Annotated in this window: 57 protein-coding genes (1 of these 57 only partly in view); 35 read left to right on the top strand and 22 right to left on the bottom strand. The window is 60.6% G+C overall.

The features are described 5' to 3' along the window. Window positions 1-773 carry the 3' portion of an N-acetyl-D-Glu racemase DgcA gene (gene dgcA / locus K9B37_RS03695; protein ID WP_224311439.1) on the top strand. 211 nt of this gene lie to the left of the window's left edge, so only the last 773 of its 984 coding nucleotides appear in the window; the start codon falls outside the window, past its left edge; it ends in the stop codon at window positions 771-773. Here the strand turns inward: dgcA and K9B37_RS03690 are convergent. Beyond that, window positions 743-1,924 (bottom strand): MFS transporter, encoded by a 1,182-nt coding sequence (locus tag K9B37_RS03690; RefSeq protein ID WP_224311438.1) that lies wholly within the window; start codon window positions 1,922-1,924, stop codon window positions 743-745. The two genes, dgcA and K9B37_RS03690, sit on opposite strands and share 31 nt — an antisense overlap. A gap of 142 nt (window positions 1,925-2,066) precedes the next feature. Here K9B37_RS03690 and K9B37_RS03685 point away from each other — a divergent pair, with 142 nt between their 5' ends. Next, entirely contained in the window at window positions 2,067-2,561 is a 495-nt protein-coding gene (locus K9B37_RS03685) for a hypothetical protein (protein ID WP_224311437.1), read from the top strand. Between the two features lie 40 nt (window positions 2,562-2,601). Here the strand turns inward: K9B37_RS03685 and K9B37_RS03680 are convergent, their stop codons facing one another. Continuing rightward, entirely contained in the window at window positions 2,602-3,069 is a 468-nt protein-coding gene (locus K9B37_RS03680) for an SRPBCC family protein (protein WP_224311436.1), read from the bottom strand. 46 nt (window positions 3,070-3,115) lie between these two features. Between K9B37_RS03680 and K9B37_RS03675 the strand changes: the two genes are divergently transcribed. Continuing rightward, window positions 3,116-3,439 (top strand): ArsR/SmtB family transcription factor, encoded by a 324-nt coding sequence (locus K9B37_RS03675; protein WP_224311435.1) that lies wholly within the window; start codon window positions 3,116-3,118, stop codon window positions 3,437-3,439. A 21-nt stretch (window positions 3,440-3,460) separates the two neighbouring features. Here the strand turns inward: K9B37_RS03675 and K9B37_RS03670 are convergent, their stop codons facing one another. Together K9B37_RS03670 and K9B37_RS03665 are read right to left on the bottom strand one after the other, a co-directional pair. Further along, window positions 3,461-4,477 (bottom strand): glycosyltransferase family 4 protein, encoded by a 1,017-nt coding sequence (locus K9B37_RS03670; RefSeq protein ID WP_305072124.1) that lies wholly within the window; start codon window positions 4,475-4,477, stop codon window positions 3,461-3,463. Further along, on the bottom strand, window positions 4,477-5,286 hold the full coding sequence (locus tag K9B37_RS03665; protein WP_224311434.1) for a UDP-2,3-diacylglucosamine diphosphatase: 810 nt from the start codon (window positions 5,284-5,286) through the stop codon (window positions 4,477-4,479). The genes K9B37_RS03670 and K9B37_RS03665 overlap by 1 nt, the downstream gene beginning before the upstream one ends. 207 nt (window positions 5,287-5,493) lie before the next feature. Between K9B37_RS03665 and K9B37_RS03660 the strand changes: the two genes are divergently transcribed. Continuing rightward, window positions 5,494-6,426, top strand: coding sequence for a DMT family transporter (locus K9B37_RS03660; RefSeq protein ID WP_224311433.1), 933 nt, complete (start codon window positions 5,494-5,496; stop codon window positions 6,424-6,426). A 137-nt stretch (window positions 6,427-6,563) separates the two neighbouring features. Continuing rightward, window positions 6,564-7,181, top strand: coding sequence for a helix-turn-helix domain-containing protein (locus K9B37_RS03655; protein WP_224311432.1), 618 nt, complete (start codon window positions 6,564-6,566; stop codon window positions 7,179-7,181). Window positions 7,182-7,200: 19 nt separating this feature from the next. On the opposite strand, the gene K9B37_RS03650 is transcribed toward K9B37_RS03655, so the two are convergent. From K9B37_RS03650 to uraH, 7 genes are all read right to left on the bottom strand, one after another. Then, entirely contained in the window at window positions 7,201-8,142 is a 942-nt protein-coding gene (locus tag K9B37_RS03650; protein ID WP_224311431.1) for a c-type cytochrome, read from the bottom strand. A 119-nt stretch (window positions 8,143-8,261) separates the two neighbouring features. Continuing rightward, window positions 8,262-8,696 (bottom strand): c-type cytochrome, encoded by a 435-nt coding sequence (locus K9B37_RS03645; RefSeq protein ID WP_224311430.1) that lies wholly within the window; start codon window positions 8,694-8,696, stop codon window positions 8,262-8,264. A 140-nt stretch (window positions 8,697-8,836) separates the two neighbouring features. Next, window positions 8,837-9,154, bottom strand: a complete 318-nt coding sequence (locus K9B37_RS03640; RefSeq protein WP_255616386.1) for a rhodanese-like domain-containing protein — start codon at window positions 9,152-9,154, stop codon at window positions 8,837-8,839. A gap of 65 nt (window positions 9,155-9,219) precedes the next feature. Beyond that, window positions 9,220-9,666 carry a peptidoglycan-binding protein LysM gene (gene lysM / locus K9B37_RS03635; protein WP_224311429.1) on the bottom strand — a complete coding sequence of 149 codons (447 nt, stop codon included), beginning with the start codon at window positions 9,664-9,666 and terminating at the stop codon, window positions 9,220-9,222. A gap of 215 nt (window positions 9,667-9,881) precedes the next feature. Next, window positions 9,882-11,033, bottom strand: coding sequence for a DUF937 domain-containing protein (locus K9B37_RS03630; RefSeq protein WP_224311428.1), 1,152 nt, complete (start codon window positions 11,031-11,033; stop codon window positions 9,882-9,884). Window positions 11,034-11,358: 325 nt separating this feature from the next. Then, window positions 11,359-12,807 (bottom strand): allantoinase PuuE, encoded by a 1,449-nt coding sequence (gene puuE, locus K9B37_RS03625; RefSeq protein WP_224311427.1) that lies wholly within the window; start codon window positions 12,805-12,807, stop codon window positions 11,359-11,361. Window positions 12,808-12,809: 2 nt separating this feature from the next. Next, window positions 12,810-13,163, bottom strand: a complete 354-nt coding sequence (gene uraH, locus K9B37_RS03620; RefSeq protein WP_224311426.1) for a hydroxyisourate hydrolase — start codon at window positions 13,161-13,163, stop codon at window positions 12,810-12,812. A 219-nt stretch (window positions 13,164-13,382) separates the two neighbouring features. Here uraH and K9B37_RS03615 point away from each other — a divergent pair, with 219 nt between their 5' ends. The 7 genes from K9B37_RS03615 to ligD all read left to right on the top strand — a co-directional run bounded on the left by K9B37_RS03615 (window position 13,383) and on the right by ligD (window position 22,232). Continuing rightward, a complete protein-coding gene (locus K9B37_RS03615; protein ID WP_224311425.1) occupies window positions 13,383-14,609 on the top strand; it encodes a urate hydroxylase PuuD in 1,227 nt (408 codons plus the stop codon). Between the two features lie 77 nt (window positions 14,610-14,686). Next, window positions 14,687-15,121 carry a GlcG/HbpS family heme-binding protein gene (locus tag K9B37_RS03610; RefSeq protein WP_224311424.1) on the top strand — a complete coding sequence of 145 codons (435 nt, stop codon included), beginning with the start codon at window positions 14,687-14,689 and terminating at the stop codon, window positions 15,119-15,121. 158 nt (window positions 15,122-15,279) lie between these two features. Next, entirely contained in the window at window positions 15,280-16,863 is a 1,584-nt protein-coding gene (locus K9B37_RS03605) for a peptide ABC transporter substrate-binding protein (RefSeq protein ID WP_224311423.1), read from the top strand. A 70-nt stretch (window positions 16,864-16,933) separates the two neighbouring features. Further along, complete coding sequence (locus K9B37_RS03600) at window positions 16,934-17,854, top strand: ABC transporter permease subunit (protein WP_224311422.1); 921 nt, start codon at window positions 16,934-16,936, stop codon at window positions 17,852-17,854. 8 nt (window positions 17,855-17,862) lie between these two features. Next, on the top strand, window positions 17,863-18,999 hold the full coding sequence (locus K9B37_RS03595) for an ABC transporter permease (RefSeq protein ID WP_224311421.1): 1,137 nt from the start codon (window positions 17,863-17,865) through the stop codon (window positions 18,997-18,999). Between the two features lies 1 nt (window position 19,000). Next, complete coding sequence (locus K9B37_RS03590) at window positions 19,001-20,638, top strand: ABC transporter ATP-binding protein (RefSeq protein WP_224311420.1); 1,638 nt, start codon at window positions 19,001-19,003, stop codon at window positions 20,636-20,638. Window positions 20,639-20,678: 40 nt separating this feature from the next. Then, window positions 20,679-22,232 carry a non-homologous end-joining DNA ligase gene (ligD, locus tag K9B37_RS03585; RefSeq protein ID WP_224311419.1) on the top strand — a complete coding sequence of 518 codons (1,554 nt, stop codon included), beginning with the start codon at window positions 20,679-20,681 and terminating at the stop codon, window positions 22,230-22,232. A 35-nt stretch (window positions 22,233-22,267) separates the two neighbouring features. Here ligD and K9B37_RS03580 read toward each other — a convergent pair whose 3' ends face one another. Together K9B37_RS03580 and K9B37_RS03575 are read right to left on the bottom strand one after the other, a co-directional pair. Continuing rightward, a complete protein-coding gene (locus K9B37_RS03580) occupies window positions 22,268-22,606 on the bottom strand; it encodes a GYD domain-containing protein (protein ID WP_224311418.1) in 339 nt (112 codons plus the stop codon). Between the two features lie 103 nt (window positions 22,607-22,709). Beyond that, entirely contained in the window at window positions 22,710-23,345 is a 636-nt protein-coding gene (locus K9B37_RS03575; RefSeq protein ID WP_224311417.1) for a glutathione S-transferase family protein, read from the bottom strand. A 145-nt stretch (window positions 23,346-23,490) separates the two neighbouring features. On the opposite strand from K9B37_RS03575, the gene K9B37_RS03570 reads away from it, so the two are divergent. The 10 genes from K9B37_RS03570 to greA all read left to right on the top strand — a co-directional run bounded on the left by K9B37_RS03570 (window position 23,491) and on the right by greA (window position 32,834). Next, window positions 23,491-24,315, top strand: a complete 825-nt coding sequence (locus K9B37_RS03570) for a polyphosphate kinase 2 family protein (protein ID WP_224311416.1) — start codon at window positions 23,491-23,493, stop codon at window positions 24,313-24,315. A gap of 92 nt (window positions 24,316-24,407) precedes the next feature. Beyond that, complete coding sequence (locus tag K9B37_RS03565) at window positions 24,408-25,244, top strand: universal stress protein (RefSeq protein ID WP_224311415.1); 837 nt, start codon at window positions 24,408-24,410, stop codon at window positions 25,242-25,244. Window positions 25,245-25,314: 70 nt separating this feature from the next. Further along, window positions 25,315-26,229 carry an SMP-30/gluconolactonase/LRE family protein gene (locus tag K9B37_RS03560; RefSeq protein ID WP_224311414.1) on the top strand — a complete coding sequence of 305 codons (915 nt, stop codon included), beginning with the start codon at window positions 25,315-25,317 and terminating at the stop codon, window positions 26,227-26,229. Window positions 26,230-26,433: 204 nt separating this feature from the next. Beyond that, a complete protein-coding gene (locus tag K9B37_RS03555) occupies window positions 26,434-27,363 on the top strand; it encodes a DMT family transporter (protein WP_224311413.1) in 930 nt (309 codons plus the stop codon). Window positions 27,364-27,467: 104 nt separating this feature from the next. Continuing rightward, window positions 27,468-28,658 (top strand): substrate-binding domain-containing protein, encoded by a 1,191-nt coding sequence (locus K9B37_RS03550; protein WP_224311412.1) that lies wholly within the window; start codon window positions 27,468-27,470, stop codon window positions 28,656-28,658. 15 nt (window positions 28,659-28,673) lie between these two features. Continuing rightward, window positions 28,674-29,441, top strand: coding sequence for an ABC transporter ATP-binding protein (locus K9B37_RS03545; protein WP_224311411.1), 768 nt, complete (start codon window positions 28,674-28,676; stop codon window positions 29,439-29,441). Continuing rightward, on the top strand, window positions 29,434-30,171 hold the full coding sequence (locus tag K9B37_RS03540) for an ABC transporter ATP-binding protein (RefSeq protein ID WP_224311410.1): 738 nt from the start codon (window positions 29,434-29,436) through the stop codon (window positions 30,169-30,171). The genes K9B37_RS03545 and K9B37_RS03540 overlap by 8 nt, the downstream gene beginning before the upstream one ends. Then, on the top strand, window positions 30,168-31,190 hold the full coding sequence (locus K9B37_RS03535; protein ID WP_224311409.1) for a branched-chain amino acid ABC transporter permease: 1,023 nt from the start codon (window positions 30,168-30,170) through the stop codon (window positions 31,188-31,190). Before K9B37_RS03540 ends, K9B37_RS03535 begins: the two co-directional genes overlap by 4 nt. Next, a complete protein-coding gene (locus K9B37_RS03530) occupies window positions 31,187-32,302 on the top strand; it encodes a branched-chain amino acid ABC transporter permease (RefSeq protein WP_255616385.1) in 1,116 nt (371 codons plus the stop codon). The genes K9B37_RS03535 and K9B37_RS03530 overlap by 4 nt, the downstream gene beginning before the upstream one ends. Before the next feature lie 64 nt (window positions 32,303-32,366). Beyond that, window positions 32,367-32,834 (top strand): transcription elongation factor GreA, encoded by a 468-nt coding sequence (gene greA, locus K9B37_RS03525; RefSeq protein ID WP_224311408.1) that lies wholly within the window; start codon window positions 32,367-32,369, stop codon window positions 32,832-32,834. Window positions 32,835-32,839: 5 nt separating this feature from the next. On the opposite strand, the gene K9B37_RS03520 is transcribed toward greA, so the two are convergent. Further along, on the bottom strand, window positions 32,840-34,597 hold the full coding sequence (locus tag K9B37_RS03520) for a mechanosensitive ion channel family protein (RefSeq protein ID WP_224311407.1): 1,758 nt from the start codon (window positions 34,595-34,597) through the stop codon (window positions 32,840-32,842). 388 nt (window positions 34,598-34,985) lie between these two features. Between K9B37_RS03520 and K9B37_RS03515 the strand changes: the two genes are divergently transcribed. Beyond that, complete coding sequence (locus K9B37_RS03515; protein ID WP_224311406.1) at window positions 34,986-35,450, top strand: hypothetical protein; 465 nt, start codon at window positions 34,986-34,988, stop codon at window positions 35,448-35,450. A 72-nt stretch (window positions 35,451-35,522) separates the two neighbouring features. On the opposite strand, the gene K9B37_RS03510 is transcribed toward K9B37_RS03515, so the two are convergent. Continuing rightward, entirely contained in the window at window positions 35,523-35,816 is a 294-nt protein-coding gene (locus tag K9B37_RS03510; RefSeq protein WP_224311405.1) for a hypothetical protein, read from the bottom strand. A gap of 436 nt (window positions 35,817-36,252) precedes the next feature. On the opposite strand from K9B37_RS03510, the gene ccoN reads away from it, so the two are divergent. The 9 genes from ccoN (at window position 36,253) to K9B37_RS03465 (ending at window position 45,302) form a co-directional block, all read left to right on the top strand. Beyond that, complete coding sequence (gene ccoN / locus K9B37_RS03505; RefSeq protein ID WP_224311583.1) at window positions 36,253-37,884, top strand: cytochrome-c oxidase, cbb3-type subunit I; 1,632 nt, start codon at window positions 36,253-36,255, stop codon at window positions 37,882-37,884. 11 nt (window positions 37,885-37,895) lie between these two features. Next, the gene (gene ccoO / locus K9B37_RS03500) at window positions 37,896-38,630 is read left to right on the top strand and encodes a cytochrome-c oxidase, cbb3-type subunit II (protein ID WP_224311404.1); all 735 of its coding nucleotides are present in this window, start codon (window positions 37,896-37,898) and stop codon (window positions 38,628-38,630) included. Window positions 38,631-38,642: 12 nt separating this feature from the next. Continuing rightward, on the top strand, window positions 38,643-38,798 hold the full coding sequence (locus tag K9B37_RS03495; protein ID WP_224311403.1) for a cbb3-type cytochrome c oxidase subunit 3: 156 nt from the start codon (window positions 38,643-38,645) through the stop codon (window positions 38,796-38,798). Window positions 38,799-38,801: 3 nt separating this feature from the next. Next, the gene (gene ccoP, locus K9B37_RS03490; protein ID WP_224311402.1) at window positions 38,802-39,686 is read left to right on the top strand and encodes a cytochrome-c oxidase, cbb3-type subunit III; all 885 of its coding nucleotides are present in this window, start codon (window positions 38,802-38,804) and stop codon (window positions 39,684-39,686) included. A gap of 126 nt (window positions 39,687-39,812) precedes the next feature. After that, complete coding sequence (gene ccoG / locus K9B37_RS03485; RefSeq protein WP_224311401.1) at window positions 39,813-41,282, top strand: cytochrome c oxidase accessory protein CcoG; 1,470 nt, start codon at window positions 39,813-39,815, stop codon at window positions 41,280-41,282. Between the two features lie 10 nt (window positions 41,283-41,292). Next, the gene (locus tag K9B37_RS03480; protein WP_224311400.1) at window positions 41,293-41,787 is read left to right on the top strand and encodes a FixH family protein; all 495 of its coding nucleotides are present in this window, start codon (window positions 41,293-41,295) and stop codon (window positions 41,785-41,787) included. An 11-nt stretch (window positions 41,788-41,798) separates the two neighbouring features. Beyond that, entirely contained in the window at window positions 41,799-44,039 is a 2,241-nt protein-coding gene (locus K9B37_RS03475; protein ID WP_224311399.1) for a heavy metal translocating P-type ATPase, read from the top strand. 4 nt (window positions 44,040-44,043) lie between these two features. Next, entirely contained in the window at window positions 44,044-44,193 is a 150-nt protein-coding gene (gene ccoS, locus K9B37_RS03470; RefSeq protein WP_224311398.1) for a cbb3-type cytochrome oxidase assembly protein CcoS, read from the top strand. Further along, window positions 44,190-45,302, top strand: coding sequence for an MFS transporter (locus K9B37_RS03465; RefSeq protein WP_224311397.1), 1,113 nt, complete (start codon window positions 44,190-44,192; stop codon window positions 45,300-45,302). The genes ccoS and K9B37_RS03465 overlap by 4 nt, the downstream gene beginning before the upstream one ends. Window positions 45,303-45,342: 40 nt before the next feature. Here the strand turns inward: K9B37_RS03465 and K9B37_RS03460 are convergent, their stop codons facing one another. After that, window positions 45,343-46,884 (bottom strand): alkaline phosphatase D family protein, encoded by a 1,542-nt coding sequence (locus K9B37_RS03460; protein ID WP_224311396.1) that lies wholly within the window; start codon window positions 46,882-46,884, stop codon window positions 45,343-45,345. A gap of 248 nt (window positions 46,885-47,132) precedes the next feature. Between K9B37_RS03460 and K9B37_RS03455 the strand changes: the two genes are divergently transcribed. The 3 genes from K9B37_RS03455 to K9B37_RS03445 are packed head-to-tail and all read left to right on the top strand — an operon-like array spanning window position 47,133 to window position 49,677. Beyond that, entirely contained in the window at window positions 47,133-48,104 is a 972-nt protein-coding gene (locus K9B37_RS03455; protein ID WP_224311395.1) for an ABC transporter substrate-binding protein, read from the top strand. Then, window positions 48,104-48,907: an ABC transporter ATP-binding protein gene (locus tag K9B37_RS03450; protein WP_224311394.1), complete on the top strand. Its 804-nt coding sequence runs from the start codon at window positions 48,104-48,106 to the stop codon at window positions 48,905-48,907. The genes K9B37_RS03455 and K9B37_RS03450 overlap by 1 nt, the downstream gene beginning before the upstream one ends. After that, window positions 48,904-49,677 (top strand): ABC transporter permease, encoded by a 774-nt coding sequence (locus K9B37_RS03445; RefSeq protein ID WP_224311393.1) that lies wholly within the window; start codon window positions 48,904-48,906, stop codon window positions 49,675-49,677. The genes K9B37_RS03450 and K9B37_RS03445 overlap by 4 nt, the downstream gene beginning before the upstream one ends. A 68-nt stretch (window positions 49,678-49,745) precedes the next feature. On the opposite strand, the gene K9B37_RS03440 is transcribed toward K9B37_RS03445, so the two are convergent. The 6 genes from K9B37_RS03440 to K9B37_RS03415 all read right to left on the bottom strand — a co-directional run bounded on the left by K9B37_RS03440 (window position 49,746) and on the right by K9B37_RS03415 (window position 55,738). Beyond that, on the bottom strand, window positions 49,746-50,366 hold the full coding sequence (locus K9B37_RS03440; RefSeq protein ID WP_224311392.1) for an alkylhydroperoxidase domain protein: 621 nt from the start codon (window positions 50,364-50,366) through the stop codon (window positions 49,746-49,748). A 14-nt stretch (window positions 50,367-50,380) separates the two neighbouring features. Further along, window positions 50,381-51,046, bottom strand: coding sequence for a CMD domain protein (locus K9B37_RS03435; protein WP_224311391.1), 666 nt, complete (start codon window positions 51,044-51,046; stop codon window positions 50,381-50,383). Between the two features lie 85 nt (window positions 51,047-51,131). After that, entirely contained in the window at window positions 51,132-52,178 is a 1,047-nt protein-coding gene (locus K9B37_RS03430) for a putative FMN-dependent luciferase-like monooxygenase (RefSeq protein ID WP_224311390.1), read from the bottom strand. A gap of 25 nt (window positions 52,179-52,203) precedes the next feature. After that, window positions 52,204-53,871, bottom strand: a complete 1,668-nt coding sequence (locus tag K9B37_RS03425; RefSeq protein ID WP_224311389.1) for a dipeptide ABC transporter ATP-binding protein — start codon at window positions 53,869-53,871, stop codon at window positions 52,204-52,206. After that, complete coding sequence (locus tag K9B37_RS03420; RefSeq protein ID WP_224311582.1) at window positions 53,868-54,668, bottom strand: ABC transporter permease; 801 nt, start codon at window positions 54,666-54,668, stop codon at window positions 53,868-53,870. Before K9B37_RS03420 ends, K9B37_RS03425 begins: the two co-directional genes overlap by 4 nt. Before the next feature lie 125 nt (window positions 54,669-54,793). Continuing rightward, window positions 54,794-55,738: an ABC transporter permease gene (locus K9B37_RS03415; RefSeq protein WP_224311388.1), complete on the bottom strand. Its 945-nt coding sequence runs from the start codon at window positions 55,736-55,738 to the stop codon at window positions 54,794-54,796. Window positions 55,739-55,816: the final 78 nt, after the last annotated feature.

Below are 55,816 nucleotides of genomic sequence, written 5' to 3'. Positions count from 1 at the left end.
CCGGACTGACCCGCGAGGCACTGCAGGCGGCCATGCCGCCGGGGGCCGCGCGCAACGCTGTCGACTGCGCTCTCTGGGACCTCGACGCCAAGCGCTCGGGCATCCGCGCCCATGTGACGGCGGGGGTGAACCGCTGGCCACCCGCCACGACGGCCTACACGATCAGCCTTGACACTCCTGAGGCCATGGCAGCTGCCACCGCCAAGGCAGCCGATAGGCCTATTCTGAAGGTGAAATTCGGCGCGCCGGGAGGCGATCTTGAGCGCATCGCCGCGGTTCGCAAGGCAGCCCCCGATGCCACGCTGATCGCAGATGCCAACGAAGGCTGGACGGAGGGCAATCTCACCGCCCATTTCGCGGCTTGCGCGGAGGCAGGCTTCGCCCTGGTGGAGCAGCCCCTGCCTGCCAAGAATGACGGCTTTCTCGCCAAGATTGCCCGTCCCGTCGCGATCTGCGCCGACGAGAGCGTCCATGATCGCGCCAGCCTCGACCGGCTCGTCGGCCTCTACGACGCCGTGAACATCAAGCTCGACAAGACCGGCGGCCTCACGGAAGCCCTGGCTCTGGCCGATGCGGCACAGGCGCGGGGCTTCTCCCTCATGATCGGCTGCATGGTCGGCACGTCCCTGGCGATGGCCCCCGCCATGGTGCTGGCGCCCCGCGCGCGCTTCGTCGATCTTGACGGCCCGCTCCTGCTCGCGAAGGACCGCGAGCCGGGTCTCAGGTTCGACGGCAGCATCATCTATCCGCCGGAGCCAGCCCTCTGGGGTTGAGCCTTGAGCATCCGGCGGGCTACCAGGATGAGGATAAAGCCGGCGGCCCCGAGCGGCGCCATGGCGGCGAAGACCGAGGCGCCCGCCTCCTTATAGATGACACCGCTGGCGATCGTCGAAGCGGCGGTGAAGAGGGCGGAGAGCGATCCATAGACGCCTTGGGCACGGCCCCTGGCATGGGCGGGCGCCAGGGCCGTCAAGGCGGCCATGGCACCGATGTGGGACGCGCAGAAGGTCAGGCTGTGCAAGGTCTGGAGCCCGAGCGTCAGCGCCGCGCCCGGATGAAGGGACATCATCGTGAAGCGGAACACGGCGGCGCCCGCCCCCAAAAGGATCAGGCCAAGCCCCGAACCGCGTCCGACAGCATTTCCGAGGATCATGAAGACCGCGATCTCGGCAATCACGCCGGCCGCCCAGAAATAGCCGATCGTCACGTCGGCAAAGCCCTGCGATTGCCAGTAGATGCTGGCAAAGGCGTTGAGCGCGCCATGGGTGCCCTGGGTCATGGCCGCAGCGATGAGGACGATCCAGAGAACCCTCGGCAGTCCCTTATCCTGCCGTCTCGCACCCTCACCCTTCACCGGTAGATCGTCCATGTGCCGCGGGACGGCCATGAGTGTTGCCGAAATCCCGAGCATCGGGATGAGGGTCAGTGCGACGAGCACGACGTTCGCACCGAAGGCGCCGACCAGATAACCGGCGACGATATTGGCGATGAAGAACGAGACCGAGCCCCACCCGCGCATGCGCCCATAATGGAGCCGAGGGTTCCGCTGGACAGCCGCCGTGGTGACGAGATCGTTGCCCGGAATCACGGCCGCCTGAGCAATCGCCACGAGGCCGACCAGCACGACGATCGCGATCTCGTTGGGGGCGAACATGAGCAGCGGAAAGCCGACCATCTGCCCCAAATGGCTCGCCAGTAACAGTCTGCGCGGGCCGAATGACCGGTCGGCAAGGCCGAGCAGAGGAGCGGTCGCCACAATGCGGACGATGATCGGAATGGCGACGATGATGCCGATGATCGTCGGGCTCAGGGCCTTGCTTTGCAGCCAGATCGGAAAGAACGGCAGATAGAAGCCATGACTGAGGAAGCTCGCGGCATGAAGGGCCGAAAGACGGAAGGCATCGCCGGTCGGAAGCGGCGACATCAGCGGCACCCGATGAGGGAGCCCGACTGGGCGATGAAAATCGAGGTCACGGCGCAAGGTCGTTGATAACGTAAGGGAAGGTCTTGAGCTGGCTCAAGCTTTCGAAACACTGGGCCGATCGGGAATCAGGACTCAGGTCGCGATGGCTTCCACCATGCCGGATGACGAGACGCACGTCACGTTCAGTTCTTTGGATTACGATGCCATCGAAGCAGCCGTCCTGGAAACGGCGCGAGGGCGCTGGTTTCTGCGCGAATATGCCGGGCGCAACCGCAATGCCGATACCGAGGCCGTCCTTGCAGCCATTGCCGGCCTTGAGAAGAAAATGGCTGACGACAAGATCGCCCGGACCATGGAGCAGATCCGCTCTAGCCTCCTCGACATGGCTGGCGCCATCGAAGACACCAGGGCGGAGATCGCTCCTCCTGAGGCGGCCAGCGTGACATCCGTCCTTGCCGCGTCAGGCGAAGCCCAGACATCGCAGCGGATTGCCCGGATCCTGGAGACGCTCCGCTTCCTCGAGGGACGGATCCGGACCATGATGGCACTGGTCGAGCCGGAGGGGACCGAGGGCCCCTCACCAGCCCCAGGTGCCGACTTTGCGCGGTCCGACATGCGGCCAAGCCTTTTGAATTAAGAACGCCGTATGCTCGGTCGCGCGACCGGCGCCCTCTCACTTATTTATACATGCCCTCGCGCAGATTGATCCCATATTCGAGGTAGGCCTTGAGTGCGCAAAGCATCTGTGCCCAGCCCTGGCAATTGCCGTAAGATGCCTTGAGTCCGCTTTCCGTCTCCCGCCATCCCTCCTCGGTAATCGAGACCAGGGTACGGCCATTCTCAAGCGGCTCGAACAGCATCGTGACGGTCGTCATACGACTGCCCGGTGCTTCCCCTTCTTCGGGAGGGCCGTCGGCTCCCCAGCGGAGAACGATCTTCCGGTTTTGCTCCACCTCGACGACCTCCACCGGGAAGGCTCCGGGAAAATCGTAGAAATCCCACGTCACCGTCGCTCCAGTCTCGAGGCGACCCTTGGCGCCGCCGGTCGTGAAATAGCGCGACAGCTTAGAGGGGTCGGCAACCGCCTCGAAGACCTCCTCCACCGGCTTGGAAATCCGCGCCGAGACCGTGAACTTCAGCTCCATGATCGTCCTCCTTGTTTTCAACTCCATCATGTTATAAAAACATAACATGTCAATCGATGATGAAAACGGCAAGGTTTTCAAGGCGTTGTCCGCTGCGACCCGGCGCGCCATTCTTGATGCCTTGAAAGATCATCCCCAGACGACGGGCACCCTGTGCGAGCGCTTCAGACCCCTCGACCGCTGTACGGTGATGCAGCACCTGAAAGTTCTGGAAGCCGCCGACCTGATCATCGTCCGCCGCCAGGGCCGGGAGCGCTGGAACCATCTCAACCCGCTCCCCATCAAGCACATCCACGACCGCTGGATCGGCCCTTATGCAGAAAGAGCCATCGAGATGCTCGATCGCCTGAAGACCGATCTCGAAGGGTAAGGAGCGCTCAGGCCGGCGCGGCTATGCGACCGCGATGTCCTCGCAAGCCGCTTCGATATTCGCGAAGAACTGGCGCGCGCTTTCCCGCCACGTAAAGGTCTCGCCATAGGCCCGACAGCGATCACGCGGAATATCCAGGGATGCAAGAGCCGCCTCGCGCAAATCCCAGCTCAAGGCTCCGCACCCGGACGCGCCGACCACATCGCGCGGTCCCGTCACCGGATAGGCCGCGATGGGAAGTCCGGAGGCCAGCGCCTCCAGGAGCACGATCCCGAAGGTATCGGTCAGGCTCGGAAAGACGAAGACGTCGGCCGAGGCATAGACCCGGGCCAGTGCCTTGCCGGTGAGAGAACCGAGAAATCGCGCATCCGGATAGGAGCGCTGGAGCTCGGAACGGGAGGGCCCATCTCCCACGACGACCTTGGTGCCCGGCAGTTCGAGGGACAGGAAAGCGTCAAGATTCTTCTCGACCGCCACCCGCCCGACGAACAGGAAGATCGGCGCCTTGGCATCGAGGATGCGCTCGCTTCGCGGGCGGAAGAGCTGCGTGTCGACGCCGCGCGTCCAGCGGCGGATGTTGCGAAAACCCTGGCCCTGCAGCTCCTCTTCCAAGGATGGAGTGCTGACCATGACGGCGCGGCCGCGATTATGAAACCGGCGCAGCGCCCCGTAGATCAGGGTCTGGGGGACGGGGAACCGCGCCGATACATATTCCGGAAAGCGCGTGTGATAACTCGTCGTGAAAGCCCTTCCCTCGCGCAGGCAGAAGCTTCTTACGGCCAGTCCGATCGGCCCCTCGGTGGCGATATGCACATGGCTCGGCTTCGCCTGCTCCACGAAGGCCGCGACCTGGCGTCGCCAGGCAATCGACAGGCGAATCTCCGGATAGGTCGGCATCGGAAAGGAGCGGAAGCGCTCCGGCGTCAGGAACGTGACCTCGACCCCGTAGGCGGGCGCTTCATCCGTCATGTGTTCGAGGGAACGTACAACTCCGTTGATTTGGGGCTTCCAGGCATCGGTCGCGATGAGGAGACGCATCAGGCAGCCTTGATTCTGAGGGATTCCGTCGCCACCGGCAGCTCCAGATCCTGGCGCAGAAGCTCTGCCCAGCGGATCATCTGCAGACTTCCGTCATAATGCTCGACGATCGCGGTGCACGATTCGACCCAATCGCCCGTATTCACATAGCGCACGCCATCGAGATCATGCATCGCGGCGTGGTGGATGTGACCGCAGATGATGCCGTCCGCCTCCTGCCGCTTGGCCTCGGCCGCCAGGAGTTCTTCGAAGCGGCTGATGTAGTTCACCGCATTCTTCACCTTCAGCTTCGCCCAGGAGGAGAGCGACCAGTAGGTCAGGCCGAGCTTCCGCCGCACGACGTTGAGATAGGTGTTGACCATCAGCGCGACCGTGTAAGCGCCGTCGCCGAGAAGAGCGAGCCAGCGGGCGTGGCGCACCACAAGATCGAACTGGTCTCCGTGGATCACGAGATAGCGCTTGCCATTGGCTGTCTCGTGCAGCGCGGAATCCGCGAGTTCGATACCTCCCAGATGGACCCCGAGATAGTCGCGCAGGAACTCATCGTGATTGCCGGGAATGTAGATGAGGCGCGTTCCTTTTCGCACCTTGCGCAGAAGCTTCTGCACCACGTCGTTATGGGCTTGTGGCCAGTACCAGCCCGATTTCAGGCGCCAGCCGTCGACGATATCGCCGACCAGATAGATCGTGTCGGCATCGTACATCTTCAGGAAGCTAAGCAATTGCTCGGCCTGACACCCTTTGGTGCCGAGATGGAGGTCGGACAAGAACAGCGTCCGAACGCGGATGAGACCGAGATCCTGAGCCATACTGCACCCTTTCCTAAGGACGCATTGCAGATGACCGGATTCGCGTCTCACCTCTGTGACGCACAGCTTGCAAAAATGTGACAGACGGCGAGAGAACCATGCGCACGACGCAGGGACTTTCCGCAGAAAAGGGGTTCACGCGACGGTCAGCCCATGGTTGGTTGACACTCTGTCGCAGCGACTCAAACCCGTGAAACGTCTCTTGCCGTGAAACCTCTTCTGGGGATTTCCCTCAAAGTCCTCTCCGCTCTCGTTTTCACCCTCATGTCCGCCGGAGTGAAGACACTTGCAGCCGATTACCCGGTCGGGGAATTGGTCTTCTTCCGCACCTTCTTTGCGCTGATCCCGCTGCTGGTCTGGCTCGCCTGGCAAGGCGACCTCATCAACGCCATCCGGACCGACAACGTCCCCGGGCATTTCCTCCGCGGTCTGATCGGTACGTCGGGCATGTATCTGGGTTTTGCCGCGCTGGCCTATTTGCCCCTGCACGACACGATTGCCATCGGGTATGCCTCGCCGCTCATGGTCGTGATCCTGGCCGCCATCCTACTCAAGGAGAAAGTCCGGGCCTATCGCTGGACAGCCGTCGGAATCGGCTTCATCGGCGTCCTCATCATGCTTTCTCCTTACCTGAAGCTGAGCCCCTTCTCGCGGGAACTGAGCGTGGGAGCGAGCATCGGGGCCTTCTTCTCCCTTCTCGGCGCCTTTTGCTCGGCAGGTGCGACGATCCAGGTCCGTCGCCTGACGCTGACGGAGCGCACCGGAGCGATCGTATTCTATTTCTTCATCCTCGCATCTGGGCTGTCCCTCCTGACGATCCCGTTCGGATGGACGATCCCGTCCCTCTCCGACGTATTGCTCTTCGTCCTGGTCGGTATTCTCGGCGGCATCGGGCAAATCCTCATCACGGAGAGTTACCGCTACGCGGATACGTCGATCCTGGCGCCGTTCGAATACACGACGATGATCTGGGCGCTTCTGCTCGGCTGGTTCCTGTTCGGCGACCTTCCTTCCGCAGCCGTTATGACCGGCGGCGTCATCGTTGCGGGCACCGGGCTTTTCATCATCTGGCGGGAGCGTCAGCTTGGCCTCGAACGGACGAAGGCGCTCGAAACCGCAGCCCAGCGGCCGGGCGGATAGACATTCCGTCCCAACAATACTCGGATCTCGGCGAAAAACAGCCTTCCGCCGCCTCGGTGCTTGACCCATTCGCCGTGGTATCCCACAACCGTTTTGAGGAACGAACGTTCGATCTTTCAGAACTGGAGGCGAGGCAAATGGGCGTGGAAGGCAAGGAGCGTCACCGGGAACTGGAGACCGGCGCGCAGGTCATTTCCGGCCATTTGGGCAAGACGATTCAGCGCCTGCGCAAGGCGTATAATCTGTCCCTGTCCGAGCTCGCCGAGCAATCCGGAGTGGCGAAATCGATCATCAGCCAGATCGAGCGCAATGAGACGAATCCCACCCTGGCAACGATCTGGCGCCTGAGCCAGGCCCTCGACGTATCCATCGAGCGGGTCCTCGCGACCAGCGACGAAGAGCCGTTCATCGAGAAGTCGACCCGAGCCGACACGCCCATTCTCCTGTCCGAAGACGGCAAGGTCCGCCTCGCGATCATCGGCTGGCTCAAGACCATCGAATGGCTGCAGTGGTACGATGTCCAGGCGGAGCCTGGTGGCGTCCTCGACTCGGACGGCCACCAGCGCGGATCCATCGAATGTCTCTCAGTGCTGGATGGGGAATTCGAGGTCGAGGTCGGCGATGTCATCCAGCGCGCCAAGGCCGGCGAAACCCTGCGCTACCGGTGCGACCGTCGTCATACGGTGCGGGCGGTGGGCGACACTCCGGGCCACGCGACCATGGTGTGCATCCTCAAAGCTGCCGTGATGGATTAATCGGGACCGGGCTGGCTCGCTACTGAGGCTTCTTGTAGCCGACCTTCGGCGGCAACGAGAGGATATATTCCGCGATCGCCTTGCGGTCTGCTTCCGGCAGCTGCGCCGTGTTGTGAACGACCAGCGCCATCGGCCCGCTGACCGTATCGAATGTCGGCGTTTCTCCGGTAGTGAGCAACGTCACCACTTCCTCCGGCGACCATCCGCCGATCCCGCTCGGGCTCGGGGTGATATTGGGAACGACGCCCTTTCCTTCGGGATCCGGCCCTCCCGCGAACCGGCGATCGGCCATGATCGCGCCCATGGCATTGCGCTCGCTATGACACTCGGCGCAATGCCCTGGCCCTTCGACTAAATAGGCTCCGCGGTTCCACTCCGAGGAGCGATCCGGATCGGACATGAAGACGTGCCCATCGAGAAAGGCGAGCTTCCACAGACCGACACCACGCCGAATGTTGAATGGAAATGACAAGTCATGGGGCGGCGCCCGTCCTTCGACGGGCGGCAAGGCCTGGAGAAACGCGAAGAGGTCCTTGAGATCGGTGACCGTCATGCGCTGATAGGAGGTGTAGGGAAAGGCCGGATACAGGTGCTCCCCCTCCGGCGAGACACCCTCCCGCATGGCGCGGATGAAATCCGCTTGGCTCCAATTGCCGATCCCGTCCTGCTTATGCGGGGAAAGATTGGGAACGTGGAATGTGCCGAATGGCGACTTGAGGGCGAGGCCGCCCCCCAGCCGCATCTTGTCGTCCTGTCCCGGAGTCGCATGGCATGACGAACACCCTCCGGCCAGGAAGACGATGCGGCCCTTTTCCGGGTCGGGCCGGCGAAGAGCTGCCGCCTCCGAACCGGTGCCCGGCTCGCCATGCGCCACCTCCCAGGCCGTCGGCGACGTGAAGGCCATGAATGCGATGATCCCAAGCACCACAAGCCCGACCAGTACGGCGACAGCTTTGCGCATTCACTCGACCTTCCGAAAGAGCCGGGCGGAGATCGCATCCGCCCGGTCTGATCTGTTGGAATGGAAGGAACGGCCACATCTTCCTGCGCACCGTTCCGACTGCCAATGGCTCGGTGGCCCTAGCCGACCGGCTGACGGAAGGTCTTGTGGCAGGTGCCGCAGTTCTGAAGAACCTTCGGCATCTCGGCCTTGAAGCTGGCACTATCCTTGATCGAGGCGAGAGCGGCCTCCGCGTCCTTGCCGAACTGGGCAAAGTGCGCATCGAAATCGCTCTTCTTCTCCCAAACTGCCGGCTGGGCCTTGGTCTTGCCGTCCTTGGAGTTGGCCGGGAAGAGCTGCGGCATTTCCTTCGCACTGTGGGAGAACGCCTTGAGCGCAGTCTGGACCTGAGCGAGATCGAACGGCGCCTGATCCTTCAACATGGCGCCGATCACGCGCGAATGATCGCCATTGTCCTTCATCAGCTTCTGACGCTGAGCGATGACGTCGGCCTGGGCGATCGCCGCCGTTACCCCAAGCGCCAGGATTCCGGCGACGAAAACACTACGCTTCATATGGATTTCCCCTCTAGAACCCATGGCCGGGTCTTGTGATTCCTTGACCGGCCCTGCGGCATTAGCGCACGTTTCGCGCTGCATCGGCAACCGGCTGTAGCAACACAACTCTGTGAGGGAATGAGAGAAGCGAGAACCGCCTACTCGACCGGTTCCCCGGCCGTGATCCAGTCCTTGAAACCACCCTTGTAGTGCTCCCGAAGATCCCGCCCCGCAGCCTGGGCGAACTCGATTGCCCGCAGGGAACGGACGCCGGCAGCGCAGGAGAAGACGATTCGCTGGTCCGTCGGCAAGGCCTCCGCGTCGAAGGTCGAAAGAGGATGCGACACCGCGCCCGGGATATGGCCGGCGGCGAACTCCTGGGGCTCCCGCACGTCCACGAGCAGGATCGAGCCGTCCTTCAATCCCTTCTTGATGTCTTCCCGGTCGAGATCGACGACGGGTATCGGGCCGTTCATGCAAAGTGCCTCCGTGTTGCTGCCGGATCATATCGGCATCCCGCGGAGGCAGGCAATTGGCGCGATCAGGCAAGATCGGGAATACGCAAAACCCAGCCGGGCTGAATCATGTCGGGGTTTTTCACGGGCGGCGAGTTAGCCTTCACAATCTCGGTGTATTTGGCCCCTTTCCCCTTGCCGTAGTGCTTTTCGGCAATGGCCCAGAGGGTGTCGCCTTTCTGGACCGTGTACATGACCGACGCCTTCGCCGGCTGCTGCACCTGCAGGTCCGAGGTATCGACTTCGGCAACGCCATAGGTGTTGCCGAGCGACAGAATGATCTTCTCCGCCTCCTCCTGGCTGACCGCCTGGCCCGAGACCTTCACCTTGTCTCCCTGGACGTCGATGCCGAGCTTATCGGCATCGAATCCATGCCCTTTCACCTCTTCCTTGAGAGCGTCCGGCGTCGCCGCTTGAGCGCTTCCGCCGAACAACTTGGCACCTGCTTCCTTGATGAACTTGAATAAACCCATGGTGCCCTCTCCTCTTGCACATTCCGGCCCGCGATCCGGCCAAGCTGAGACAAAGACGCACGGGCGGCTCCGGCGGTTCCACTCGACGCGAGAACAGTCGGATTAAAATCATGCCGCTTGGGCTGCCTTACGGCGCCGATCAAAGAGGCCTTAACGAAGAAATTGTATAAGGGCTTCTAGAAAGCCCCGGCCCTTGAGGACCGGGGCTGCTCCCGTCAACCTGCCGTCTTGGTCAACACGTCAAGCTTTCCTCTAATCGTGTCGATCGTGGGCTTGGCGATATCAGCCACTCCCGGGATCGCAAGAACCCTGCCGAAGGTCTCTTCGAGCGGGGGGCGCGCGCTCGTCACGAGCGATGCAAGTGCCGTCTTGCCGCCGGCCGGGAGTTGGCCGACCAGGTTATCGACCTTGTCGAGCTGGGTCGCAGCGTCCGTGAGTTTCGGCAGCGCTGCCTTGGCGGTATCCACATTCGTCACCCCCTGCAGAGTCTGCTGCAGGTTGGTGACCGTGCTCTGAACCGTCGACCCAAGATCGACCGACCCGACAGTGAGATTCTGCGCGGATTGCACAGCACCTGTCGTGAGTTGATCCGGCGCGTTCTTTGCGGTCTGGGTCGTGGTCGTCCCGGCCTGTTGATTCACACTCGGCGGAGTGCGGCCGAAGTACCACCATCCCAATCCGAGCAAGACAATGACAGGAATGGCCCAGGCCCAGGCCCAATTGGGAGAGGAAGATTGCCGGACGACGCGCTCGGCACTAGAAGCCGCCGGCCGGATCGCTTCCCTCGCGGTCTGTGCGGCCCCTGTCGCAGTGGCACCGAGGCCACTGAGAAGTCCCGTGCCACTCAACAGGTCGGAGAAGCCAGGTGGCAACGCCTTCATGATTTCGGACTTTTGAGAGGTGAGCAGTTGAGAAAGGCCGGACGCATCGAGGCCGGACGCCGTGCTTTGTTTGTTCAACGCGGCCATAACGACAGGCGTCAGCAGCCCCAGGAGCGACGAGCCCATTCCGCTGCCCAGGCCCGCGTACTTGGTGACTGCGTTCCCAAGGGCTGAGGTCGAGGAGCCGCCCAACAGCGACGACAATACATTAGTTCCATTGTCGGCAAGGTTCTCCTGCCTTGGCCCTCCGATCATTCCGCCAAGATTATCGAGGATGCCTGGAGATTGCTGAGAGACCGCGTCGAACAGCTTGCGCGAACCCTCCGGCGTCGATGCGGTCCCAGCCAAACTTGCCAGTAGACCTGGTACGGCGGCAGTAACCGCCCTTCCTATCTGCGACCTGTCGGCGCCAAGTGCCGAGGCGATCTTGGCGATAACATCTGGTGTCAGGAATTGAGCGATAAGGGATACAAGGTTGATAGCCATCGAAGCTTCCTCCCATGCGCCTAGCGTTTGCAAATCAAGACTTATGGCTGCGCTCCGAGATCGTGCGGCCGGGCATTCGCATAAGGCGAACCGACCCTGGTTTTCCGCCTCAAAGACGGGCGACGGCCTGACCGATCCTCCTTCTCTGGACACACGTTGCGGTAAACAACCATATCATGGCTGCGTTCCTCGACGGCAGCCTTTATCCTTTGCGAGCACGGCCGTACCGGGCTGTCTGCGATGTCACATTCGGAAAATAAGCTGCGCTTCGCCTGTCCTATCCGCTTCTAGGGCATTCCAAAGAGATCGCATCCGCCAGCGATCCCTACGCCAAGGACGAGAAGACATCCGCCAGGGATGGGAGACGATCCTTGAGCCTTAGAAGCGCGATCTGCTCGATCTCGGCAATCGCCGTATCGAACTCGCGATCCACGTCATGCTCAAGCCGCTCCTCGAAAGCCGCCAGGATCTCCTCTTTGGAGCGGCCTTTCACCGCCATGATGAACGGGAAGCCGAATTTCTGCTTGTACCGGTCGTTGAGGGCCAGAAACTGCTCGCGCTCCTCAGGCGTAAGACTGTCGAGGCCGGCCGATGCCTGCTCATTCTGCGAATCCGAGGTGAGATCGGCAAGCTTGAGGCGGCCTGCGAGATCGGGATGAGCCCGAATGAGGGCGAGCTTTTGATCCCGTCCGGTCTGTGACAGCACATGCACCATGGAGGCATGCAGCCCTTCGGCCGTGTCCTGGGCCGGTGTGAAGCCCTCGTCATAGGCCCGCTCTGCAATCCACGGTGAATGCTCGAAGATGTCTCCGAACAACTCGACGAACACGGCCTTGGTCATGGTGCTGGGTTTGAGCCCGGCCGGGCGGTGATGCCTGATCCAGTGCCGTGCGATGTCGATCCGCCGCGCCACCCAGACATCCTCATGAGACAGCACGTAATCGAGAAAGCGCGCCAGCGCCGCGGCCCGGCCCGGCCTGCCCGCGAGCCGGCAATGGAGACCGACGGACATCATCTTCGGCGCTGTCTCTCCTTCGGCGTAGAGCGTATCGAAGCTGTCCTTCAGATATGCGAAGAACTGGTCGCCGGAATTGAAGCCCTGCGGCGTCGCAAAGCGCATGTCATTGGCGTCGAGCGTATAAGGCACGATCAGCAAGGCGCCCTTCGCACCATGACCATGCTCCCAGTAAGGCAGATCGTCGGCATAGGAATCGGCGCTGTAGAGGAAGCCCCCTTCCTCGGCCACCAGCCGGTTGGTGTGCTCGGACGTCCGGCCCGTATACCAACCGAGCGGCCTCGTACCGGTGACTTCCGTGTGAATGCGGATGGCCTCGCGCATATGGGCGCGCTCCTCGTCCGAGGAAAAATCCTTGTAGTCGATCCATTTCAGGCCATGACTGGCGATTTCCCAATCCGCCTCCTTCATGGCTACAACCGCTTCCGGATTGCGCATCAGCGCATTGGCGACACCATAGACGGTGACCGGCAGGCTGCGCTCCGTGAACAGGCGCCACAGGCGCCAGAATCCTGCGCGGGAGCCGTATTCGTAGATCGACTCCATGCTCATGTGCCGCTGTCCGGGCCACGGAGCGGCGCCGACGATCTCGGATAGAAAGGCTTCAGAGGCCCGGTCGCCATGAAGGATGTTGTTCTCGCCGCCCTCCTCGTAATTGACGACGAACTGAACGGCGATGCGCGCACCGTTCGGCCAGCGCGGATGCGGCGGGTTGCGGCCATAGCCGACAAGATCGCGCGGATAGGTGGTTTCGGCCATAATCAGCTGCCTCGATAGGTGGAGTAGCTCCAGGGCGATACCAGCAGGGGCACATGATAGTGCCCGTCCGGTTCGGCGATGGAGAAACGGATCGGCACTACGTCGAGGAATGGCGGATCCGCGGTCGCGGTCGCCAGAGATCGGAAATAGGCGCCGACATGAAAGACGAGCTCATATGCCCCCGTCCGAAACGTGTCGCCGGAAAGGAGCGGCGCATCCGTGCGACCATCCGCATTGGTCTGCGTCTGCACGACCGCACGACGCTCCCCGCCGTCGACGGCATAGAGTTCGACGGCGATACCGCGCGCTGGCCGGCCATTGGCGGTGTCGAGCACGTGGGTGGACAATCGACCCATGAAGACCTCTTAAGGGACATCCGGTGGGAGACGCCCTGCGGCGTCGGAGCGAGACCGGATTGTCGGGCACCCGGCCTTCGCGTCAAGCGCGTCGCGAGCCTCTCTCTCGCAAGGTGAGGTTTCCAGCTCCCGTTCCTGTTGAAAAAGGCATCGGACGGGCCTTTCGCAAAAGAGTCCGCCGCCCTAGGCTACGCGCCTGTCGCATTCCTAAGGGGCCGCATGATCGACCCGCAGATTTCCGAATGGATCAGCCAGCTCCTGCGCTGGGTCCATGTCATCACGGCCATAGCCTGGATCGGCTCGTCCTTCTACTTCATCCACCTGGATCTCAGTCTGAAGAGGCGGGACGGACTGCCGCCCGGCGTCGGCGGCGAGGCTTGGCAGGTCCATGGCGGCGGCTTCTACAACATGCGCAAATATCTCGTCGCGCCGCCGGAGCTGCCGAAAGAGCTGACCTGGTTCAAGTGGGAAAGCTATTCGACCTGGATTACCGGATTCTTCCTGATCGTCTGGGTCTACTACCTCCACGCCGATCTCTACACGGTCGATCCGGCGGTGCGAGCTCTCGCATCTTGGCAGGTGCCTCTCGTCGGGATCGGCGGCCTCGCGCTGAGCTGGCTGGTCTATGAGGGCTTGTGCCGCTCTCCCCTCGGCCGGAACGATGTGGCCCTGGGATGCGTGCTCTTCGTCTACATCCTCGCAGCGGCCTATGCCTTCACCCACCTGTTCAGCGGCCGGGCAGCCTTTTTGCATACGGGTGCGATGATCGCGACCTGGATGTCGGCCAGCGTCTTCTTCGTCATCATTCCGAACCAGAAGAAGGTTGTGGCGGACCTCCTGGCCGGCCGTTCGCCCGATCCAGCCCTCGGCAAGCAGGCTAAGCAGCGCTCGACCCACAACAATTATCTCACGCTGCCGGTCCTGTTCCTGATGCTGTCGAACCATTACCCGTTGGCGTGGTCTTCGAAATACGCGGTGGGAATCATCGGCTGCGTGCTGGTCGCCGGCGCCATCGTGCGGCATTTCTTCAATTCCCAGCATGCCGGCAGAGGTTCTCCCTGGTGGACCTGGGCCGTCGCTGCCGCGGCGATTGCGCTGGCGATCTGGTTGTCGATCATCGGCAAGCCGGGCAACCAGAATCTCGCGGATGCCCAGGGGGCGGCAACGCCGGCCACCCTTCAGGCCTCTTTCGACGAGGCCGTGCTGGCGATCCAGTCGCGCTGCTCCATGTGCCACGCGGCAGAGCCGGTCTGGGAGGGGATCCCTCTCGCGCCCAAAGGCATCCATCTCGATACTCCGGAGAGCATCGCACGCCATGCGGATCTCATCCGCATCCAGGCCGTGCTGACCCACGCCATGCCGCCGAACAACATTACCGAGATGACAATCGAAGAGCGTAAAGCCGTGGCGACGTGGCTTGCGCAGAAGGATTCCGTCGTTCACTAGGGACGCATCGATGGAACGGCTCCGAAGAGCCTCGTCGAGACGCAACGCTATTCTATAATTTCGCAAGTGGAGGCAATGTGACCGATCTCACCCTCGAAACCGCACAGACCATCGTGTCGGTCGCGCTCAAGACCGCCCGAGCAAAGTCCTTCAAGCCGCTATCTATTGTCGTGTATGATGCCAGAGGCGCTTTGAAGGCTCTGGTCTCGGAAGACGGGACCAGCCTCAAGCGGGCGGAGATCGCCATGGGCAAGGCCTACGGCGCCCTGGCCATGGGCGTCGGGTCGCGGGCCCTGCATAAGATGGCGACCGATCGCCCCTATTTCGTGGCGGCCGCGAGCCACGTGGTCGGCGGACAGCTCGTCCCGGTTCCGGGCGGTGTCCTGATCAAGAACTCTCAGGGGCAAACCCTGGGTGCGGTCGGCGTGTCGGGAGACACGTCCGACAATGACGAAATCGCCGCTGCAGCCGGTATCGAGGCGGCGGGATTGACGTTCGACGCCGGGGCTTAAGGGCAAGCTTTTCCCCTTAAGCTACTGTTCGGATTGGGCAATTTTTGGCCTCTAGACAGAAACCGCTGATTGAACAACAAATGAGTCAAGATCACTGTCCTAAATGACAGTGATCGAAGTCTTCAAAAACCTGGAAACACCAGAAAGGGAACGTATCCATGTCCTGGATTAAACAAGCGGCGCTCGCAGCCGTCGCCACAGCCGCCCTCTTGGGCCCGGCCTCGGCAGAGATCGTCTACAACCGCGCCAATTCCGGTGAGCCGGAAACGCTGGATTCGCACAAGACATCGACGGTCCAGGAAGCCCACATCCTGCGCGATATGCTGGAAGGTCTCGTCACCTACAACGCCAAGGGCGAGGCCGTTCCGGGACAGGCCGTGAAGTGGGAAGTCGCAGACGACGGCAAGACCTATCGCTTCACCCTGCGCGACGGCATCAAGTGGTCGAACGGCGACCCGGTGAAGGCTTCGGACTTCGTATTCTCCTACCGCCGCATCATGGATCCGGCGACGGGCGCGAAATACGCCAACATCCTCTACCCGATCCTGAACGCTGAGAAAGTCAACAAGGGCCAGGCGAAGGTCGAAGAGCTCGGCGTCAAGGCGGTCGACGACAAGACGCTCGAGATCAAGCTTGAGCAGCCGACCCCGTACTTCATCGAGCTTCTGACCCACCAGACCAGCCTTCCGGTTCATCCCGGTTCTGTGGAGAAGTTCGGCAAGGATTTCGTGAAGCCGGGCAACATGGTGACGAACGGCGCCTACAAGCTCGCCGAGTTCGTCCCGAACTCCCACATCAAGCTCGTCAAGAACGAGAACTACTACGACGCCAAGAACGTCAAGATCGACACAGTGATGTACTATCCGACGCCGGATTTCGCGGCGATGGTGCGTCGCTACGAGGCGGGCGAGCTCGACACGACGGACGACGTTCCGGCCGACCAGATGAAGTCGCTCAAGGAGCGGTTCAAGGATCAGGTGAGGCTCGGTCCGTATCTCGGCACCTGGTTCCTGGTGGTGAACTCCTCCAAGGCTCCGTTCAATGACGTGCGCGTGCGTCAGGCACTTTCGATGATGGTCGACCGCGAATTCGTGGCCGAGCAGATCTGGGGCCAGACGATGCAGCCCGGCTATTCGTTCATGCCTCCGGGCGTGGGCAATTACGGCGAGCCGGCCTACATGGACTACAAGGACATGTCGCCGATCGACCGTGAAGAGAAGGCCAAGGCGCTCCTGAAGGACGCCGGCTTCGGTCCCGGCAAGCCGCTGAAGGTCGAGATCCGCTACAACACCACGGACAACAACCGCAACACGGTCGTGGCGATCGCCGAGCAGTTCAAACCGGCAGGCATCGAGACCTCGTTCATCAACACGGACGGCAAGACCCACTTTGCCCATCTGCGTGATGGCGGCGACTTCGATCTCGCCCGTTATGGCTGGATCGCCGACTACTCGGATCCGAACAACTTCCTGTTCCTGCTCAAGAGCGACAACAAGGGCTTCAACTACGGCAAGTACAACAATCCGGAGTTCGACAAGCTCCTGGATCAGGCCGCCGCAGAGCTTGACCTCAAGAAGCGCGCCGAGATCTTCAAGAAGGCCGAGGGCATCCTCATGAAGGACATGCCCTGGATCCCGATCATGTACTACGGCAAGAGCAACCTGATTTCGCCGAAGATCCACGGGTTCGTACAGAATACGCGCGGCGTCTATCCGTCGCGTTTCCTGTCCAAGGATCAATAATTAAGGCGAAGGGGCGGTCCTGAGGGCCGCCCCTTTTCTATTTACAGGTTCCTCAGCAGGAGAAAGCATCTTGCTCTCCTTTATCATGCGCCGTTTTCTCACGGCCATTCCGACCTTATTGGTCATTGTGACGATTTCGTTCTTCCTGATCCGGCTCGCGCCCGGTGGCCCGTTCGACCTCGAACGCCCGCTCGAAGCCAAGGTGATGGAGAACCTCAACCGGATCTATCAGCTCGATAAGCCGCTGATCCAGCAATACTGGCTCTATCTCTCCGCCGTCATGCACGGCGATTTCGGCCCGTCCTTCATCCTGCGCGACTTCACGGTCGGCGAACTCTTCGCCCGTGGTCTGCCGATCTCCATGACCTTGGGCGCGCTTGCGATCAGCCTCGCGATCCTCGTCGGCGGCACGCTTGGAACCATCGCCGCCCTGCGTCAGAACAGCTTGGCCGACTATATCGTGACGGGCCTCGGGGCGATGGGTCTCACCATTCCCAACTTCGTCGTGGCCCCCGTTCTGCAGATCGTGTTCGGCCTGGCTCTTGCCTGGCTTCCTGTTGCCGGCTGGGCCAACGGCACGCCGCGCAATCTCATCATGCCGGTGATCGTGCTCGCCCTGCCTCAGATCGCAGTGGTGGCCCGCATGACCCGCGCGGCGATGATCGAGAACCTGCGCTCCAACCATATCCGCACCCTGCGCTCGCTGGGCCTGCCCTGGCATGTGATCGTCCGGCACGCTCTGCGCGGGGCTTCGCTTCCCGTGATCTCCTATCTCGGCCCGGCAGCCGCTGCCCTTCTCACCGGCTCCGTGGTCGTCGAGACGATCTTCGGCCTGCCCGGCATCGGTCGCTACTTCGTCGAAGGCGCACTGAACCGCGACTACACCCTCGTCATGGGCACGGTCGTGGTCGTGGCCGTCTTCGTTCTCCTGTTCAACCTCGTGGTCGACATCCTCTATGCCGTCGTCGATCCGCGAATCCGCTTTGATTGAGGGCTGTCATGGCTGAAGGCGCCGCACTTCCCATCGAAACCCTTGCCGATCCTGTTACCGGCCGCTCCCTCTGGGTCGAGGCCCGGGGACGGCTGCTCAACAACAAGGCCGCTGTCTGCAGCATCGTCCTGCTGGCTTTCATTGCTGTGGCCTGCATTTTTGGGCCGTTTTTCACCGGGCACCCCTTCGATCAGGTCTATCCCGACTACGTAAAGGTACCGGCAAGCCTTGAGGCCTATCCCAAGGCCGATCAGATCGCACCGCAGATCGAGCGCATCGGCGCCCGTGTCCGCGGCAAGCCGGAGGCCATCGACGTCAAGGGCGACAGCGTCACCGTGACCCTGGTGGGTCAGCGTCCCATCGACGAACGGCTCCTCGCCTATTTCGACCGCTCCGACATGTTCGGCGTCGCGAAGGTCGTCGAGAAGACGGACGAGGGCAAACGTCTGGTGGTCGATGTGCCCCTGAAGAAGAAATACTTTTTCTTCGGGACGGATACGAACGGCCGCGACCTGCTCACCCGCACCATGAAGGCCGGGCAGATCTCGCTCGCCATCGGGCTTCTCGCGACCCTCGTGGCCATTCTGATCGGCGTCGCCTACGGCGCGACCTCCGGCTATCTCGGCGGACGCGCGGACCTCATCATGATGCGCGTCGTGGACGTGATCTACTCGCTCCCGTTCATCTTCTTCGTGATCATGCTGGTTGTGTTCTTCGGCCGCAACTTCATCTTGATGTTCATCGCGGTCGGTGCCGTGGAATGGCTCGACATGGCACGCATCGTGCGTGGCCAGACCCTCTCCATCAAACGTCAGGAATACGTCCAGGCCGCGGAAGCGCTCGGTGTCGAGACGAAGGGCATCATCCGCCGCCACGTGATCCCGAACACGCTCGGGCCGGTGGTGGTCTACATGACCCTGCTCGTGCCGAAGGTGATCCTGCTGGAGAGTTTCCTCTCGTTCCTGGGTCTCGGCGTCCAGGAGCCCAATACCAGCCTCGGCGTCCTCATCTCGGAAGGTGCCAAGAACATCCAGGGTGCCACCTGGATGCTGCTTTATCCCTCGCTCACCCTGATCGCGATCCTTTTCTGCCTTAACTTCATCGGTGACGGCTTGCGCGACGCCCTCGACCCGAAGGACCGCTGACATGGCTGATCCCGTACTCACAGTCCGAAACCTGAATGTCCGTTTCCGCACCGGAGATGGCATTCTCCACGCGGTCAAGGGCATCGATCTCGATGTGAATGCCGGTGAGACCGTCGCCATCGTGGGAGAATCCGGCTCCGGCAAGAGCCAGACCATGATGTCCGTCATGGGCCTTCTCGCCTCCAACGGCTGGGCGGAAGGCTCGGTGAAGTATCGCGGCGAGGAACTCGTTGGCCTCTCACCTGAGAAGCTCAACCGCTATCGCGGCTCGAAGCTCACCATGATCTTCCAAGAGCCGATGACCTCGCTCGATCCGCTTTACCGGATCGGCGAGCAGCTCGCCCTGCCGCTGACCACCCACGGCGGCTTGAGCAAGGTGGAGGCGCGTCGCCGCGCCATCGAGCTCCTGGAACTGGTGCGGATCCCAGACCCCCAGCGACGCATCGATTCCTACCCGCATGAAATGTCCGGCGGACAACGCCAGCGCGTCATGATCGCCATGGCCCTCGCCAACAATCCGGACGTGCTCATCGCCGACGAGCCGACCACCGCGCTCGACGTGACGGTCCAGGCCCGCATCCTCGAGCTTCTGGCGGACCTTCAGAAGCGACTCGGCATGTCCATCGTCTTCATCACGCACGATCTCGGCATCGTGCGACGCTTCGCCGACCGGACCTATGTCATGAAGCGCGGCGAGGTGGTGGAGAGCGGGACGACAGAGGACATCTTTGCGGCGCCCAAACATCCCTATACGCGGATGCTGATCGATGCCGAGCCGACCGGTCACAAGGAGCCCGCTCCAACCAACGCACCTCTCGTACTCGATGCGCGGGACGTCAAAGTTTCCTTCGTCCTGAAATCGAACCTCTTCGGCAAGCCGATCCACGTTCTCAACGCTGTCGATGGCGTCAGCCTTTCAGTGCGCGGCGGGGAGACCGTGGGTGTCGTGGGCGAGTCGGGTTCGGGCAAGTCGACCCTCGGGCGGGCCGTACTGCGGTTGCAGCCTGCAAGCGGCATGGTTCGGTTTGAGGACCGCAACCTTATGCCTCTCGACCGGGCCGGCATGCGTCCCCTTCGGCGCCATCTGCAACTCGTCTTCCAGGATCCGTTCGGCTCCCTGTCGCCGCGCATGACCGCGGGCGAGATCGTGACCGAGGGCCTTCTCGTGCACGAGCCGCGCATTTCACGAAAAGACCGTGACCGGCGCGCCGCCCAAGCCTTCGAAGAGGTCCGCCTGGAGCCCGCCTGGCGCAACAGGTTCCCGCACGAGTTCTCAGGCGGCCAGCGTCAGCGCATTGCCATCGCGCGCGCCATGATCCTGCACCCCAAGCTCGTGGTGCTCGACGAGCCAACCTCCGCTCTCGACCGTTCCGTACAAAAGGAGATCGTCGACCTCCTGCGCGACCTTCAGAAGGCCCATGGCCTCGCCTACGTCTTCATCAGCCACGATCTTGCGGTGGTTCGCGCCCTTTCGGACGAGATCATGGTCATGAAGAGCGGCAAGGTCGTGGAGCGCGGCCCGGCCGAAGCGATCTTCGAGAGGCCCCAGGAGGATTATACCCGCGACTTGATCGCCGCGGCCTTCCTCAAGGAGCGGGAGGCGCAGACGGCGCTGCCTGCGGCGTCGCTCGCCTCATAAGTCAGGAACCGAACGTCATGGCGTGAATTGAATCCACGCCATGGCAAAGCTCGCGACCTATCGCGCCAAGCGCGACTTCACGAAGACTTCGGAGCCGAAGGGACGAACCGGCCGTCAGAAGGGTTCGGCGTTCGTGATCCAGAAGCACGATGCGTCCCGGCTCCATTACGATTTTCGCCTGGAAATGGATGGCGTGCTGAAGAGCTGGGCCGTCACCAAGGGGCCGAGCCTGGTTCCTGAGGAGAAGCGTCTGGCGGTGGAAGTGGAAGATCATCCCCTCGCCTATGGTGATTTCGAAGGCACGATTCCCAAAGGTCAATACGGCGGTGGGACCGTTCTCCTCTGGGATCGCGGCATCTGGGAACCGGAGGGAGACCCGCACGAAGGCTACGCCAAGGGACGCCTCAGCTTCCGCCTCGACGGCGAGAAGCTTCACGGCATCTGGCATCTCGTGCGCATGGCCAAACGTGCGCGGGAAAAGCAGCCTTCCTGGCTCCTGATCAAGGGTGACGATTCATTCGCGCGTGATTCCGGGGATCCCGATATTCTTGAAGAAGCTCCCTCCTCCGTAAAAACCGGCCGTTCCCTCGAGGAGATCGCTGGGCCAGTGGCGAAGGCGCCGAAAGCCAAGACAGGGGCGACCAAAGCCTCGGCCGCAAGCCGCCCCTCTGCAAAGCGCAAAGCCGAAGCTGCCGAGGGAGCCGAGGTCGCTGGCGTTCCCCTCACACATCCCGACCGTGTGCTTTGGGAGGAGCAAGGACTGACGAAACGGCAGCTCGCGGAGTTCTATGTCGACATTGCAGATTGGCTTCTGCCACATCTCGTCGACCGCCCCTTGACCCTGATCCGCTGCCCATCCGGCGTCGGCAAAAGTTGCTTCGTTCAACGTCATTCCTGGGCTGGCCTCTCGGACTTCATCCACCGCAAATCCGTCCGCGATGACGGCGGCAAGATGGAAGTCTTGAGCGTCCAGGATATCCAGGGCGTCGTTGCGCTCGTCCAAGCTGGTGTCCTCGAAATGCATGTCTGGGGCGCGACATTGGCCGACCTGGAGCGGCCCGACCGTATCATTTTCGACCTCGATCCTGGCGAGGGCGTCGAGTGGTCGTCCGTGATCGAAGGCGCCCGTCGTATCCGGGAACGCCTGAAGGCTGTCGGCCTCGAGAGCTTCGTCAAGACGACCGGCGGCAAAGGACTTCATGTGGTAGCGCCACTGAAGCCGAAGGCATCCTGGAAGGATGTGCTAGCATTCACGCGCGGCATGGCGGAGGCCATGGCCGCGGACGAGCCTGAGCGCTATACGACGACGTCCGTGAAGCAGGAGCGCGAGGGACGGATTTTCATCGACTATCTGCGCAACAACAGGGAAGCCACGGCCGTCGCGCCGTATTCCACGCGAGCGAGATCAGGGGCTCCCATCTCGACTCCCATCGCATGGGGCGAGCTTTCGGCTCGGATCAAGCCCAACGGCTTTACGGTCCTGAATCTTCGCAAACGCCTTGGCGCCCTGCGGGGCGATCCCTGGGCTGGCATCGACGCCGTCGACCAGATCCTCCCGCAGCGCCCTCGGACCAGACGACAGCGCAAAACTTAGGGCATCTGCCGCTCAGGATCGGCAGAGGTTTGCCTTCATGCCTTCGATGCACCGGCCGCGCGGAAGCCACCAGCCATATTCCCGGCTCGGGTAAAGGCTTCCTTCATCTCGGCACTTGTCATGGCGACGGTGGTCTTCATATCCGTGACCCCGCCGCTGGCGGCGGCGACGATGAGCGCTGATGCCGCTCCATCCATAGGCCCCTCGGTAATGACGAGAAAATCGTATTCGCCGAAGGTGAAGAAATAGTCCCGAAGCTTACCGCCTGCCTTCTCGAAAAGCTTGCTGACCATTTCGGTACGGTCTTCCGGGCTGGCCAGCATCCCCTTCATGGCATTGTGGGTGTAGCGTCCCTGCGTGATGAAAAGTGGCATGATCTGCTCCTTCCCTCTCACCGCAACCATTGTCTCACAGGAAAAGACCAGTTCAATGGCTCTTCGTCAGTAGGACACCGACCAATCCTCCCATTGGCTGCGGCTAGATGAAGGGTGCCTTGATGCCCTCGATCTCGAACGTCTTCTGCACGGCAGGGCGCGCGAGGACCCGCTCGGCGAGCGCGTGAAGATTGGGAATAGTGCCTGGCGGGCGTGGCATGCCCCGCCCCCAGCGGATCAACATCGTCAGGAACAGGTCGGCGGCCGAGAACTGCTCGCCCAGCAGCCACGTCTTGTCGCCGAGCTGCTCGGAGATCACGTCGAACATATGGTTGAGACGCCGCTCGGCTGCCCGCTTGACGCTCGGAACCGCCGCCTCGTCATCCGCATGCTCGTAAGGGTAGAACCAAGCCCGGTATTCCGCCTGAGGCGTATTCGTGAGGTGCACCATCCACTTGTAGAACTGCGCCCGCTCCTTCGTTCCCACCGCTGGAGCAAGCCCGGCCTCCGGAAACTTGTCCACAAGATGAAGGCCGATCGCGGCCGTCTCGAAAAGCACGAGGTCGTCATCGACCAGAACCGGGATCCGGCCGTTCGGATTGAGTTTGAGATATTCGGGACTTTTCTGGACGTTCTGATCCCGGTCGACGAGACGTAGCTCGAATGCGGCACCGATCTCCCGAAGCATCATGTGCGGAAAGAGGCTGGCATTACCGGGGAAATAATAGAGCGCGAGCATTCTGTGGTGCCTTCCGGACTTCAAGCTTGGCCGCTACCTGCTTAGGATCACGCCGGCACGGAGTAAAGAAGCAACCTTTCCATCCCCATCCCGCGCTCTATCGTTGTGCTCTGCCGTCGTCTCGGCCCAAGGAGATATCGCCGCAATGTCGGATCACGCTCGCGCTTTTGCCGAAAAGTTCCTGATCAAGCCCGGCAGGACTTTTAAATTGAAGGATGTCGACCCTCGGGACAATTCGATTTTCCAGAATGAAGGTGCGACGAAGGCCGAGACGGAGCAGCTTGCGCGCGACATCGACGCACTTCAGGACCGCCTCTATGCGGAGGGGCAGCGGGCGCTTCTTGTCATCCTTCAAGGCACGGACACGGCAGGCAAGGATGGCACCATCCGCGGCGTCTTCAATTCCACCGGACCCATTGGTGTTTCCGTAACGGCTTTCCGTCGTCCCTCGGAGAATGAGCTCGCGCATGACTATCTCTGGCGTGCCCACCTCGCCTGCCCCAAGCGCGGAATGATCGGAATCTTCAACCGGTCCCATTACGAGGACGTCCTCGTTGCCAAGGTGCGGGCGCTCGCCCCTAAAAAGGCCATTGAGCAACGCTATGCAGAGATCAACGCATTTGAGAAGATGCTGACGGAGAACGGAACGGTCGTTCTCAAGTTTATGCTCCACATCTCCAAGGATGAGCAGAAGGAACGCCTCCAGGAGCGTCTCGACAATCCCAAGAAACATTGGAAATTCAATCCCGCCGACCTTGAGGACCGAAAGAAATGGGATGATTTCCAGGATGCCTACGAGACCATGTTGAACGAATGTTCCACGGATTGGGCTCCCTGGTACGTCATTCCGGGCGATCGCAAATGGGTCCGGAACGGAATTATCGCCAGGATCGTCAAGGAAACTCTCGAAGAGATGGACCCGAAGTATCCGAAGGCCCCTTGGAATCCCAAGGACTTCGTCATCGATTAATCGAAAGGAGCGAGCCCGTCTCGCCTTTCTGGCCAAGCAAGCTTGGCCGGGGGGACTTGCCGAGGGGCACCTTGAGCGCGACAATATTGTCCATGAAGAGCATTCTTGTCCCCATTGAAGACCATGCCGTGGTCGAACCCGTCCTTGAGACCGCGCTTTATCTCGGCCGGATGTTCGATAGCTACATAGAAGGCCTGGCCATCACGCCGGACTATCCGGTCGTGCTGCCCGTGGACATCGCCATCGGGGTGCCCTCGCCGATCACGCCTGAGAACCGAGCCGAGATGGCCAAGGCGTGCCGGGAGCGCTTCGAAGCTTTCATGATCCGTCAGCAGGTCCCGCGCTTGTCCTCTGCCCTGGGCGGGCTGACTTTCGGGTGGCGGCAAGATGGGCTGATGGAAGATGCCTTCCTCGGCGCCTATGGACGCGTCTTCGACATCACTGTCGTCGGACGCCCCGATGGGGTCGAGGGTCATACTCGCCTTTCGACGGTCGAAGCCGCCCTTTTCGAGGCTGGGCGACCGGTGCTGATCGCGCCGCCGCAGGCACTCTCCTCCTTCGGCTCGACAGTGGTGATTGCCTGGAACCGCAGTACCGAAACGGCCCGAGCCGTCATGGGTGCCATGCCGCTCCTTGCGCGAGCCCGGCGCACCGTTGTGCTGGAACTGGAGGACTGGGGCGTCCCCGGCCCCTCCGGATCCGAACTGGTTCGCGCCCTGCGTATGCATGACATCAATGCCGACGCCATCGTGGCCGCCGATCCCAATGACCGTCCAGGGGAGGCCATTCTGGCCGAGGCGGCGGCCCTGGGCTGCGACCTTCTTGTGAAGGGCGCGTACACGCAGAGCCGCCTGCGTCAGATGTTCTTTGGCGGCGCCACGAGCCATATCCTCAGCAACACGACGGTGCCTGTCCTGATGGCGCATTGACGGAGGAGCAGCCCATTCCTCCGGCATCGGCTCGCAGAGGCGGCATCTTCCTCGATCCTGCGAAGGTCCCATGTCAGCGAACAACTCCGTCACTCTGGACGAACGCTTCCGCCGCCTCGTAAATCCGACAGCACACCTGGAAAAGTTGGCCGAGGGATGCCGCTGGGCTGAGGGGCCAGCCTATTTTCCTGCCGGGCGTTATCTCATCTGGAGCGACATCCCGAACGATCGGATGATGCGCTACGACGAGACATCCGGCCATGTCAGCGTCTTCCGACACCCCTCCGGCTATTCCAACGGCAACACGGTCGATCGCCAGGGAAGGCTCGTCAGCTGCGAGCATGGGAACAGACGCGTCACGCGGACGGAGCATGACGGATCCATTACGGTCGTGGCGAGCCACTACAGCGGCAAGCGCCTCAACAGCCCCAACGATGTCGTCGTGCGGTCCGATGGTTCGATCTGGTTTACGGACCCCGCCTACGGGATCGACTCCGACTATGAGGGACACAAGGCAGAGAGCGAGATCGGCGCCTGCCATGTCTATCGGGTCGATCCCCAGACCGGCACCGTCACCATTGTCGCCGATGATTTCGTCCGGCCGAACGGTCTCGCCTTCTCGCCCGACGAAAAGCTTCTCTACATCGCCGATACGGGGGCAACCCACGCGGAGGACGGGCCACGGCATATCCGGGTTTTCGATGTGGATCCGGCAGGCAAGTTACGGAACGGCCGTCTCTTCGCCACCTGTACGGCGGGGCTCTTCGACGGCTTCAGGCTCGACGAGGCGGGACGGATCTGGACCAGCGCCGGCGACGGGGTCCATTGCTACGACCCTGACGGAACGCTGATCGGCAAGATCCTCGTTCCGGAAATCGTCGCGAACGTGGTCTTCGGCGGCCCCAAGCGCAACCGTCTCTATATCTGCGCCACGACCTCACTCTATGCGATCATGCTCCCGGTGAATGGCGCCAAGACACTCTGAACGCCATGCTCTGTGAGCAGATCGGAGATGAATTGCGAATCGGGCGCTTGTGAACCGGTCGGACTTCGCTCATGAAGGCGCCAGCGCGAGGTTCGACGAGGCAATGGCCCGCACGACCGCGCCCATGAGCCCCTTCCGAGAGACCTGCATGTTCCGCATTTGCCCGGACCACGGCGTTGAGCGCCGCTTCCCCGAGAACGGCTGATGGCCACCTCGCTGTCCTCTCCGAAGGTCCGTTCTGGTGCCGTCTACGGTATCGGCCTGATGTTGCTCGGCGTCTTCCTGTTCGCCATGAACGACGTCATGGGCAAATGGCTCGTCGCGACCTATTCGGTGGGGCAGATCCTGCTCCTGCGCAGCATCGCGGCGCTGGTCGTCCTGCTGCCCCTGATGCGACGGCAGCGAGTGCCCCTGCAAATTCCCCCGGAGCCTAGTCTCCATCTCCTGCGGATCATTCTGTCCACCCTTGAAGTGGCCTGCTTCTACTGGGCCGTGACCTATCTGCCCCTGGCAGACGTCATGACCTATTATCTCGCCGGTCCGATCTATGTGGCAGCCTTCGCGGTCTTCCTGCTTGGCGAGAAACTGGACCCACCGCGGATCGCAGCCATCGCGGTCGGATTCCTGGGAGTCATGGTTGCGCTGCGGCCATCGCCTGCCACCTTGTCTCTTCCGGCCCTTATCGCCTTGATGGGAAGCGCCTTCTACTCCCTCCTGATGGTTACGACCCGCAAACTGCGGGAAACTCATGACGCGACGCTCCTGCTCGGCCAGCTTCTCGGCGCGCTGGTCTTCGGCTGCGTTACCGCCCCTTTTGCCTGGGTCACACCGGGTCCGGTGGAGCTTGCGGCCCTGTTTCTGCTCGGCATCGTGTCCATGGGTGGCCATGCCTGTGTGAACCGGTCCCTGAAACTGGCACCTGCATCCGTGGTTGCTCCATACCAGTACACACTGATCGTCTGGGCGATCGTGCTCGGCTACCTGTTTTTCGGCGACATCGTCGGCTTCTGGACCCTCATCGGTGCGGCCATCATCTGCGGCGCAGGCCTCATCCTTCTGATCCTGGAACATCAGGCCGCCCGCCGCGGGCGGGTTGCACAGGACATCGAGGCTCCGGTCCTGCCGGAGGCCTGACGACGCCGTTCCGCTCTCCCCGTAACCGTGCTCATCTTTGAGTCCAGCTTGACAGAGCCGAAGGCGGCACCGTCAATGGTCGCAACGACAACCCGGGGGAATCTATGCGCCTCAAATTCGCAATCGCTGCCACGGCGACAGGTCTGTTCCTGTCCTCGACCGCCATGGCTCAGGACATCAAGATCGCGCTCATCGCAGGAAAGACCGGCCCGCTGGAAGCTTATGCCAAGCAGACGGAAGCCGGGTTCATGATGGGCCTCGAATATCTCACCAAGGGCTCGATGGCGCTCAACGGGCGCAAGATCAACGTCATCGTCAAGGATGATCAGCTCAAGGCCGATCTTGCCAAGACCCTTCTCGAGCAGGCCTACAACGACGACAAGGTCGACCTTGCAGTCGGCACGACCTCTTCTGCGGCGGCACTCGCAATGCTTCCGGTCGCCGAGGAGAACGGCAAGGTGCTGATCGTCGAGCCTGCGGTCGCAGATGCGATCACCGGCGAGAAATGGAACCGCTTCATCTTCCGCACGGCCCGCAACTCGACACAGGACGCCTATGGCGCGGCCGCCGCCGTTCCGGCCACAGGCGATGTGACGATTGCGACGCTTGCCCAGGATTACGCCTTCGGACGTGACGGCGTTGCCGCTCTCAAGAGCGCGCTTGCCGCCATCCGCCCGAATGCCAAGGTCGTGTTCGAGGAATATGCGCCCCAGAACGCGACGGACTTCACCGCCTCGGCCCAGCGCCTCTTCGATGCGCTGAAAGACAAACCGGGCAAGAAGATCATCGAGATCATCTGGGCCGGCCAGCATCCGCTGCCAAAAATCGCCGACCTGAAGCCGGAACGTTACGGCATCGAAATCGCGCCCGGCGGCAACATTCTTCCCGCCATGCAGATCTACAAGAACTATCCTGGCATGGAAGGGGCCATCTATTACTACTACGCCTTTCCAAAGAATCCGATGAACGACTGGCTCGTCGCCGAGCACCAGAAGCGCTATGGCGCACCGCCGGACTTCTTCACTGCGGGCGGCTTCGCTGCAGCTTCAGCGGCCCTGACCGCCATCGAGAAGGCCGGCGGCACCGATCCCGAAAAGCTCATTCAGGCGATGGAGGGAATGTCGTTCGAGACTCCGAAAGGGACCATGACGTTCCGCAAGGAGGATCATCAGGCCCTCCAGGTCATGTACCATTTCAAGGTAAAGGCGGAAGGGAAGGACCAGAACGACCTGCTGGACCTGGTCGATACGATTCCGGCCGACAAGCTGCCGATTCCGGTTCGCAACAAGCGCTGATCCGTGGCTCCGACCATGCTGCCTGCGCCCGCGCTCGAAACGCGCGGGCTTACTGTTCGGTTCGGCGGTCACGTGGCCGTCAACGATGTCTCATGCCGATTCACGTCCGGAACGCTGACCGCCATCGTCGGCCCCAACGGTGCCGGCAAGACGACCTATTTCAACCTCATCTCCGGCCAGCTCCGGGCGAGTGCCGGACAGGTCCTCGTCGAAGGTGCGGACGTGACAAATCTTGCGCCCTCTGCCCGAGCGAAAAGAGGGCTCGGCAGGGCCTTTCAGCTGACCAATCTCTTTCCTCACCTGACCGCTCTGGAGAATGTCCGCCTCGCAGTGCAGAGCCGAGCGGAGGCGGGCTGGTCGTTTCTGTCCATCTGGAACAGCCGCCGCGATCTGATCGAGAAGGCGGAGGCCGTTCTCGAGCGGGTGCGGCTGGAGGATCAGCGGAACGTTCCGCCGAGCGCCCTGTCTCACGGAGATCAACGAAAGCTCGAAGTGGCCCTCCTCATTGCCATGGAGCCCAAGGTCTTCATGTTCGACGAGCCGACAGCCGGCATGAGTGTCGACGAAATGCCCACGGTGCTCGAGCTCATCCACGACATCAAGCAGCGCGGCGACGCAACGGTGCTTCTCGTGGAGCACAAGATGGACGTCGTGCGCTCGCTCGCAGATCGCATCGTAGTGCTCCACAATGGGACTCTGGTCGCAGATGGCGAGCCTGCAACGGTGATCGCCTCTCCCGTGGTACAGGAAGCCTATCTCGGCCTGGAGGCTTCCGATGGCTGAAACCTCCGCAGAGCCGCTTCTCAAGCTGGAGAGCGTCCATACCCATATCGGCCCGTACCACATTCTTCACGGTCTCAACTGCGAGGTGCCTGCCGGCGAGCTCACCATGCTTTTAGGGCGCAACGGTGCAGGCAAAACGACAACGCTGCGCACGATCATGGGCCTCTGGCAGGCATCATCCGGAAGCATCCGGTTCGACGGGCGGAATATCACCACGCTTCCAACGCCGGACATTGCCCGGTCGGGGATCGCCTATGTGCCGGAATCGATGGCGATCTTCTCGGATCTCACCGTGCGCGAAAACATCGTCCTTGCTGCACGGAGCGGTCCCGTCGACACGGCCCGCCTCGATTGGATGCTCGGTTTGTTCCCTGCGCTCAAGCGCTTCTGGAACCTACCGGCTGGAAATCTGTCCGGAGGTCAAAAGCAAATGCTCGCGATTGCGCGGGCCATCGCCGAACCGCGACGGCTGCTCCTCGTGGACGAGCCGACCAAAGGGCTCGCGCCCGTCATGGTACGCAGCATGATCGAGGCGTTCCGTGCTCTCAAGGCCGCCGGTGAGACAATCCTACTCGTCGAGCAGAATTTCCATGCCGCTTCTCAGCTCGGTGACAACGTCATCGTGATGGAGGACGGGCTCGTCGTCCATTCCGGCACCATGAGCGATCTCGTTGCCGACAAGGTGCTTCAGCGGCGCCTTCTCGGCCTTAGCCTGGATGCCCACCAATGAGCGATGTTGCCGCGGACGCTGCCAATCCGCCCCTCCTCCCTCGTTCGAGAACAGATTGGCTGCCACTCATCCTCGTTCCAGTGCTGGCGCTGGCGGTCCTACCGCTCATCGGCGACGTATCGTCCTGGGTGACGCTCACCATCGCAGGCCTTGCAATGGGCATGATGATTTTCCTGATGGCCTCGGGCCTCACTCTCGTTTTCGGGCTCATGGACATCATCAACTTCGGCCATGGCGTGTTCATTTCCCTCGGTGCCTACGCAACACTTCTCGTCCTCGGCCCTTTGGCGGGATGGGCAAGTGCCAATTCCGTTGCTCTGAACCTGGCTCTGCTTCTCCTGTGCATCGTCGTTGCCATGGTTCTGACGGGCTTGGTGGGCGCGGTCTTCGAGCGCGTCATCGTGCGCCCTGTCTACGGCAATCACCTCAAGCAGATCCTGGTCACCATGGGCGGCCTCATCGTCACGGAGCAGGCGATCCACGCCATTTGGGGCGCATCTCCCATACCGATCCCGCTGCCTGAGACGTTGCGTGGTGCGTTCGTGCTTGGCGACATCGTCATGGAGCGCTACCGCGTCGTTGCGATCGGCATTGGTCTCCTCGTTTTCGCCGCCATGCAGCTGCTGCTCAACCGCACCCGTATCGGCCTCCTGATCCGGGCCGGCGTCGAAAACCCCGAAATGGTCGAAGCGTTGGGCTACCGCATTCGCCGCCTCTTCGTGAGCGTCTTCGTCGCGGGCTCGGCGCTCGCCGGCCTCGGCGGGGTCATGTGGGCCTTCTATCGCCAGACGCTGACCGCCGGAATGGGTATGGAAGTGATGGTGCTGGTGTTCATCGTCATCATCATCGGCGGCCTGGGATCGGTGGGAGGGTGCTTCGTCGGTTCCGTGCTCGTTGCGCTGGTCGCTAATTATGTCGGGTTCCTTGCACCGAAGCTCGCGCTCATCTCCAACATTCTCGTCATGGCCCTGGTGCTGATCTGGCGTCCGCAGGGCCTGTTTCCGGTGGCACGCCGATGACCAGGATCTCAAATTCCGCGAAATTCGACGAAACGCGCCGGCAGGGTCCCGCCATTTGGCTGCTCTCGTCCGATACCCCGCGCTCCTTGCTTCTCTCTCTCATTCTGATCGGGATCGTCGCGTGCCTCTTTGCGGCGCCCTTCGTGTTTTCGGGAAGTCAGCCCCTAAGCACGGCGGCGAAGATCTGCGTCTTCGTGCTTCTGGTAGCGAGTTACGACCTGCTTCTCGGCTATACGGGAATCGTTTCCTTCGCCCATACCATGTTCTTCGGGATTGGCGGCTACGGGATCGCCATCGCTCTCGAGCGTCTCGGCGCCTCCTGGGAATCGGTCGCGATCGGACTTGTCTCTGCGCTTGCACTCTCCGCGGTCCTTGCGGCCATCATCGGTCTCCTGTCGCTCCGTGTCCGGGCCATCTTCTTCTCGATGATCACACTTGCCGTCGCATCCGCCGCCGCGGTCCTCGCCTCGCAGCTGTCGACCATCACTGGCGGCGAGGACGGATTGTCCTTCCAGCTGCCGGCCGAACTCCGCCCGGCATTCCGACCTCTGGCGGATCCGATCCTCGGCGTGACCATCAACGGACGTATCTTGGCCTACTACCTGATCTTTGTCGTCACCGTCGTGATCTTTCTGATCCTTCTGCGGATCGTGAATTCACCCTTTGGACGCGTTCTTCAGGCGATCCGCGAGAATGAATTCCGCGCCGAAGCGCTCGGATACCGCGTCGTCGCCTATCGCACTGCTGCCTCCGTCATCTCGGCCCTGGCGGCGACCGTAGCGGGGGCCCTGATGGCACTCTGGCTGCGCTACAACGGTCCGGACACGACGCTTTCATTTTCGATCATGATCGACATCCTCCTCATGGTCGTGATCGGCGGCATGGGGACGCTCTATGGCGCCATCATCGGGGCAACGCTCTTCGTTCTGGCACAGAGCTACCTGCAGATCCTGATGGGCTTGGGCAGCACGGCCCTGGCGGGGATCCCGCTCCTGCCCGACCTGATCCATCCGGATCGCTGGCTCCTCTGGCTCGGAGCACTCTTCATCGTCAGCGTCTACGCCTTTCCTGGAGGGATCGTGGGGCATCTTCGCCGCAACCGTAGCCCCTAAGAGCTTGGCTGAACAAAGCCGGCTCAGAATCGTTTTCATTACGGGGAAACGGAGGGTTGCTGCGATGAGCCGTGCCTTTGTTCGGGAAGACGATGGCGGTGAGGCTTTCGAGGATCTGCCCGACCGGCCACTCAGCCCCCATCAAAATCTCGTCACCTCCGAGGGCTTGGCACAGATCGAGCGAATGATCGAAGACTTGCGACGTCGCCTGAGTCAGGCCCATGAGACGGATGACAAAGGCGAGGTGGCGCGTGCCTCCAGAGACCTACGATACTGGTCGCATCGGAAGTCCACGGCCGAACTTGTCCCAGCATCGAGCGACCGCTCGCATGTGCGCTTCGGCTCCCGCGTGACATTCGAGCGGGAGGATGGACGCAGGCAGACCTATCGCATCGTCGGGGAGGACGAGGCCGATCCGGCGAAGGGCACAATTTCCTATGTCTCCCCCCTCGCCCAGGCCCTGTTGGGTAGATCAGTCGGCGACACGATCACAGTGGCTCATACCGAGGCCGCGATCACACAGATCGAATAAGGATCTTAGGATGCCGACGATGTCTTGCCCTCGGACTCGCTCGTCTCTTTCAAGGGATAGACGTTCGACGGCTCTTTCAGACCGTTCTCGGCCTTCTCCGGATCGATCGTCGCATCGCGGAGCATCAAGTCGATATCCTGCTGGATCCGCAGGAACTCGTCCCAGCGAGCGGTCCTGATGAGCGCCTGGATCTCGGCCTTGGGCTCTTCATCATGCACATCCCGCAGCCGGACCTGAACGGAGCCCGGCTCGATATCGGGGTGCTTGGTCACCAACGAGGATAAGCTCTCCACCTCCTGGCGAATGGCGACGCTGTCCGTCGCCTTCAGCCCGACACTTCTGACATAGGGCATGCGGTCCCGGTTCGTCAGATTGATGATGTTCATGTTCACGAAAGTGGCATTCGGAATCGTGATCAGAGATCGATCAAGACCGCGGATCCTGGTCGAGCGGATGCCGATTTCCTGAACACGCCCCTCCAGGCTGCCGAACCGGCAAAGATCCCCTACCCGCACCGGCCTGTCGGCATAGAGGATGAGACCTCCAATGAAGTTCTCCAGTGTCGGCTTTGCGGCAAGAGCCACCGCAAGACCACCGACACCGAGACCGGCCAATAGACCGGCGAGCGGGATCCCCAAATATGAGGCACCGTAGATTAAAAGTGCGATACCGATGACGATACCGGCGATCCGCACCGCGGCCCGCGCAAGATGTGCGTCAATGCTCTCCGAGCGCGAGAATGTCAGTTGCCCTGCCAAACCATTGGAGAATTTCAGGACGGCGACCACGAGGGCTATGTAGGCGATGCCTTGTCCGATCTGCCCCACAACGTCGTTGACGCGCCCCGTGAGATTGATCTCGTAGTCAGCGATGGCGACGGTCATGAGGCAGGCCACGGCAATGGCACCCGGAGCCACGATTGTCGCCAGCAAAGAAGTAAAGCCCGTGCCGTCGCGGGCCGTCGCGCTCGCCAGTCGGCGCACGGCGAGAACGGCCCAACACGAAAAGCCGACCAGCAGGGCAAGACCGATCCATTGCCACAACGCCTGCCCTTCGATCTCGACCAGGAAGGCCGGCGGAAGGCTTTCGATCAGGGTATACCATTTCGGCGGCAGGAGATGACCGGGCGACTGGCTGAAGAAATCGTAGAAATCAGCACTGGCGCCTGAAACGTCCGGCTGGTCGCGGATGAGCCGATAGATGTTGCCCAGCTGCTCCACCGTTTCGCCCGAGAAGAGATATTCGCCCGTATGAGGGCCTTCGGTCATGCGTACGATCCGAATTTCGGTGCCCGGTATGCTCCAGCTCGAAATCGGATTCTTGCCGACCTCCTCATCACCGGGAATGACCGTGGCATTCGGTAGCGGCAGCCGATCGAGGACCTCCTTCAAGAGCAGAGTCGCCTCCAGACGGCGATGTTCCAACTCGATCGGCGGAATGTTTCTCAAGTCGAGAGCCCGCGATGCACGAGCCAGAAGAGCCTCTGCTTCCTTGACCTTGTCCTTGACACTTTGGCTCCAGAACAGACCCGGCTCCTGACTGTTCTCGTGATAGGCATCCATGAGCAGGGTCGTGGCGCGCCTGGCATTGTTACGGAAATCTTCCAGCGTCGCTCGCGGGCTGGACGTCTCGGCCGGGGCCAGCAGCCGGAGACTTCCCAGGGCGGCGGGAGTTGCCAGGAACTGTGCCGCCACAAATAAAACTGTGAGGACAAGGCAAATCAAAGGGATGGCCGCTTCCCGAAACTGTCTTCTGCGAGACATACTCATCTGTCTTCCTGTATCGAATTCACGCGTCGCAGTGGCAGAGCGCATTCTAGTCGTGCTTCCGCTTGCATTCCATGCCAACTGCTACATGGAAGGATTACGGAAGCTCTGCAGCCTATTCCTTTTGCCGTGCCTCTTATCAGCGCAAGAAAAAGGACTTGCATGCACCATGAAAACACCGGCGATTGCTGATATATTACATGAGGCGACAGAGTCCCCCTATTTACCGGCCTGTTGATTTATCGCAAAATAAAAACTGATTTGCCATCTCAGAAATTAGGAACATCGCGCCGCATCCAGATCTCAATCGCACCTCAGATTTCATATTCCGTTGCCAATGGGCAGGCCGAAAGGCTGGCCACTTGGTTCAGCCAGGAGCAGATCCATGAACGATGAAGAGGTCGAAGTTGTCGCTGCCGAACTGGCAAAGGTCGGGGGCACGTCCTGGTATCCAGGTCGAGAGAAAGGCCCGGTTCTACGGGTCATCACGGAACGGTATCGAGATCGCGCCAGAGCAGCCATAGCAGCCCTTGACCGACACCGCGCGAGCCGCAGCAACGGACCACGGCCGGACTCCAGTGACCAAGAAGGCGAGTCTTCGGATATCCCCTCGTTCGTCGCCAGCGGCAGCATTCGAAAAGGCACGACGGTTGTCTACAGACCCCCCGGAGATCGTCGAGCCTATCCCTGCACCATCGAAAGGATTACCGAGGATTTCGTCTATCTCGTTCCGCAGATGAAACAGCCCGTCGGATGGGTGCCGGCGACCGAAATCTGGTCAAATCCGAACTTTCTAAGCGATCTCAAGGGTGAAGAAGAAGCCCATCAGGGGGCCCCGACCCGAAGTTAACCCACCTACCGAGACCAGCGCCGAGACCTCTCGCGCCAGCAGCTTGGCGCGGGAAGGCACTCGGCGTCCAGATCAGTTCTTTTTCTGAGCCGGCTTCCGACCGGCAGCAAGAGTGGTTTCCACCTTGTCGAGCTTATCCTCGATCTTGTCGAGCTTCGCGAGGATCTGGAACAGGATATCCGGGACGACGCGCGTGTAATCCACGTTCTCGCGAGAGGCTTTGGCGGTTGCCTTAACCGCATCGAGCAATTCGCGGATCTCAGCGCGGGTGACGGTTGCCTCGCTGGATGGTGAAGAGGTCGATTGAGCAGCGGCCGGGGTGGCAAAAGCCAGCACGAGGGCTGCGGCGGAAGCGGCGAGGCGCATGGCCATTCTCCTGGAATGCATTCTTGTTTGTCTCAAGGAATCGTCCCGTAAGGTAAAGTTTCCGCTAAGGAAACCTGAATCCAGGACGCGAAGAGGAGCCGGAAAGCAGATAGCAACAGGCTGTTGCTTCAGATCCACAGACGGACCTGCCGACCCGTCGGGGCGTTAAGACCGCGTAGCAGGCCACCCTTCGTTCAGCCTTCCCAAAGCAGCCTCAGAGCACGCTCTTCGCTTTCGAACTAAAGCCCCTGTTCAAGTCGACACGCCCGACCAAGCGTCTGCCCGACGCCGCCCCCTCCTCCCGGCAACGATTGATCATAATCAATGTGCCTTCCCCTCCCGGGTCCTAAACGGTGATGCAGAAGGCGAAGCTTTGCGCTCGCCTCCCTTCACAACGGTCGAGGCCATGGCACTTACGGCAACAACTTCAAAGGGAATGACCTTCGGCGAAGCGGGCTCCGCACTCGCATTCGCAGCTCTGTCATTCCTGAGCATCATCATCGCCGCGAAAGCTTACACGCCGGAATACGCGTTCCATGCGTATCTCTTTGCGGCAGCCGCAGGCGCTGCGGCCTTCAAGATCATCGACTGCTATTACGACCGACCGGCAGAGTTGCCGCCGCTGACGATCAACGGCAAGCCCAACTACAATATGGGTCCTGTGAAATTCGGGACGCTGGCCTCGGTATTCTGGGGCGTTGCCGGCTTCGCGATTGGGCTCCTAATCGCCCTGCAGCTGGCCTTCCCGGCGCTGAACTTCGACACGTCGTGGCTCTCCTTCGGCCGCATGCGGCCGTTACATACATCGGCCGTGATCTTCGCCTTCGGAGGCAACATACTGATCGCGTCGTCCTTCTACGTCGTTCAACGGACCTGCCGTGCGCGGCTCGTCGGAGATATTGCGCCCTGGTTCGTCGTCCTTGGCTACAACTTCTTCATCGTCATCGCAGGAACCGGCTACCTGCTCGGAATTACGCAAGGGAAGGAATATGCAGAGCCCGAGTGGTATGCGGACCTGTGGCTGACCGTCGTCTGGGTCACGTATTTTCTGGTCTTCCTTGGCACGATCATGCGCCGCAAGGAACCGCACATTTACGTCGCCAACTGGTTCTACCTCGCATTCATCCTGACAATCGCAGTCCTGCACCTCGGCAATAACGCCACCATTCCCGTCTCGCTGTTCTCCCCGAAAAGCTACATCGTCTGGTCGGGTGTCCAGGATGCGATGGTGCAGTGGTGGTACGGACACAACGCGGTTGGCTTCTTCCTGACTGCGGGCTTCCTGGCCATCATGTACTACTTCATTCCGAAGCGTGCCGAGCGACCCGTCTATTCCTACCGACTCTCCATCATTCACTTCTGGGCCCTGATCTTTCTCTATATCTGGGCGGGGCCGCATCACCTCCATTACACCGCCCTGCCCGATTGGGCGCAGACCCTCGGCATGGTGTTCTCGATCATGCTGTGGATGCCCTCGTGGGGCGGCATGATCAACGGTCTCATGACCCTGTCCGGGGCGTGGGATAAACTGCGCACCGACCCAGTCCTGCGCCTGATGGTCGTCTCGGTTGCTTTCTACGGCATGTCGACTTTCGAAGGGCCGATGATGTCGGTGAAGGAGGTCAATTCACTCTCTCACTATACCGACTGGACCATTGGACACGTCCATTCCGGTGCGCTCGGCTGGGTCGCCTATGTATCCTTCGGCGCGATCTACTGCCTCGTTCCGTGGCTTTGGAACAAGGAGCGCCTGTATTCCATGAAGGCCGTCTCCTGGCACTTCTGGATCTCCACGCTCGGCATCGTCCTTTATATCTCGTCGATGTGGGTGGCAGGCATTCTCCAGGGCCTCATGTGGCGGGCTTACACCAGCCTGGGCTTCCTCGAATATTCGTTCATCGAAGTCGTCGAAGCAATGCAACCCTTCTACGTCATCCGTGCACTTGGCGGCGCCTTGTTCGTTGCTGGCAGTCTGATCATGGCCTGGAACGTCTGGAAGACCATCACCGCCGGCGAGGAGGTCGCCGAGGCCAATGCCACGCAGTCGATCCTGATCGCCGCGGAATAAAGGAACTGATCATGTCCGTTTGGGCCCGTCACAAAATCTTTGAGACGAACTCGATCATTCTCGTCATCGGCGTGCTGATCGTCATCGCCATCGGCGGACTCGTCGAGATCGTACCTCTCTTCTATCTCAAGAGCACCATCGAGAAGGTCGAGGGCGTTCGGCCCTATACACCTCTCGAACTCGCCGGCCGCAACATCTACGTTCGTGAAGGCTGCTACAATTGTCACAGTCAGATGATCCGCCCACTGCGCGATGAGGTTGAGCGCTACGGCCACTATTCACTCGCGGCGGAAAGCATGTACGACCGTCCTTTCCAGTGGGGCTCGAAGCGCACGGGTCCGGACCTTGCCCGCGTCGGGAACAAGTATTCGGACGAATGGCATCGCGACCATCTCATCAACCCACGCGCCGTTGTGCCGGGATCCATCATGCCGTCCTATCCCTGGCTGGCACAGAACGACCTTGATGCGGATCACGTCGCCGAAGACATGAAGGTGCAGGCCGCGCTTGGTGTTCCCTACACACCGGAAATGATTGCCAAAGCCGGAAACGACATCCGTACACAGGCGACGACCGACGCACCGAGCGGCGACGATCTCGTCAAGCGTTACCCGGGCGCGCAGGTTCGCAATTTTGGCGGCAACCCGCAAAAGATCACGGAGGCCGATGCGCTGATTGCCTACCTGCAGATGCTCGGCACGCAAGTCGACTTCAAGCTTTACGACAACAAGGCCAACGTGCGCTGAGGACGAAGCACCATGCCGGAAACATATAAGCTCCTCGCCGAATTCGCTCAGACTTGGGGACTTGCCTACTTCGTGGCCGTCTTCCTGATGGTTCTGATCTATGCCCTCTCCCCATCTCGGAAGAGCCGTTTCGATGCGGCCGCCCGCATGCCTCTCCAGGAGGACTGATTCATGTCCCACGACACGCAAGGACCTGTCGATTCCGTGACCGGTGTTACGACGACGGGGCACAGTTGGGACGACATCCAGGAGCTGAACAATCCGCTGCCGCGTTGGTGGCTGTGGACGTTCTACGCCACCATTGCATGGGCGGTAGCCTATTGCGTCGCCTATCCGGCATGGCCGCTTATCTCTTCCTACTCGAAGGGTGTCCTTGGATGGCATTCGCGAGAAGCCATCGAGACCGATCTGGCATCTTTGAAGAGTCAGCGCGCCGGGATGACCGAAAAACTGTCCAGGACGCCACTGGAGAAGGTCGCCGAAGATCCGGAGCTCTTCGCCTTCGCTCGCGCCCAAGGCAAGGCCGCCTTCGGTGACAACTGCGCACCTTGCCATGGAGCCGGCGGCGCAGGAGCCAAGGGCTATCCGAACCTCAACGACGATGACTGGCTGTGGGGCGGATCACTTGCGCAGATCGAGCAGACAGTTCAATTCGGCGCCCGCTCTACCAACGACAAGGGTCATCAGGGTTCGATGCCCGCCTTCGGTCGCGACGGCATGCTCAAACGCCAGGAAATCTCGCAGGTGGCGGATTTCGTTCGGTCCCTTTCCAGCCTTCCTGTCGATCAGGACGCCGATCTTGCCGTCGGTGCCAAGGTCTTTGCCGATAATTGTGCCGCCTGCCACGGCGACCGGGGTCAGGGCAACCAGGAACTCGGCGCGCCGAACCTGTCGGATAAGATCTGGCTGTTCGGGTCGGCGAAAGCCACGATCATGGAGGGGATCACCAATGGTCGCGGCGGGGTGATGCCAGCTTGGCACGGCCGCCTCGACGACACCACCATCAAAGCATTGACCCTCTATGTGCACTCGCTTGGAGGCGGGCGGTCACAATAGAACCTATCATATAAGCCACGTGGCCAGCGGAATACCGCTGGCCCATGACGTTGACCAAAATCAATGTCCCTTCTCGCCAGTCCTCTAAGACCACGACATCCTTCGTGACGACGAGCTGCGACTCTCATGGCTGACGCCCCTCTTGCCAAACATCTCACATCCAATGTGCCGGACCAGGCCGACGACCAGCCGCTCTATATCTCGCGCAGGAAAATCTACCCGCAGGCAGTGAAAGGTCGCCTCCGTACGATCAAATGGGCGGTCCTGCTCATCACTCTCGGCATCTACTATTTCCTGCCATTCATCCGCTGGGATCGGGGACCCAATGCCCCGAGCCAAGCCATCCTGGTCGATCTATCCAATGGTCGATTCTACTTCTTTTTCATCGAGATCTGGCCACAGGAAGTCTATTACATCACAGGCTTGCTCATCCTCGCGGCGCTGACACTCTTCCTCATGAACGCCGTCGCCGGCAGGATCTGGTGCGGCTATCTTTGTCCGCAGACCGTCTGGACCGATCTCTTCTATGCCGTAGAGCGGTTGATCGAAGGTGATCGCCGTGAGCGGATGAAGCGCGAAAAGGAAGAGCCGACCCTTGAAATCATCACCCTGAAGTTGCTGAAGCACTCCATCTGGCTGTTGATTGCCTGGTGGACCGGCGGAGCCTGGGTGCTCTATTTCGCAGACGCACCGACACTCATCGGACAACTGCTCACGTTCCAGGCGCCCGCTATCGCCTATATCTGGATCGGTATCCTCACCTTCACGACCTATGCTCTCGCAGGTTTCATGCGTGAGCAGGTCTGCACCTATATGTGCCCTTGGCCGAGAATTCAGGCCGCGCTGACCGATGAATATGCTCTCAATGTCACCTATCGCTACGATCGTGGCGATCCGCGCGGCTCAATGAAGAAGAATGAGGTTCTGAAGCGCCAAGGCCTTCCAGCTGGAGACTGCATCGACTGTGCCCAGTGCGTCGCGGTCTGTCCGACTGGCATCGACATCCGTAACGGCCTGCAACTCGACTGCATTCAGTGTGGCCTATGCATCGATGCCTGCAATACTGTGATGATCAAGATCGGCAAGCCGACGAACCTCATTGCCTACGATACGGACATGAACGTTCAGGCACGGATCGAAGGACGCCCGGAAGTACGCCGCGTCATCCGCCCGAGGACGATACTTTACGCTGGTCTTATCATGCTCGTAGGAGCAATCATGCTGACGTCGCTCGCCCTCCGCCACACGGTTGATCTTAGCGTCATGCACGACCGCAATCCGCTCTTCGTGCGTCTCTCCGACGGCTCCATCCGCAATGGTTTCACAATCCGCGTCGCCAACAAAAACCTCGAGGAGCGGCGCTATACCCTGACTGTCGAAGGATTGTCAGGCACGAAGCTCGATGTCGTCGGCAGACAAATGGATCGGCAAGGACGGCCGGTTCTCACCGTCGGTCCAGATCAAACGCTCGAGGTGCGAATCCTGATAACGACGGACAACACATCACATCCCTCAGCGACCGAACTTCATTTCACGCTGACCGATCTTACAAACGGCGAGACCGCCCGCGCCAAAGACCACTTCATGGTGCCTTGAGGAGAATCCGATGACTTCGACACTTGCAGCGCGCTCCCGCCCCCTCACTGGCCGCATGGTCCTGATCTATCTTCTCTCGTTTTTTGCCGTCGTGATCACCGTGAATGCCGTGATGGCGCGACTCGCGGTCTCGAGCTTCAGTGGCGTCGAGACTGAAAGCGTCTACAAGGCTGGCCTTGCTTTCAAGAACGACGTCGCAGCTGCACAGGCACAAGAGGCGCGTCACTGGCTGGTCGAAGCGCACCTGCAGCAAATCGCCAAAGGAGCGCTCATCACGGTCACTGCGCACGATGGCAACTCCCGGGAGCTCGCAGGACTCGTGCCTGAATTTCGTCTTTCTCATCCGACGGATCGGCGCAGAGATATCACGATAGAGGCGACGGAGGTCTCGCCTGGAGTTTTCCAAAGTCAGCCTTCGGTCGAACACGGCCAGTGGGATCTGATCCTCACTTTCAAGCGTGCGGCCGAAACCGTCTTCCGCTCCAAGAGTCGCATAAGTATCTAAAGGAGGGACCCATGGCCGAGACTCTTGATCTCTCCGCCTATGTAAGGCGACAGGACAATGGTACGTCGCATCTCGACCTCGCGATCGAGGGCATCGATTGTGCCGCCTGTATAAGTGAGATCGAAAGTGGTGTATCACATCTTCCAGGGCTCGTGTCAGCGCGCCTGAACTACACAACGCATCGCTTGGCCTTGGACTGGCAAGGGACGCTCGACCCGATCGTTTTCGTTGACGAGCTTTGCCGTCTCGGATACCGGGCTCATCCATTCCAGGCGCGTGCTGTTGAAGAGGAAGAAGCGCGCCGCGCGCAATGGCTCCTCAAGTGTCTCGCAGTCGCCGGTTTCGCTTCCATGAATATCATGTTGCTCGCGGTTTCGGTCTGGTCGGGCAATGTCAGCGACATCTCGCCGGAAACGCGTGACTTTTTCCATTGGTTGGCGGCACTTATTTCCTTACCGGCCGTGGCCTACGCAGGGCAGCCCTTCTTTCGAAGCGCGATCGGCGCTTTGAAGAACGGACGCACCAACATGGATGTGCCGATCACGATCGGTATTCTCCTTGCCCTTTTCATGTCCGTCATCGAAACGATCAACCATGCTGAGCACACTTACTTCGACTCAGTCGTCATGCTGCTGTTCTTTCTGCTATGCGGACGCTACCTAGATCAGGCCATGCGTCGCAGAACGCGGACCGTGGCGTGCAATCTTGCTTCGCTCAGAGCTGAAGTCGCACATCGTCTCGACGACCGTGGGGAGCCGGCCCTGGTTCCCACAGCTGCATTGAAGCCTGAGGATCGCGTCCTGGTCCGTCCGGGGGAGCGCATTCCGATCGATGGCATCGTCCTCTCGGGAAGCTCCGAGGTCGACGAAAGTCTGGTTACGGGAGAGACCCTACCGCGCCAGCTAGCTGGGGGCGGTGCCGTCTATGCGGGCAGTCTCAATCACACAGGCGCTCTCACGGTGCGCGTAACGGCCACAGGACAAGGAACGCTCCTTGATGAAGTCCAGCGCCTCCTCGAGAATGCTGCTTCCGCGAAATCGCGCTACCGTCAGCTCGCTGACAAGGTCGCCCGTGCTTACGCTCCGGTTGTCCATCTGGCAGCCGCAATCACAGCCGTAATCTGGATCGCCAACGGAGCCACTGTGCACGATGCCGTGCTGACGGCCGTCGCAGTGCTCATCATCACGTGTCCGTGCGCGCTGGCTCTGGCGATCCCTGTCGTCCAGGTGGTTGCATCTGGTGCCCTGTTTCGCTCCAACGTGCTGCTCAACTCCGGCGATGCGCTGGAGCGACTTGCGAGGGTCGACACGATCGTCTTCGATAAGACCGGCACCCTCACGCTCCCGGAAATGAGCATTGCCAACAAGGCCGCGATCCCGCCGGATCTCTTAGAAGCGGCCGCCAGACTTGCCCTTTCAAGCCACCATCCACTTGCTGCGGCCGCCGTGCGCGAAGCCAGGAATCGGCGTCCTTTCGAGGGAGCAATCGAAGAGCCTGGGCAGGGCGTGCGTGCCGTGGTCGACGGCGCGGAAATCCGTCTTGGCAGCCCCGCTTTCTGTGATGCGGAGGATCTTGCAGCTATCATGGTCGGCGAGCAGATGCAGGCCTCCGTCATTGCCTGCGCCCGTGGCCACGAGCGCGCGATCCTGCTCGTGCGTCAGGCTCTGCGGCCCGATGCTGCGCAGGTGATCAAATCCCTGCGCGCCAGCGGCCTCGACTGTCGCATCCTGTCGGGTGATCGCCCAGCGGCAGTCGCGCCCATCGCCGCGGCCCTGGGTATCGAAGCGTGGCGCGCAGGCGCCAAGCCAGCGGACAAGATCGCCGAGTTGGAGCGACTGAAGGCCGAGGGCCGGAGAGTCCTCATGGTCGGCGATGGGCTCAACGATGCGCCAGCCCTGGCCACTGCGGACATTTCGATCTCCCCCATTACGGCTACTGATCTGACACAGGCGCAGGCGGATGCGGTCTTCCTTGGCGATCTTTTGGAACCGATTTTGGACGCCGTGACGATTTCCCGGCGTGCGCATGCGTTGATGCGCCAGAATCTCCTCTTGGCGCTGATCTACAATCTTTTCGCGGTGCCTCTCGCCTTCCTTGGCTACGTTACGCCGCTGGTGGCAGCGTTGGCCATGTCCGGCTCTTCCAGTCTCGTCACCCTCAATGCCCTCAGGGCCAGAGGTAAAGGAGAGAGGAAGAACGAGACCGAGGCAGTTCCGACCTCGCCGGCAGTCCCGGTCCTCCAAGGAGTTTGAACCGATGAATGTGCTGCTCTTTCTCATTCCCTTGGCACTGCTGCTCGGTCTTACCGGCCTCGGCGCATTTCTCTGGTCGCTCAGAAATGGTCAGTACGAGGATGTCCAGGGAGCGGCGCTGCGCGTTCTCAACGACGACGACCTTGAGCCATGACGACTGCGCCGATGGCCCCCCGTGCTGGTCACTTGGACTGCATATGCGCGGCAGCGACGGGACCTGACGCCGATACGGACGGCCGCGGGACGCCGCTCCTTGCCGCTGCATTTGCCCTTTCGGTGCTGTCGCAGGTCCTGCTTCTCGGCATTCTTCCGCTTGCGGGACTGTCGATGAGCCCCAGCAAGACTTGGGCTGCACTTCCCTACGCTGCCTTCTATGCCGGATCGGCCGTGGCCAGTCTGCCTGCTTCCCTGTTGCTGGATGCTCTCGGACGCCGGGCCGCCTTTTCACTCGGCGCAAGTCTCGGCGTGGCTGGGGGCCTCATTCTTGTCTGGTCCCTCACGCAGTGGCATTTTGGCGGCCTCGTTCTAGGCTCGTTCTGGCTTGGCGTCGCTGGAGGATTCAGCCTTTTTTATCGCCATGTGACAGCTGGTCCGACCGGGAAGAGAGTCCAAAGAACCTTGCTCGTCTTCGGCGCGGCGACTCTCGCGGGCCTGATCGCTCCGACCCTGGGGGCGTTTGCCGAACGGTTCGTCGCATCCCAGGAGTTTGTTGGCATGGCAGCCATAGCTGCAGCCGCGCATGTGGGCTCTCTCGCACTGACGGCCCTTCTGCCCTACGGACCGCAACGGAGCATCGCCGAGTTGCCTCATATCGGTATATCTTGGCGTTCGCTCCTTGTTCCCACACTGCTTGGCGCCCTCGCCTGGTTCCTGATGACGGCTTTGATGGGGGCGACACCGATCGCTATGGTCGGATGCGGTTTATCCGTTGCCGTGCCAGGGGTCATCGCATGGCATGTGATTGCCATGTATGCGCCTTCTCTCATCCTCGCCGCCAGGCCACATACGAGGCCGGCCACCGTAACAGCAGGTGGATGCTTGATATTGGCAAGCGGCGTGTTCACCTTTGTTTCATCCGGGACGACTGCCGCTTTCTCCGTATCCGCCGTCCTTATCGGTGTTGGCTGGTCCCTCATGACTGTCGGGACGACCTTGTGGATTCATCAACGCGGGCAGCCGCCGCGCTGGGCACTTGGCTTCCATGATGGCGTACTTTTGATGGGTGCGCTCCTGGGAGCCTTGACCTGTAGCCTTTTCGCCTGAAGCGCCGTCCCTCTAGAACCGTTCAGGCCTACTTATTTGCCTACGCCTCCTGAACACCCGGGCGGCCATCGAGACACACGAAGCTGGCTATGCGGGAGACGGGCGAATTGCGCTCCTTCTCATTGGCGACGGCTTCGAACCCGACTTCGCAACGCTTTTTGTTCAGAGTGACAATCGCAAATCCTCGCTTATCGCCGCGCGCGTATTTGATGTGAGGGTTCTTTGCGCGGACGCTTGCAATGCCCTTTGCGCTCGGCCCTTCCGAGGTGATGGAGGTGCCACAGAATTCCGTCGCCAGGACCTCCACTTTCTCGTCATGGAAGTCGCGCTTGAGGTCTGCGGCGAAGAATGCGTGGACGTCTCCCCCGATAACCACCGGGTTAGGTGTTCTATGCGTCGCGATGCTGTCGAGAAGGCGGCGACGGCCAGCGGCGTAGCCATCCCAGCCATCCATCCAGAATCCGTGGCCGTCGCCTGGATCGAGATCCCGCTCCGCCATGAGAGTCTGCTGGGCAACAATCGTCCAGCGCGCCTTGGTGCCGGCGAGTGCCTGATCAACCCACCTTTCCTGCGCTTCACCCAGCATGGTGCGGCTCTCGCTCGAACGCTCCGGGCAATCGACCCGAGGCGACGCACTGCGGCCAGGCAGACAGGCGTGGTGAGAGCGGTATTGCCGATCGTCGAGCAGGATCAGGTTCACCATGTCACCGAACCGGTATTCATCGTAGATCACGGCCTGAGGTCCATGCGGTCTTGCCGAAACAGGCATTGGCATGTGCTCATAATAGGCCTGATAGGCTGCAGCCCTCATTTTGAGAAACTGATCACGATCAGGCGTTACGGGCGACCGGTCATCCGTGTAATCGTTTGCAACCTCATGATCGTCCCAGATTGAAAGCCATGGGAAGGCAGCGTGCGCGGCCTGAAGGTCGGGATCGAGCTTATAGAGAGCGTAGCGTTCGCGAAATTCCGGCAACGTCGTCGGAATCCCCCCGTTATGCTTGCGCACATGGCGAGATCCCCATGAGGATTCGTAAATATAGTCACCGAGATGGACGATGAGATCGAGATCCCGGCGTGCCAGCTCCGCATAGGCGGAAAAAAAGCCCTGCTCATATTGCTGGCAGGATGCATAGGCAAAGCGGAGATCGGCTCCCGTGCCGATCGCTGGTGCTGTGCGAGTTCGCCCGACCGGACTGACCGCTTGTCCGACCTTGAACCGGTACCAGTACCACCGCCCGGGTCTCAGCCCCGTGACCGTGACATGGACCGCATGAGCGGAGCCGGGTTCGGCCGTTGCGCGCCCCTTCCGGACGACGCGGCGAAAGGTATCGTCCTCGGCAACCTGCCAATCGACCGGCACCGCATGATCCGGCATGCCGCCGCCTTCCAAAGGCTTGGGCGCCAGGCGTGTCCAGATCACGACGCTATCAGGGCGCGGTGCACCCGACGCGACTCCAAGCGTAAAGGGATCTTCAGGAAGCCGCGGCGCGGCCTGGAGAATTCCAAAAGGCCGAACTGCTAGAGCGCCGCCGAGAGACGTCAGAAGGAACTGCCGTCTTGGCAATGTGAGATCGTTCATCTTCTGCCCAAGGTTGAGGACGGGAATCGCATCGTCCAGCTCAAGCTAGACCAATAATCTCGAAATGGCAGGCTGAACCTCCGCGGCAGCGAAGCAATCGCTGGCTATCGGAGCGCATTCTCTGGATCATGGGAGACACAGCTTTGAATCGGCAGCAGCTTTGCCATTTGCTCTCTCTGCCTTTCATTTGCGCATTGACCTTCGGCCGTTCGTCTCTAGCCTCATCACCTGTCGCTGGAGGTCACCTGATGCGGTACGGTCTTCGCCCCCTCGCCTTGTCGGCCCTCTCTCTTCTGACGATCCTTGCTCCCTCTCTAGCTCTGGGAATGACGATCCGGGTCGGCCACTTTCCGAACATTACGCATGTCCAAGCCCTCGTCGCACGAGCCCTCGAACGACAGGGGCAGAACTGGTTTGCGGATCGTCTCGGACCTGACGTCAAGATAGAATGGTATGTTTACAATGCAGGCCCAAGTGCCATGGAGGCGATCTTCGCCAAATCGCTCGACCTCACCTATGTAGGACCGAACCCGGCCCTCAACGCCTATGCACGCTCACGGGGCGACGAGGTTCGGGTTATCGCCGGAGCAGTGAACGGCGGCTCCGCTCTTGTCGTCCAGCCTGATTCAGGCCTTACCACAGCGGCAGACTTCAAGGGTAAGCGCATTGCGACGCCGCAGTTCGGCAACACACAGGATGTTGCGGCTCGCGCATGGCTGATTGCCGGAGGATTGCGCATTACCCAGACCGGAGGCGACGCGCAGGTGCTTCCCACCAGCAATCCGGATCAGCTGTCGCTTTTCCAGAGCAAGCAGCTGGACGCTGTCTGGACTGTCGAGCCCTGGGTCTCACGGCTGGAATCCGAGGCGGGCGGAAAAGTGCTTGTAGAGGAAAAAGATGCCATCACGACAATTCTCGTCTCAAGCGCGGGCTTTCTCTCCCAGAATCGTGAAATTGCGAAACGTTTCGTAGCGGCTCATCGGGAGTTGACGGAATGGATCCAGAAGAATCCTGAAGAAGCGCAGCGCCTTGCACGACAGGAGCTTCAGGCCTCATTTCGCATTGATATGGCGCCGGAGCTGGTTGCACGTGCCTGGAGCCGGATGAACCTCACTTCGAGCGTCACGCGCGATGCATTCCAGGCCTTCGTCACCAGTGCGCAACGGGTCGGATTCCTGCGTGACACTCCCGACTTGTCGCGATTGATCGAGAGTCCTTAATGGAGCCCCTTCGGACGTCGTCAGACAACCGCCCGGCAAAGCTTATCATCGAGGAGGTATCGAAGAGCTTCGTCGCATCGCGAGCGGTCGTGCATGCACTCGACAACATCTCACTCACCGTGCCCGAGGGTGAGTTCCTCTGTCTGATCGGACCAAGCGGCTGCGGTAAGTCCACCCTCCTCGATATTATTGCTGGCTTGACCAAGCCAGATGCGGGACGGGTCTTGGCCGACGGCAAGGTCGTGCGCGGACCGGGACAGCAGCGCCTCGTTATGTTTCAGGAATCGGCACTTTTCCCTTGGCTCGACGCTTTCGGTAACGTGATGTTCGGGCTGAAGCTCCGCCCGGATCTGACCAACCACGAGCGCCGCAAGATTGCCGACTACTATCTCGAACTTGTCGGACTAGAGAAATTCAAGCACGCCCATGTGCATGAGCTCTCAGGCGGCATGAAGCAGCGGGTTGCATTGGCTCGGGCTCTCGCGCCTGACCCACAGGTACTGCTGATGGATGAACCATTCGCGGCTCTCGACGCTCTGACTCGCGATCAGCTCTACAGCGATATTCAGCGTATCTGGATGGAAAGCCGGAAGACCATCGTATTTGTCACGCACAATGTGCGAGAGGCTGTCTGTTTAGGAGATCGAGTGATCCTGATGTCTCCGTCGCCCGGGCGTATCGCTCAAGTCTTCGATATCCCCCTGCCGCGCCCTCGCGATATCAACAGTCCCGATTTGGCGGGCTATGCGTATGAGATCGCAGCTGCCCTCAAGGGCACACTTGAGGGAGCGGCTTACGAATGAAACGTCTCGTCATCGCTCTGATCTTCTTTGGCGCGCTCATCGTTCTCTGGGACCTGGCGGTTCGCAGCGGCCGATGGTCAGTTGTGCTTCTTCCCTCTCCTATCTCGGTTGCCGACTATATTTGGACCGCCCTCCTGGACGGTACGCTTCTGGACGCTGCATGGGTGACCTTGAAACGGCTTTTCGTGGGGTATATAGCCGGTGTTATCATCGGGTTGCCCCTGGGCCTATTGACGAGTACATCGCAGGTCCTTGAAGATACGATCGGCGCGTTGGCGCTCGGCCTTCAAACTCTGCCGAGCGTCTGCTGGGTACCGCTCGCTCTCATTTGGTTCGGGCAGACCGAAGGCGCGATGCTGTTCGTCGTGATCATGGGCACTGTGTGGTCCGTCATTATCGCGACCGATAACGGAGCCCGTAATATTCCGCCGATCTACGCCCGCGCCGCCCGTACGATGGGATCGGAGGGCTTCCACAAATGGACGCGCGTCATTCTCCCTGCTTCGCTTCCGTTCCTAGTCAGCGGCATGAAGCAAGGCTGGGCTTTCGCCTGGCGGTCCCTCATGGCAGCGGAGATTTATGTCACGATCCTGACCGGTTTTGGACTCGGGCATCTGCTCCACTATGGGCGTGAGTTGAACGCAATGGACCAGGTCATCGGCATCATGATCGTCATCGTGTTGATCGGCTGGCTCGCAGACCGGTGCCTGTTCTCACCATGGGAGCGCTTCCTTCACCGCCGCTGGGGAACGAACGTGAAGGCTTCCTGATACCTGGTCTCTGATGGGTGAAGCAGCTTTGGCCATTCACAGACTCCAGCTGCCACACCTAGAGAGTCTCAGACGCGCCCGGCAGGCTGCGTCGGAGAGGTCGGCTCCCCGAGAGATAGCATCAGCCGGTTCGCCCAGTTGAAGAAAGCGGAGCCGTTGATCACGTCAATGATCTCAAGATCATCGAGACCAACCGTGCGTAGCGCTTCCACATGATTTTTGTCGAAGCTGATCGGCGTTTCCGTCAATGCCACCGACGCTGCGATGATTGCGTTCCAACGAGGGTCGATATCGGCATCGACACCCTCATCCAGAAGGCGCTGAACATCACCTTTCCGCTTCGAATATTGCGTGGCAAACCGGGAATGAACCGACGCGCAGTAGATGCAGCCATTGAGACGCGACGTTGCGGTCGCCGCAAGTTCGCGCTCCGCGCGAGGAAGACCATTTGTTGTATTGTAAAAGATATCCTTGTCGGTCTTTGTCCTCGCCTGTAGTACGTCTGGATCCCGAGCGAGCAGAAGGAAATACGGCGACTTCGAGCGCGAGGCGTCCACAAGGCCCGCCCAATGGCGCTCAGTCAACTGATCTGCGGGGTAGGGTTCAAGCCAGGGAAGCCAGCCCAGCTCTTCCTGCGTGAAAACTACAGGTTCTTGGTTATTCGGATGGGTAAGAGTGCTTTCCGCCATGATCATGTTCCCGGTCAGATGCCGCCCGATGCCAGTACGGTCGTGAAGATGGATGCGCGTTCGATTTCGACAGCTGCTTGCTCATGCGCAGCAGCCAACGTCCGAAGTCCGGCAATGACGCGCACCTGGAAGGACAAGAAGGCAACAAGTTGCGACAATGTCACGATATCCGTTGTCGACCAGCCCGCATCCAGAAGTTTCTGAAGAGCAGCCGCACTCGCATCGCGAGGGCGAAAGACGAGCAGATGAGCATGCTCCAGAGCCGCAGCGATCCGGCGCCCAAGCACTCCTTTGCTCGTCACGGAAACATGATAGTCCAGGCCGTCCTGATCCTCCGCAGACAGGGGCCCCGGCGGGTAATGCCCATAAGGTCCCTCGGTGGAGCCGCGGGCGATTTCTGCGCTCACTGTCTCCGTGATGTCCGCATCTCCCGAGTTCTTCAGCCCAGACGCGTAGAAATCCATTACGGCCGGCTGACGATGAAGACCGGCGACAAAGGTCGCGATGGCATAGCGCTCAATCGCTGAGACATTTCCTGGGAACTCTGGTTCGAAGAGCGCCAGATAGCTCTTCTGAGCGTTTTCGCGCGCTTGGGGACGTTGGTCCCTAATACCATGGAGATGCGTCCCCGGCGCGATGCCGGCCAACTTGTCGATGATATCCGAAGTCGTGGTGCTCATGGCTTTCACCTTGTGATGAGGAAAGGAGACAGCACTTCCACTGTCACTTCTCTCCAATCTGATGACTTGATCTCGCGGTCCCTCGTCAGCGCACAAGGGCAACTCGCTTCTCTGAACGGCTTACCGGTGGCTGCCATCCAAGGGCCGGGGCCACCTCCGTAGCCGTGAGCTCAATGGAACGCAGAATGGCTTGGTGGGGTGGATCGACGGAATGAACCTGGAAGACCAGATCGGTCACCCGCGACAGGGTTGTGTCCACGCTCAGCGATGCGATGACGTCGTCCGGCGTGCCTGCATGGGTATCGAGGGCTGCCATGATGTCGGCCAGACTATCCCCGGGAATGGCATGTCCCTTGGCCGCAAACTGATCCACGACGCGGCGCAGACCCTTTTCTGCCAATCGCAGCGCCTCGTCGCGATTATCGGCAACGAAGAGCGAGCGCGATGCGACGATGCGCGGCTCACGTCCCTCAGGCAGCGCTTCGAGGTACGCATCGATGATCGGATGTTGAATTTCAGCTAAGGAAGCTTGTGGCGCCTCCTTGGGTCGAGGCTGTGTGCGCGACAGCATGAGACCATCGCCGGCTTTTCCGGCCCGCGTTCCACCCCAGACGGAAAAAGTGGCCTGCCAGATCCGATCATTCAGATGTGGGGCAACAGGATAGAGGCTGTCGCCGCCTTCGAGCGGTCCACCGTTCCAGGCAGCTCTGACGGTAGCGAGGTGTCGATCGTAGATTTCTGATCGGTTGGCACTATCGAGCCCGAAGGCCGTGAATGACGACGGGGTACCGCCCGTTCCGACACCAATCTCGAGGCGGCCATCAGAGAGAAGATCGAGCACAACAGCATCTTCCGCAACCCGTACCGGATTCTCCAATGGAAGCGTGATGATGCCTGTCCCTAATCGGATACGCGACGATCGCGCTGCGATATGGGACAGGAAGACGAGAGGCGCTGGCAATCCTCCTTCGACCTCGTGAAAGTGGTGCTGGGCAACCCAAGCAGAATCGAAGCCGTACCTTTCCGCATGGAGAATTTGCTCCGACGCAAGTCGGTAGCGTTCTACAGCAGGAGCCTCGTCAAGCAGGCGGGTGAAAAAGCCGAGTCGCTTTGTTTGAACATGTGTCGTCATGAACCTGCTCCGATAAAGAAGAATCTCAGACGTGAACTGGGCTTAGCTGCCCCGGGATCGCGTCGATGAGTTCGCGCGTGTAGCTGCTCACGGGACGCGAGAAGACCTCCTCGACCGTACCGCCATCAACCTGACGACCGTTGTGAAGAACAGAAACGGTGTCCGAAATCTGGCGAACGACCGCCAGATCATGCGAGATGAACAGGTAGGTCAGACCGAGCGCCCTTTGGAGCTCATCGAGCAATCCAAGGATCTGCGCTTGTACTGTGACGTCGAGCGCGGAGACGGCCTCGTCCAATACTAGCACCTGCGGATTGAGGATGAGAGCGCGGGCGATGGCAACACGTTGCCGCTGCCCGCCAGACAGTGCATGCGGCTTCCTTGTCAAAACCGCTTGCGGGAGACCGACGCGATCAAGGATATGCTGCACTCTTCGCGCCCTTTCCTCTCTCGGCAGGGGATCGAAGTTGAGAAGAGGTTCCTCAATGATATGAAAAACCGTCTGCAACGGATCCAGAGATCCGAACGGATTTTGATAAACAAGCTGGATCCTGCGTCGGAACTGACGAAGCGTTTCACCGCGGAGCGTCGTGATGTCGGTCCCATCGACGAGAATACGGCCTGCCGTCGGCTTCTGGAATCCAACGATGCTGCGAGCCGTCGTCGTCTTTCCCGAGCCGGACTCGCCAACGATCGCATGCGTCGAACCTCGCCGGACTCTGAATGAGATACCATCCACAGCCCTGAAGGACTCCCGTCGACGTCCTCCTAAGGGAAAATCCTGAAGCAGATTGTCCACCACAATGACGTCGTCACCATCTACCTCCGGCCTACTCCGGCTTCTTGAGTGATACTTAGCCTTTCGGAGAGAGGGTGCATCGGCAAGAAGCTGACGCGTATATTCACTTTTTGGCGACGTCAGAATCTGCTGTGTTGGCCCCTGCTCCTGGATACGACCAGCCTTCATAACGACGACATGATTCGCGCGATCAGACGCAACCCCGAGATCATGCGTAACGAGCAGTACGGCCGTTCCGTATTCATTCCGTAGTTCATCGATGAGATCGAGGATGCGTCTCTGCACGGTGACATCGAGAGCACTCGTAGGTTCATCAGCGATAATCAGCGCCGGCCGTAGTGCGACCGCAATAGCGATCAGAACGCGCTGGCGCATACCCCCCGACAATTCGTGCGGATATTGACTGGCCCGTAACTCTGGCTGGGACAGACCTACTCGTGTCAAAAGCTCAATGACGCGAGTATCGATCGCCTCCCTACTGCCATATCGATGAATCTGCAGGATCTCTGCAACCTGCTCCCCGATCGTCTTGACCGGGTTGAGAGATCCGGTCGGATCCTGTGGAATGAGGCTGATCTTGCACCCTCGCACCGTGTCGAGCTGCCTCTGGGACCATGCCGCAATATCCGTCCCGTTTAGTCGGATCACTCCCGCATCCAACTTCCCGTTCTCTGCGAGAAGACCGATTATGGCCTGAGCGGTTGTTGTTTTACCGGACCCTGACTCTCCGACGATCGCGACGACCTCGCCAGGCTTCACTCTCAGGGAAACATCATATACGACTCGTTGAACGTCATTGCCATTCCGATAGGAGACTGCGAGGTTGTTGACCGCCAACACCGGTACATCAGATATATCGTCCATGAGCCGATCGCGATGTATCGTCGCGCTCATGAGCGGCTCCTGCTGAACGACTCGCTGATACGGTTTGCTGACAGGACAACCAAGATCAATATGATCCCCGGCACTGTCGTCAGCCACCAAGCTCGCGCGATGTAGTTGCGTCCCTCCGCGATAAGCAGCCCCCATTCCGGCGTGGGCGGTGGCGCACCATAGCCAAGAAAGCCCAGAGTCGAGATTGCCAGGATAGCGGACCCGAATTGCAGCGCCGCGAGGCCGATGACTGACGTCAGAGAGTTTGGCAGCACATGCCGCATCAAAACGCGACCGAATGTACCGCCACTGCCGAAGGCGGCCTCCACATAGTCGCTGCTGCGAACGCGGACGACTTCGGAGCGGGCTAATCGGGCAAAGCTCGCGATGGATGTGATACCGACGGCAATGGCGGCGTTCACGGTCCCGAAGCCAAGAAGGATAACGATGCTCAGCGACAGAAGAAGTTGAGGAATCGACAACAGCACATCGACGCTGCGCATGATCGCGCCGTCAACTCTGCTGCGTGCGGATCCCGCCACGAGGCCCAGTGCAGTGCCGACGATGAGGCCGACACCGACCGCGACAAAGGCGCCTGTGAGTGAGTTTCCGGCGCCGTAGACTATGCGGGCATAGAGATCCCGGCCAAGCGCATCCGTCCCGAACCAATGCTCGGCACTGGGAGCACGCAGCTGCTGGCGTGCTACACCTATCGTTGCACTGTAGCTGGTGAACAGGTCGGGAATGAGCGCCCAAAGGACAGCCACCCCAATCACCAACCACGCCAGCACAAGTCCGACCGGAATGTGCCTTAGCATTCGCAACAGATGCGTCGCAGACGAGATAAATGCCCGTTCGCGTGTGCGCCGCAAAGTCGAGGAAACACTCGCGATAACGGCAGCGTCCGTGCGAACCATGCTTCGGCCCGTCGAGTTCAGGCTTGTCATGCGACAACTTCCCCTTTGCTTCTGAGGCGTGGGTCGAAGACCGGATAGAGCAGATCGACCACGAGGTTGATGATCACGAACGCCGCGGCGGAGAAAACCACGATGGCCTGTAGAACTGCGATGTCCTGATTGGTAACAGCACGTTGAGTCAGCCCACCGATCCCATTGAGCCCGAAGACTGCCTCGGTCACAACTGCTCCGGCGAGCAGTTCGCCAAACAAGATTCCGGCAATGGTGAGAGTCGGAAGCACGGCGTTCTTTGCGACGTGCCTCCACAGCACCCACCGGCGCGAGGCACCTTTCGCACGAGCCACAGCGACGAACGGCTCTGTCAAGACGTGATCGATGTTCCGCATAAGCACCTGCGCCAACGGTGCAGAGATAGGAACGGCTAGTGTCAAGACTGGGAGGACGAGAGCCTGCCATGGACCTGGATTGATGACAGGAATGAGCTTGAGTTGAAATGAGAAGATCTGGATCAGCAGAATTCCAAGCCAGAAGACCGGCGTCGAAATGAACAGGGACGGCAAAGACCGAAACAATGATCTCACCCATATGAAAGGTGTCAGCACGGAGAGCGCGGAGATCCCGACGGCAACGACAACTGCCAACATAAAGCCCAAGGCGGCCAGCCATATGGTCGGAGGCAGGTTTGCAACAAGCACGTCGCCAACAGGAACACCTGCCTGGATCGAGTACCCGAAGTTCCCCGTCAGGAAATTCGCAACTGTATGGAAGTACTGAACCGGAACCGAGACGTCGGCGGCGTAGGACGCTCGGATGTCTGCAATTTGCTCCGGCCCCAATCCCAGTTCAGGGTTCAAGAACTTGATAAGGATCGCATCGCCGGGCAGCGCTTGCAGCAGAACAAACGACACCGTAAACGCGGCCCAAAGGACGACGATCGCTTGCCCTATCCGCTTGATCAGATATCTGGACATCGCTCATTCCATTTCAAAAATCATGGCATTGCGGGCTCCGACCGGAGGAAGTCTACATTCCATCCTGGCCGGATCACC

The sequence above is a fragment of the Microvirga puerhi genome (assembly GCF_020089865.1).
Classification (GTDB): domain Bacteria; phylum Pseudomonadota; class Alphaproteobacteria; order Rhizobiales; family Beijerinckiaceae; genus Microvirga; species Microvirga puerhi.
The sequence above is the reverse complement of the archived record's forward strand: the minus strand, read 5'-3'. Positions and strand labels throughout refer to the sequence as shown.

Excerpts from the sequence above, each read along its gene's own strand:
- K9B37_RS03690 (WP_224311438.1), bottom strand. The coding sequence starts at position 1,924 with ATGTCGCCGCTTCCGACCGGCGATGCCTTCCGTCTTTCGGCCCTTCAT.
- K9B37_RS03685 (WP_224311437.1), top strand. The coding sequence starts at position 2,067 with ATGGCTTCCACCATGCCGGATGACGAGACGCACGTCACGTTCAGTTCT.
- K9B37_RS03680 (WP_224311436.1), bottom strand. The coding sequence starts at position 3,069 with ATGGAGCTGAAGTTCACGGTCTCGGCGCGGATTTCCAAGCCGGTGGAG.
- K9B37_RS03675 (WP_224311435.1), top strand. The coding sequence starts at position 3,116 with ATGTCAATCGATGATGAAAACGGCAAGGTTTTCAAGGCGTTGTCCGCT.
- K9B37_RS03670 (WP_305072124.1), bottom strand. The coding sequence starts at position 4,477 with ATGCGTCTCCTCATCGCGACCGATGCCTGGAAGCCCCAAATCAACGGA.
- K9B37_RS03665 (WP_224311434.1), bottom strand. The coding sequence starts at position 5,286 with ATGGCTCAGGATCTCGGTCTCATCCGCGTTCGGACGCTGTTCTTGTCC.
- K9B37_RS03655 (WP_224311432.1), top strand. The coding sequence starts at position 6,564 with ATGGGCGTGGAAGGCAAGGAGCGTCACCGGGAACTGGAGACCGGCGCG.
- K9B37_RS03650 (WP_224311431.1), bottom strand. The coding sequence starts at position 8,142 with ATGCGCAAAGCTGTCGCCGTACTGGTCGGGCTTGTGGTGCTTGGGATC.
- K9B37_RS03645 (WP_224311430.1), bottom strand. The coding sequence starts at position 8,696 with ATGAAGCGTAGTGTTTTCGTCGCCGGAATCCTGGCGCTTGGGGTAACG.
- K9B37_RS03640 (WP_255616386.1), bottom strand. The coding sequence starts at position 9,154 with ATGAACGGCCCGATACCCGTCGTCGATCTCGACCGGGAAGACATCAAG.
- lysM (WP_224311429.1), bottom strand. The coding sequence starts at position 9,666 with ATGGGTTTATTCAAGTTCATCAAGGAAGCAGGTGCCAAGTTGTTCGGC.
- K9B37_RS03630 (WP_224311428.1), bottom strand. The coding sequence starts at position 11,033 with ATGGCTATCAACCTTGTATCCCTTATCGCTCAATTCCTGACACCAGAT.
- puuE (WP_224311427.1), bottom strand. The coding sequence starts at position 12,807 with ATGGCCGAAACCACCTATCCGCGCGATCTTGTCGGCTATGGCCGCAAC.
- uraH (WP_224311426.1), bottom strand. The coding sequence starts at position 13,163 with ATGGGTCGATTGTCCACCCACGTGCTCGACACCGCCAATGGCCGGCCA.
- K9B37_RS03615 (WP_224311425.1), top strand. The coding sequence starts at position 13,383 with ATGATCGACCCGCAGATTTCCGAATGGATCAGCCAGCTCCTGCGCTGG.
- K9B37_RS03605 (WP_224311423.1), top strand. The coding sequence starts at position 15,280 with ATGTCCTGGATTAAACAAGCGGCGCTCGCAGCCGTCGCCACAGCCGCC.
- K9B37_RS03595 (WP_224311421.1), top strand. The coding sequence starts at position 17,863 with ATGGCTGAAGGCGCCGCACTTCCCATCGAAACCCTTGCCGATCCTGTT.
- K9B37_RS03590 (WP_224311420.1), top strand. The coding sequence starts at position 19,001 with ATGGCTGATCCCGTACTCACAGTCCGAAACCTGAATGTCCGTTTCCGC.
- ligD (WP_224311419.1), top strand. The coding sequence starts at position 20,679 with ATGGCAAAGCTCGCGACCTATCGCGCCAAGCGCGACTTCACGAAGACT.
- K9B37_RS03580 (WP_224311418.1), bottom strand. The coding sequence starts at position 22,606 with ATGCCACTTTTCATCACGCAGGGACGCTACACCCACAATGCCATGAAG.
- K9B37_RS03575 (WP_224311417.1), bottom strand. The coding sequence starts at position 23,345 with ATGCTCGCGCTCTATTATTTCCCCGGTAATGCCAGCCTCTTTCCGCAC.
- K9B37_RS03570 (WP_224311416.1), top strand. The coding sequence starts at position 23,491 with ATGTCGGATCACGCTCGCGCTTTTGCCGAAAAGTTCCTGATCAAGCCC.
- K9B37_RS03565 (WP_224311415.1), top strand. The coding sequence starts at position 24,408 with ATGAAGAGCATTCTTGTCCCCATTGAAGACCATGCCGTGGTCGAACCC.
- K9B37_RS03560 (WP_224311414.1), top strand. The coding sequence starts at position 25,315 with ATGTCAGCGAACAACTCCGTCACTCTGGACGAACGCTTCCGCCGCCTC.
- K9B37_RS03555 (WP_224311413.1), top strand. The coding sequence starts at position 26,434 with ATGGCCACCTCGCTGTCCTCTCCGAAGGTCCGTTCTGGTGCCGTCTAC.
- K9B37_RS03550 (WP_224311412.1), top strand. The coding sequence starts at position 27,468 with ATGCGCCTCAAATTCGCAATCGCTGCCACGGCGACAGGTCTGTTCCTG.
- K9B37_RS03545 (WP_224311411.1), top strand. The coding sequence starts at position 28,674 with ATGCTGCCTGCGCCCGCGCTCGAAACGCGCGGGCTTACTGTTCGGTTC.
- K9B37_RS03540 (WP_224311410.1), top strand. The coding sequence starts at position 29,434 with ATGGCTGAAACCTCCGCAGAGCCGCTTCTCAAGCTGGAGAGCGTCCAT.
- K9B37_RS03535 (WP_224311409.1), top strand. The coding sequence starts at position 30,168 with ATGAGCGATGTTGCCGCGGACGCTGCCAATCCGCCCCTCCTCCCTCGT.
- K9B37_RS03530 (WP_255616385.1), top strand. The coding sequence starts at position 31,187 with ATGACCAGGATCTCAAATTCCGCGAAATTCGACGAAACGCGCCGGCAG.
- greA (WP_224311408.1), top strand. The coding sequence starts at position 32,367 with ATGAGCCGTGCCTTTGTTCGGGAAGACGATGGCGGTGAGGCTTTCGAG.
- K9B37_RS03520 (WP_224311407.1), bottom strand. The coding sequence starts at position 34,597 with ATGTCTCGCAGAAGACAGTTTCGGGAAGCGGCCATCCCTTTGATTTGC.
- K9B37_RS03515 (WP_224311406.1), top strand. The coding sequence starts at position 34,986 with ATGAACGATGAAGAGGTCGAAGTTGTCGCTGCCGAACTGGCAAAGGTC.
- K9B37_RS03510 (WP_224311405.1), bottom strand. The coding sequence starts at position 35,816 with ATGCGCCTCGCCGCTTCCGCCGCAGCCCTCGTGCTGGCTTTTGCCACC.
- ccoN (WP_224311583.1), top strand. The coding sequence starts at position 36,253 with ATGACCTTCGGCGAAGCGGGCTCCGCACTCGCATTCGCAGCTCTGTCA.
- ccoO (WP_224311404.1), top strand. The coding sequence starts at position 37,896 with ATGTCCGTTTGGGCCCGTCACAAAATCTTTGAGACGAACTCGATCATT.
- K9B37_RS03495 (WP_224311403.1), top strand. The coding sequence starts at position 38,643 with ATGCCGGAAACATATAAGCTCCTCGCCGAATTCGCTCAGACTTGGGGA.
- ccoP (WP_224311402.1), top strand. The coding sequence starts at position 38,802 with ATGTCCCACGACACGCAAGGACCTGTCGATTCCGTGACCGGTGTTACG.
- ccoG (WP_224311401.1), top strand. The coding sequence starts at position 39,813 with ATGGCTGACGCCCCTCTTGCCAAACATCTCACATCCAATGTGCCGGAC.
- K9B37_RS03480 (WP_224311400.1), top strand. The coding sequence starts at position 41,293 with ATGACTTCGACACTTGCAGCGCGCTCCCGCCCCCTCACTGGCCGCATG.
- K9B37_RS03475 (WP_224311399.1), top strand. The coding sequence starts at position 41,799 with ATGGCCGAGACTCTTGATCTCTCCGCCTATGTAAGGCGACAGGACAAT.
- ccoS (WP_224311398.1), top strand. The coding sequence starts at position 44,044 with ATGAATGTGCTGCTCTTTCTCATTCCCTTGGCACTGCTGCTCGGTCTT.
- K9B37_RS03465 (WP_224311397.1), top strand. The coding sequence starts at position 44,190 with ATGACGACTGCGCCGATGGCCCCCCGTGCTGGTCACTTGGACTGCATA.
- K9B37_RS03460 (WP_224311396.1), bottom strand. The coding sequence starts at position 46,884 with ATGAACGATCTCACATTGCCAAGACGGCAGTTCCTTCTGACGTCTCTC.
- K9B37_RS03455 (WP_224311395.1), top strand. The coding sequence starts at position 47,133 with ATGCGGTACGGTCTTCGCCCCCTCGCCTTGTCGGCCCTCTCTCTTCTG.
- K9B37_RS03450 (WP_224311394.1), top strand. The coding sequence starts at position 48,104 with ATGGAGCCCCTTCGGACGTCGTCAGACAACCGCCCGGCAAAGCTTATC.
- K9B37_RS03445 (WP_224311393.1), top strand. The coding sequence starts at position 48,904 with ATGAAACGTCTCGTCATCGCTCTGATCTTCTTTGGCGCGCTCATCGTT.
- K9B37_RS03440 (WP_224311392.1), bottom strand. The coding sequence starts at position 50,366 with ATGGCGGAAAGCACTCTTACCCATCCGAATAACCAAGAACCTGTAGTT.
- K9B37_RS03435 (WP_224311391.1), bottom strand. The coding sequence starts at position 51,046 with ATGAGCACCACGACTTCGGATATCATCGACAAGTTGGCCGGCATCGCG.
- K9B37_RS03430 (WP_224311390.1), bottom strand. The coding sequence starts at position 52,178 with ATGACGACACATGTTCAAACAAAGCGACTCGGCTTTTTCACCCGCCTG.
- K9B37_RS03425 (WP_224311389.1), bottom strand. The coding sequence starts at position 53,871 with ATGAGCGCGACGATACATCGCGATCGGCTCATGGACGATATATCTGAT.
- K9B37_RS03420 (WP_224311582.1), bottom strand. The coding sequence starts at position 54,668 with ATGCTAAGGCACATTCCGGTCGGACTTGTGCTGGCGTGGTTGGTGATT.
- K9B37_RS03415 (WP_224311388.1), bottom strand. The coding sequence starts at position 55,738 with ATGTCCAGATATCTGATCAAGCGGATAGGGCAAGCGATCGTCGTCCTT.